The following is a 56,533-nucleotide window of genomic DNA, read 5'->3' as shown; positions in this document are numbered from 1 at the left end:
GCCCATTGCGGTTGCAAGGACATTTGCCCGTCGACAGGTGCGCCGTAAAGCCCGCGCAAAGTGGCCGCGACGTCGGGCAGCAGCGCTCCGGCGAGAAAGAACCCAAGGATCAGGCCCAAGGTGCCGCCGATCAGGGCCAACGCGGTCAATTCAGCCATGATCACCCAGATCAAACGCCGCATTGAGACACCCAGAGCCCGTAGGGTGCGGATCATCGCCCTCCGTTGCGCAAAGGCCAGCCCGACGGTGCCATGAACAATAAAAAGACCGACAGCAAAGGACAGCAGTCCAAATGCGGTCAGGTTCAGATGAAAACTATCCGTCAGACTGGCCGCATCCAACTGCGCCGAAGCTGCGATCCGTTCAAGTTCAGGCGCGATCTCGGATAGCGGTGGTACGCCAAGCGGCTGATCGGGCAGCACTATCAGGCGTGAGATCTGCCCGTGTTTGTCCAGAAGTGTCTCGGCAGCGCCGATATCGGTCAGGATCAGATCAGGCGGAACCGTGTCAGAGGTTAGAATCGGCGGCAGACCGTTTTGCCCGCGCAGCACCTGTGCAAGATCAGGCGCAGCCAGTAAGCGGCCCGGTGCGGTCAGCATGTCGGCCGGGTCGGGGGGCGTTTCGCTTTGCTCAATCTGGGTCACGGCGGGCAGGGCCGGGTAGGCGACCATGTCAACGCCCATCACCTGTACCGTGCGTCCCGAAATCCGCAGGGGGCCTTCCAAAACAGCTGCCACTTGCCAACCTGCACGGCGCAGCGCGACATAACGCTCAACCGGAATCGGGCCGGACGGATCGCGCAGCTCATCAAACAGACCCAGCGCAAGCTGATCATTGGCCTGTTGATAGCTGGCGCGCGCCTCGGCATTGATGGCCTGCACCGCCGACCACAACCCGGTCGCCAACGCGATGCCAATCAACAGCGTTGCCAGTTGCAGCCAGTGACGTCGCCAATGCGACAGCAATGCCTGTATGATTGCCCCAGTCATGCGATATGGCCACCGGTCAGATGCGCCCGCCGATCCAGACGCGCCGCGATGTCTGGCGAGTGCGTAACTAACAGTAAGGCGGCACCTGTCTCGGCAACTAGCGAAAGCATCAAATCCAGCACGGTCGCGCTGGCGGTTTCGTCCAGATTGCCGGTTGGCTCGTCCGCCAGCAACAGCTTTGGCCGGGGGGCCATGGCGCGGCCGATGGCTACGCGCTGTTGTTGACCGCCTGACAGGTTTTCAGGATAGCGCGTCAGCAAGTCGGACAAACCAAGCCGTTCAGCCAGTTGCGCGGTCCAGTCGGTGTCTTCACGGTTCGCCAATCGGGCGTGAAATGAGAGGTTTTGAGCGACCGTCAGCGATGGAATCAGATTGAATTGCTGAAACACCAACGACACGCTCTCACGGCGCAATGCGGCCCGACCACGGTCATCCAGCGAAGAAAGGGCGGTGCCGTCCAGCGTAATCTCGCCGCCGTCAAAGCTGTCCAAAGCAGCAGCAAGGTTCAAAAGCGTGCTTTTGCCGCTGCCGCTTTCACCGGTCAGAGCCAGCGTCTGACCTTGATCCAGCGTAAGCGACACATCCCGCAACACCGGCCGCCCGCCGGGATAGGATTTCTGGACCTTGTCGATATTCAGCAGCATGCAAACCCCTTGGACAGTGCCTGTCACAATGTGCAACGCCACCCCACAGAGTCCAGCGTCCGGGCGCAATCTTTTGCGATTGTCACAGCCTTGTTCTTTTTTGGTTAAGTCGCCATTGTGTCAGAACTTCTCCGGGCCGGGATACGAGTTTATGACACTAGCGCAGCAGATTGTTTGGGGCAGTATCTATCTGGGGATTTGCTTCCTAATCGAAATCATCCTTTTGACGTGGTGTACGCAGGTCATCCGGCACGCGGTACCCCGGCTTGAGAACACGAAACGGTTTCTTGCCATCGCCGGTCCCATCTGTATCGCGCTAGCATTCATCGTTGCAATTCACACGTTTCAAGTCTGGTTGTGGGCGATCGTCTGGGTGTTGGGGGATGTTCTGCCTGACTGGAATTCGGCCTTGTATTTCTCGTTGGTGACTTTCACCACCCTGGGGTACGGCGACATTGTGTTGGGTGAGCCACTGCGCATATTCGGCGCGTTTGCCTCGGTCACAGGTTTGCTGGCGTTTGGCCTGTCGACGGCCTTTATGGTTGCGCTGATGACCCAGGTTTTCAAAGAAGAGCTGATGTCCTAGAGGATGGGCGCGAACAACCGCGCAAGCGGCGAGCCGAACCGGATATAGCCGGGTTGTTCGGGCAGTTTGCGGGTCAATTCATAACTGTTTTCAAAATCGTCGCGCAGCATTTTGTCCACCGCCTCAGCCGCACGTTGGTCGAAAAACAGTGCCATGGCTTCGAAATTCAACCGGAATGATCGGTTGTCCAGATTGGTCGTTCCCACAGCAGCCAGCGTGTCATCGACCACGAATGCCTTTTGATGCATGAACCCTTCGGTATACCGAAACACCCGCGCACCGCAGTCGCGGATTTCGTCGAAATAAGCGAAGGCAGCCAGCCAGGGCAGGCGGTGGTCAATCACCTCAGGCACAAGGATGCGCACATCGACACCCCGAAGGGCAGCGTGCTGCAGGGCCGTCATGACGTCGATATCAGGCACAAAATAGGGTGAAGCGATCCATATCCTTTCCTTGGCTGCAGTGATGGCCGAGAAAAACATCATCGCACCAGTTTCCGTGTCGTCCCCCGGACCGGTGGCGACAAGCAGGGCATTCATGTCCTGTTCGGATTCTGATCCGGCCCAGTTGAGCTGATCAATCAGATCTTCTTCGTGGGCCCAGTGCCAATCCTCGACAAAGATCAACTGTAATTGACGGACGATATGGCCGGTCATTTTCAGATGAGTGTCGCGCCAATGGCCGAAATGTTTGCTCTGGCCCAGATACTCGACCCCTACATTGTGACCGCCAATAAAGCCCGTTTCACCATCAATGATTACGGTCTTGCGGTGGTTTCGATAGTTTAGCTGAAAGCGATATTGCGGTCCGCGCCGGTCGCGCGGGTTGGCAATCTCGATCCCAGCGGCGCGCAAGGTGTCAAGGTAGGCGGTCGGCAGACCATAACTGCCCACGGAATCGGTCATAAAGCGGACCGAGACACCACGCTCGGCTGCGGCAATCAGTTTGGACTGCAACTGTTTGCCCAGGTCGTCATCGCGGACAATGTAGAACTGGATCAGGATATAACTTTGCGCGGCTTCGATTGCCTCGAAAATGGCATCGAACGTGGCCTTGCCGTCGATCAGCAAATTGGCACCGTTTCCACGCGATACTGGCAGATGCGCCAGAACCTCGAATGGCCGTGCGTTGAACGGCATCGAGCCGGGCTCGGGCATTGAAAAATCTGCAAAGCTTTTGATGCCTTCGACGACGCGTTCGCTGTGTTTTCGCGCAATGCGATACCCGCGAAATCGGTGGTGGCCCAAAAACAAATACATGGGTACGCCGAGCATCGGGGCTGAGATCAGAAACACCACCCAGCCAACCGCGCCCTGCGGTGTTCGGGCGGTCTGCGCCGCCCGTATGGCAAAAACCACAGCCGTCACGTACAGGACGAGGACGGCAGCGGAAACAAGTAATGTCCACATGAGGTTATCGTTCTCTGAGTGCCTTATTCCGACCCAGTGTAGATGCGATTCCAGTCTTGCGCCATATCCACGATGACCCAGCCCATATCGGGGCCTTTGTCCAACCCGTCGACCAGTTTTCCGATCGGGCTTTCACGGTCATAGGCCCATTCTCTTTCAGCGTCGGTGTGATGGATCAGGACGCCCAAACGCGGTCCGTGCCCGGCGGTTGTCCACTCGAGCATGGCAAAGTCCCCGTCCGAATTTCCACCGGCCAGAATGGGGCGCCTGCCAAGGGTGCGTTCGATATTGATCGGCTTGCCTTCCTTGTCGTCTATAAAAGCAATGCCGGGTGCCTTGATGATCGTGGGTTTGCCTTCGGCCGTTTCATAAGTGGTGGCAGTATAGGTGCCCAGTACCTGCTCTGGCGGCACGCCATAGGCGTCCTCGGCAAACACGCGCATGAAATGCAGTCCGCCGCCCGAAACGATGTAAGTGCGGAACCCTTCATCCCTGAGATAGCGTAGCAGTTCCACCATTGGCTGATAAGTCATCTGGTCATAGGGCAGCCCGGTATCGGGGTGACGCGCGGTGTCCAGCCATTTGGTGACCGAGGCCTGAAACTCTTCGACGCTGACCCCGGAATGCGAGGCATTCAGGACTTCGATCAAGGCCTCATGGCCGCCTTCCGCGATGGCCTCCATATCCCCCTTGGCCGCAGCTTCCAGCGTTGGGCTGGTCAGGATCGAAGGATCAGCCGCGGCCATTTCGGCAAGGCGGTCCATGGCGAAGGTCAGTTGGAAATACACCGGCTGTTCCGCCCAAAGCGTCCCGTCATTATCGAACACGGCGATCCGGTCTGCTGGTGTCACGTAATCGGGATTGTCCGGATCGGTGACGGCGTCAACAAAAGCAACAATCTGATCCTTCGACGCAGAGGTTCCCCAACTGGGCAGCGGGTCGGCCAGGGCAATCGACGGGGCCATGAAAACGGCAGCAGCGAGAAGGGCGGTCTTCATGAGAAATTCCTTTTTCTTCAACGTGAAAAGGGCCGCCGTTGAACCGGCGACCCTAAGCTTGCGAGGGGCTTAGTTGTTGGTCGGCGTGACCAGTTTCTCCATCACCTGATCCAGATTAAAGCTTGCCGCTTTCTGGCGTGGCGGGAACTCTTGGAAGGTTTCCAAGAAAGACCCGACATATTGCTGTGCTGGCACCAGGAAATAAGCCCGGTCCAACAGCCAGTCATAGTAGGTGTTGGAGGTCCGATACGCGCGCTCATACGGATCACGACGCAGGTTCACGATCAGAGGAATACGCAGTTCGGTCCAGGGCTCGATCCAGGCGCGCAGGGTGGCCCATGCCTTCTGCTCTAGGAAGATCAGCTTCCAATCGTCAAAACGCAGCGCGGTCAGGTCACCGTCATCCGAGAAATAGAAAATTTCACGTCGGGGGCTTTCCGTGGCCTCACCAGTCAGCAAAGGCAGGATGTTGTAGCCGTCCAGATGCACCTTGTAATCTCGGCCCATGCCGGAGGAGCTATAGCCAGCCTTCAGCTTTTCCTTGATCTCTGGATCACCAGCGACGGCCAGATAGGTCGGCAGCCAGTCCATGTGATGCACGATCTCATTGGTGACCGAACCAGCTTCGATCTGGCCGGGCCAGCGCACCATCGATGGAACGCGCCATCCGCCTTCCCAGTTGGTGTTCTTTTCGCCCCAGAACGGTGTCATGGCAGCATCCGGCCATGTGTTCATGTGCGGTCCGTTGTCGGTGGAATAGTGGACGATCGTGTTGTCTGCGATTCCAAGCTCATCCAGCAGGTCCAGCAACTGACCCACATGCATGTCATGTTCAATCATGCCCGCTGTGTATTCGTCTGCAACGCCACCAATGATATCGTTCGCTTGCGCGCGTATCTCATCCTTGACGTGGGTGCGGAAATGCATCCGAGTGCCGTTCCACCAGACATAGAAGGGCTGGCCTTGCTCATGGGCTCGCTTGATGAAGTCAATTGCAGCGGCAACGGTCTCTTCGTCTACCGTCTCCATGCGCTTGCGGGTCAGGGGGCCGGTGTCTTCTATGGTGCCGTCCGCCTTGGATTTGATTACACCGCGCGGGCCATACGCTTCGCGGAAGGTGCGCCCATCGGCCAGAACCGCGTCGCCGGGATAGTCTTCATTTTCCGGTTCTTCCTCGGCATTCAGGTGATACAGGTTTCCGAAAAATTCATCAAATCCGTGATTTGTCGGAAGATGCTCATCCTTGTCGCCCAGGTGGTTTTTACCAAATTGACCAGTGGCATAGCCGTGGTCCTTCAACAAGCCCGCGATGGTTGGATCTTCGACCTGCATACCCAGATCGGCACCCGGCAATCCAACCTTGGACAACCCGGTCCGGAACACGGATTGCCCCATGATATAGGATGACCGGCCCGCGGTGCAGGATTGCTCGCCATAATAGTCGGTGAAGATCATCCCTTCCTTGGCGACGCGATCGATATTGGGCGTCTGATAGCCCATTAACCCCATCGTATAGGCCGAAATATTGGATTGTCCAATATCGTCCCCCCAGATGACCAGGATGTTGGGTTTCTGTTCCTGCGCCCAGGCGGGAATTGCCAACGCAACGGCGAATGTAGCCACAGCAACCCGGCGCAAGCCTCTGCGCCAACTGTATGCAATCGAACGTGGTGGTGACATGATGTACTCCTGATTTGAAAGGGTCGAAAAAACCCGGAGGTGAAAATTAGTTGGAGGCTGGCTGTTTCAGCCAATAAGCTGCCAAGAAATGGTCGATTTCTGAACGGCGTTACATCACCCGTAGGGGAATCGAGCGTGCTCAGGTTAGGCGATCAATGAGATTGAAAACTCATCATATGATGATATTGAAAAATTCTAATGTTTGACAAAGCGAATAATATGAAACTCTTGCAGGGCGGAGGCTGGTTCAGCAAACGTTCCGCCGCATTTCAGCGTGATTTGTTGGAGTGCGGGGTCCCGAAAACCTATGAAGCCTGGGAAACGCTGTATCACCATGGCGATCCGTCCAACGGGGTCTTTGCTGTCCTCAGCGGTGGGGTGCAGATCACCGCTCCGGCGGATGACGGGCAGGAATTCGTTCTGCATCGCGAAGGCGCGGGGTTTTGGGTCGGGGATCTGGCGTTGTTTGCGGATGAACCGCGTCTGGTTAGTGTCGTAACGACGCAAGAGACGCACGCGTTGTACTTCCCAAACGGCCGCGTGACCAAGTTGGTTCAGTCCAAGCCTGATTACGTTCGGGACTTTTACGCGCTGACCCACGAGAATATGCAGACCGCCCTTCGGATCATGGCAAACCTGGCGGTCACGGGCAGCGAAAAGAGGTTAGTTCTCAGGCTGCTGCATCTGGATGAAGGCACCTCGAAATGTGATGGATGGATCGTCGTGTCACAGGAAGAATTGGCCGAGATGATCGCTGTGTCACAACCTACTTTGCATCGCAGCCTACACCGCCTTGCTGATTTGGACATGATTGAACTCGGCTATGGACGGGTGCGGTTGAAGAACAGACAGGCGCTGATCGCGAACTGCCAGACCTAAGCGTTAAGGGTTCAGCGGTGGAAGCGGTTGAGCCTGCGATTGTGGTGTTTCTGCAAGTTCCTTCATGGCCGAAATTGCAGCGGACCAATCCGGTGTTTTCTGATTGGTATCAGATGCATACCGTGCACAGCCAATCCTTGCCAACTGTGCCTCAAGTTCCCGATACCCTTGTGGATCACTGCTGCGGGTTTTCCAGGTTTCCAGCGCTGAATAAGCTGCGGAAATATCATGGGCCTTTAGCGCGCGTTGCAATTCCGCCAGAGCAAATGCAGGCGATGCGCGATATGCTTGGTGCCGCGCGTCTTTCCAAGTGCGAAAGCGCGGTGTGCCCCAACGCAAAGACGCCCAAAAAACAATTGCCGCCAATCCCAACCAAAGCGCATATTCAACCATCCTGTCCGTCGACAGAGGGTTCGACCTGGGCGCGGTGAGCGTCAGATCCACACCCGGTACTTCAACTGTCTCGACCGCGTCAGTTGACAGATTGAACCACTGGATGGACACGGGCGGCAGCTGCGCTTGGCCGCCATCTTGGGCAAGGTACACTACCTCGTCGACCCGTTGGCCGGACAGAATACTTCGATCCTCGGTTTCAGTTAAGCGTGGTTCCTTGGGGTAAGGGCGCAGCAGAGGTTCTTGATATTTAGGAATAAGTTTCGGAATAAGGATCGGGCTGGTGCCGGTTATACGCGCTGTTAACCGCCGTGTAATCGCATCTCCGGCCTGCATCTCAGTCACGCCCTCAACCTCTTGCTCCAATTCAAAACCCGTCGCGATGATCAGAGGGTTCAGATTGGCTGCACCGTCTGGGACAACAGCATTGATTGCGATCGGTGAAAGCGGGACCGAGACTTGTATTGGAGCATTCGTTTCAGGGTCGGCAAACGTCACCTTCATGTCGGTGACGCCAAGGCTGATTTGCCCGGCAAGCAGAGGGTAAATGCGATAGCTGCGCTGAACCCCGGACCATGTTTCACCGTTCACGGGCTCACTGACGGGACCTGATGCGCGTTCAGGAAGCCGGACCAACAGGTTTTCCTGTTCCAATGACGGGAAGACGGGAGGAGACGGCATGAACGTAGGAACCAGTACCTTGATGCGCACGATCCCCGGTTGCCCCACGATCACGTTTTCGGTCGGCGTCTCCACCGTCACTTGAGGTTGGATTGCAGTTGTTCCTTGCGAAAGCACTGCGCTGGGTAACAAAAGCAGCAGGAGGAGAAGGCGCTTCATTGCGTTCGCTCCTGATTTTCCAACAAGAACCGATTGCGCAGAAAGTCCTGCATGTCTGTGTCGATGGCGCTGATCCATTGATCCGCGGAAAGGGGCTGGCTGCCGTCGGTTTGGGCTTGAATGGTTGTGTTTTCGCCCCGACCTGCGTCGTTGTCGAATACGGTGTCATCCGCGCCGATACCTGCCTCTTCACCGGTATCAGATTGTTCGCGAGTGGTTTCAACATAGTCCAAAATGGCCGTGGCAACTTCAAGATTATGTTGCGCATCCGGCCAGTTAGGGCGACGCTCTAACGCAGTTTCAAAGGCCGAAATAGCTGGTCTGTATTCCCGGTTTCGGATGCGTGCCATTCCCTCGGCGAAGGCTGCTTCAGGCGTTTTAAGTTCCGCAAAGATCGCCGCGGCCTCGGGGTATTGGCCTGCTTTTAGACGAGCGTAACCTTCGTGATATGGGTCTTCGAACAACTCTGCCGCATCAGCAAAGCGCTTTTGGTTCATGGCGATCTGGCCCTGTTGGTCGGGCGTCAGGAACCAATCGCGCCATCCGTCGGCATTGGCCGGGCCAGACGGTTGAACAAGGAATAGCCCCAGCATGGCCCACCGGATAACCCAACCCCGCCTGAACCAAAGAAGGGACAACAGCGCAGCTGGCCAGGCCAGAATCCACCCTCGGTCTTGCCAATCAAGCCGGTCCTCGTCATCCAGAGCATCGACATAAGCTGTCTGTATTTGCCTCAGCAGTCGCGTGACATCCCGGTCATCAGTTGAAAACGGGACCACTTCGGCGTTTTTCAGGGTGTTGAGCTGAACGATTTCCTGGCTGTCAGGCAGCATAGTCAGAAAAAACATCTGCGATGACGCGGTTTCGAATTCTGGAATCTGCGAGGGGTCTAGATCATCCAGAACAAACAGCACTGCGCCTGGTGTCTGACTTTCATCCAAGATGCTTTGCGCCAGTACTAAAGCGTCTCCTGCGGCATCTCCGGACTTTGGCATCACGGCAGGGGTCAGGCCCTCCAGCAATGGACGCAAGATGTTCGCATCCTCGGTCAGCGGTGCAACTCGGTGAGATGAGCCTGCATAGGCAATCAAAGCGGTCTGTGCGCCAGACCGTGCGTCGATGATATCGGTGATCTTAAATTTCGCCCGTTGCAGGCGCGACGGGGTCAGATCGGTCTCTTCCATGCTGTCGGTAACTTTCAAGGCGATCACCAAGGGGGCCGTATCCGCGATCAGAGGGTTGGCCGCCCGCGTCCAGGTCGGACCAGCAGCGGCCAGCGTGAGTAGAACGGCGACTGTCATGGCAACGTCGATCGGATAGATCCGGCGGTTTGCTTCGGCACCTAACAAAAGTGCTTTAGCCAAATGAGGAGCTATACCAGCAGGCAGGTCAGATAGCCCCTTGTGTTTCGGGCGGATCGCCCACCACAGCACTGCGATTGGGATTAGGAATAGAAGGTAAATTACTCTGATAAAATGAAATTCAGTCACAGCGTCGATCATGTCGCTCTCCTGTGACGTTGTGCGAAATGAAAGCCGGTCGAACTGCAAAGAAAAACGATCAGCGCCATCAGCAACGGGTAATGCGTCAGGCTTTCGCGTGGGCGGTAGCTTTGGGTTTCGACAATTCTGGGGTTTTGTTCATCAATTCGCTGGTATGTGTCGCTCAGCGCGGCCTGATCGTTGGCAAAGAAATACTCGCCACCAGTACGATCCGCGATGGCTTGCAGCGCTTCCAGATCCACACGGTCTTCGCCAGTGGCGTCAGGATCACCAACGCCGATGGTATAAATGACCACACCATTATCCGCAGCGATGGCTGCAGCGTTGGCGGGCGTCATGCGGCTGGACGTATCCGCGCCGTCGCTGAGTACAATCATCAAACGCTGATCTACCTCGCTTGAGTCAAAGATACGTATTCCAAGCCCGATCGCATCACCCAAAGCCGTATTCGGACCCGCCATGCCGACTTGAGTTTGATCCAGGAACCCATTCAAACTATTAAGGTCTTCGGTAAATGGTGCCTGTACGAAGGCGCGGGTACCAAAGATAATAAGCGCCATCCGGTCACCCTGACGCTCGGCAATAAATGCGCGCAACACGTCTTTGACAGCAGCAAGGCGCTGCTTGGGCGTTCCATCTGTGGATTGGAAGTCGCGCTGATCCATCGACCCTGAGATGTCGAGAGCCAACACAACGTCCCGCGCAGATTTTTCGACTACAATAGGATCAGCCAGTTTTTCAGGACGAGCAAGGGCTGTAACAAGCAGCAGCCAGATCAAAGTGGCCACGAATGCTTGCAGCATTGACCGCTGTGAGATCATAGACCCCGATTGCGGATCAGCCCCTGCAGCCTCGGCGACATGGCGAAAAAACGGGATGCGAATTGCGCTGGTCTGTTCGCGATGCGGTGGAACAAACCAATAGACCAACAGCGGCAAGGGCAACATCAGAAAAACCCAGGGCGCGGCGAATGAAATCATCTGCGCCCTCCTTCAGGTTTGTGGCTTTGTATCCAGACCCGTGCCATATGTGACAGTTCCGGGCTTGATGGGCTTAATCTGTAGGGCCCTTCGAGTAGTAGGCGAGACGCCGGGGAGGAAACCGGCATTTTTTCAGCAGTTTGCTGCAGAAAGTTTAGCCACTCTTGCCCATGCAAACTGGCAACCTTCGCGCGTGGATATGCAACAAGTGCCGTACGGCGTAAAATCTCTGCGACTTTTGCGGGGTCATCGTTCGCGGCTTGTAGATCGGCAAGTGCGGCGCGTCGGTATGCGTTGGATCGCTGATGTCCGCGAAACAAATGAAATCCCACAACAATGACTGCCATTACAACGACTGCAAGAGCCAGCCAACCCCAGGTCTGCGGTGTCATTGGAATTGGTTCAGGCACGGGCGCGGGCACCAGCATGTCGAGCAGCTCGACCAGGGATTTGCCGTCCACCTCGACGCTCATGCCCGTCCTCCGGGATGGCCGAACAATTTCAGCAATTGATCAAGGGCTGGCTCGGACGTTGTCAGCGGGACAATCGGGAAGCCATAGCGCCGTGACCAGAGTTGCAATTGCGCCAACCTATTATCCATTGCAGCCTTGATACGGCTGGACAGGTCCGGGTCGGAACTGTCGAGCTCGATTTGTTTCGTCCCATCCGAAACTGTCATCTTCAAGCCTGCGGTCAGTTGATGCGCACTAGGGTCGGAAATATTGAACAGAATAAGGTCGTTGGATTGCGCTAAGCGGCTCAGCAGGCGTTCTGATGCCCTGTCCAGACCATCGAAATCCGAAAACACACAGATCAACGCGTTGGTATGTGCAATACCGACTGCCTGTCTCAGCACGTCATTCAGCGCGATGGTCGGTTTGGGACGCAAGGACGCGTTCAAATCGCCATTCAACGCAGCGACCGACGATAAGAACCGCGTTAAGGCAGCAGCGCGGCGTTGCGGGCGGTGTTCGGCCAGATCAGTGTCGCCGAAGACGATGCCGCCGACACGGTCACCTTGCGACAGGACGCGATGGGCCGCAATCGCGGCGGCCTCGGCGGCGATGACTGATTTCATATACACTTCGGTACCGAAAAACATCGAAACGCGTTGATCAACCAGCAGCAGGGCAGGGCGATCCCGTTCTTCGGTATAGACCCTAACATGAGGTTTTCCGGTGCGCGCCGTCACTTTCCAGTCGATAGTCCTTATGTCATCGCCGGGGAGATAGCCGCGCAATTCTTCGAAATTCAGACCGCGCCCTCGCAGCCGCGACGCATGACGGCCATTCAGGATTGAACGCGCTGGTTGTCTCGGCAAAAGGCTGAGCGCGCGCGACTTCGCGCCAAGCCGCAACAGGTGTTGGGCATCCACATGAATGCGTGGGTCATTAGGATATGTGGCGGTCTGGGCCACGAACTTCTCTCCGATCAATCAGGGCAGCGCCACTAGGCGCAGGATTTCCGTTATCACGTCATCCGGTGTTTTGGCGCTTCCTTGCGCTTCAAAGCTAAGCGTGATGCGGTGGCGGAACACGTCGTGGGCAACGGCGCGAATATCCGCGGGGTCCACATAATCGCGTTCATTCATCCAGGCATGCGCGCGTCCGCACTTGTCCAGCGCAAGCGAGGCGCGCGGACTGGCACCAATTTCAATCCAACTGGCCAGTTCATCGCTGAACTTCTCGGGTGTGCGGGTCGCCTGCACCAAATCAGCCATGTATCGATCCATTGCGTCGGACACATGAATTTTCCCTATCTCGAGCCGTGCCTGAAAAACGGCGTCTTGCGGGATCGGGGTTCGGGTCTTTCTGAATACGCCGGTCCCGGCGGCGACCTCTTCACCGCGCACCAGCCGTATAACCTCTACCTCGTCTTCGACCGGGGGGTAGGTGATCTGAACGTGCATCAGGAACCGATCCATCTGCGCTTCGGGCAGGGGATAAGTGCCCTCTTGCTCAATCGGGTTTTGCGTAGCCATCACGATGAACAAAGGCTCCATTTTGTGTGTGGTGCCTGAAACGGTGACTTGCCGTTCCTCCATCGCCTCCAACAGCGCGGCTTGGACTTTGGCAGGCGCGCGGTTGATTTCATCGGCCAGCACGATGTTGGCAAAGATCGGGCCAGGATCGAACCGGAACGTGCCGCCGTCACTGGTTTGTTGGAATACTTCGGTGCCGGTTACGTCGGATGGCAGCAGATCTGGTGTGAATTGTATCCGGCTGAATTCTGCATCAAGATTGCGCGCCATGGCTTTGACCGCACGAGTTTTTGCCAGACCCGGCAGACCTTCGATCAATAGGTTTCCGTTCGCCAGCAATCCAATTAGCAGCCGGTCAATTACCTCGACTTGCCCGATAATTGACTTGCCCATGCGAGCTTTGAGATCATTTATCTGATTAAGTGCATTCATTTATTTGGTCCAATCGTGGCCAGATGTCAGAAAAAGACATATCAGGTCTGCGCCGAAGCGGAATGGTCAGGAATATTTAATAATGATCGAAGGTTAGCAGCGTTATCGCCACCAATCCACTATGAAATCCGGGCCGCTAATTGTTGCAGGTCGTTCTGCAATTCGGGGCGAATATCGCCGTGGTTCGGCGTGTCGCACAAGCTTTCGAACCAGTGTCGCGGAGGGCGTTTTCCAGCCGCGCGGCTCCAGGTCAGGTCACCCAGCACCGATCGCGCTTTGGCATTTAGTGTCTCGGGTATGTCGATCTTGTTCAGAGTCGCCCAAACGCCGCTCCACAGCCGTGCGACGGACCAGGGGTTATATCCGCCACCACCCAGGACCAACAGTCGGGGCGCCATTTCGCGCAAGTTGGCAACAGCCCGCCAGTGGGCGTTGTTCGTTAAAGTCAGACGCGACAGCGGGTCCTCGGCCACGGCATCCGCGCCGCATTGCATTACGATGGCCTGTGGTCGAAATGATGCGGTCGCGGGTAGGATAAGTTGATCAAGAATGGCATCGAATTCGTCATCATTGAGGTTTCGCCCAACTGGAAGGTTGAACGCCGCCCCACCTGCGTTGTCGGTCAAAGTTCCGCTGAACGGCCAACGCCGCGCTTCGTGAACCGAGATCATGCGAACCTTAGTTGAACCGCGAAAGGCGGCCTCGACCCCGTCGCAATGATGCGCATCGATATCAACATAGACGATCCGGTCGAGGCCGTTCTTCAGCAAGGTCAGGATCGCCAAAACCGGGTCGTTCAGATAACAAAACCCGTTGGCGCGGTCCGGCAGGCCGTGATGTGTGCCGCCGGCCGGGCTATAGACGATGCCTCCATCACGGACCAGCTCTGCCCCCAACATTGACCCACCAGCGGCGGTTGCGGGACGTCTGTACATTTCGGTGAATACTGGGTTCGACAATGTGCCCAGCGCGTATTTCGCCCGCGTTTCATCCGATACGGCCTGATCACGCTCAGCCTGTTGCAACGCTTCGATATAATCAGGTGTATGAAATGCGTGAAGTGCAGCAGGTTTTGCGCACGGGCTGACGCGATAGTTCGAACTCGTCAACCACCCTAGCGCCCGGCACAGATCCATGACGGTAGACACGCGCGGAATGGCCAGCGGGTGTTTTGAACCATAGGTCGAGCTGCGATAGGTCTCGGATCCGATGAACAGGGGCGCAGGCATCGTCTAGCTAGCGACACCATGGCGGATGTCTTCCCCCAGCCTTCCGTCCAGAGACATCAGGATCGCAATCGGACGCAGGGCCGGAATATGGCTAAAGACGATCAGGATACAAACGGTGAGCGGCACGCTGAGGAACGCCCCGATCAAACCCCAGATCGTGGTCCAGAACATCAGCGCCAGAATGACCAGAAAGGTGGACATGTTCAGCGAACGTCCCAGCAGCGCGGGGTCCAGAAAGTTGCCGATCAGGAATTGAAGCGTGCCGCAGCCCAAGATGATCATCAGGAATGGTCCGATGCTTTCAAACTGCACTAACGCGATCAGGGATGGGAAGATCACCGCGATGATCGAGCCGATGGACGGGATGAAGTTCAGCGCGAAGGTCAGGACGGCCCAGGTCTCGGCGAATTCCAGTCCAAGTATCTTGAAGACTGAGTAGCTGATGCTTGCTGTGATCAGGCTGATCAGTGTTTTCACCCCGACATAGCGTTGCAGGCTGAACGAGATCGCATCCAGAATGGCAGCGAATTCGATACCCGTTTTGGGATCGCCCGCGGCCAGTTGAATCTTTTTGCGAAAGGCCAATCGTTCGGCCATCAGGAAGGCGACATAAAGGCTGATCAGGAAAAACTGGTTCAGCAGGGATGTAGCGCTGCCCAACAGAACGCGCGCGATATAAGACATGTCGATGTTGATCAGGTTGTCGCGGATAAATGTGGTCACGTCATTGCCAACCCAACCGGTGACGCGGTTGACCGTCTCGTCGAACTGGTTTTCGTAAGTGCCGATCGTGCGGGCGAATTGGGTGGCCTGACTGCCCAAAATATACATGATCACGAACAACCCGGCCAAAACGACGGTGACACCGGCCAAATTGGCCAACCACACCGGCATTCGGGTCAGGGCGATGATCCGGTCGCTCAGTGCGATGATCAGGACATTGACCAGCAAGGCCATTGTCAGCGGGATCAGAAACGCGGAACCAGCGTATAGCCCCAGCACCAGCAGCGTTGCCACAATCGACACGTCGCGCACAACGGAAAGCTTCAGCTTTGTCGGTGTTGTGGTTTCGTCATTGTCCAGTGTCATAGCTTGGCCTGTCTCGGGAACTGTCCTTGGCGCGTATAGCGATCCTGCACAGCAGAGCCGGATTATGCAATGCGTCCAAACCTTTGTCTGAGATTATTTGGGTAGTTCGCGGGATTGCCGGTTCTTTGGGTGCCACAGGCAGGTTAGGCTTTGGGAATGAACGCGCGTGTGATTCCTTATTTGAGCCGACCGGTTCGGGCACTTTGGGTGGCTATTGTCCGCTTTGACGCCAAGAACGGCTTCGTCATGAGCAGCCATGTCGCCATGTCTCTAATGTTGGCGCTTTTTCCGTTTGCCCTGTTTACCGTGGCTTTGGCAGGTTCACTGTCACAGGATTACGTCACCGACGAATTGATCGAGCTGATTTTTGGTGCCTGGCCAAAAGATGTGGCCGGGCCGATTGTGGCTGAACTGCGCTCGGTCCTGACGGAATCCGGTTCAGGGGTAATCACTTTGGGCGGTTTGCTGGCGGTGTTTTTTGCCTCAAACGGGGTATTGGCCGTGCGCAAGGCCATGAATCAAGCCTATCACGACCACGACAGCTGGCCGTTTTGGAAAACGCGGCTGTTGTGTCTGGGGCTGGTGATTGTTGGTGGTCTTACAATCATGATCATAGCGGCGGTCGAAGTGGTTCTGCCAGTCTATACGCAGTTGGTGTCCGAGAAGACGGATGTGAACGTGTCCGATTGGTTGTCGGTGGATCGTCTGCGCTGGACTTTCACGGTAGCCGTTCCCGCAGGTGTTGTTGTCCTGGCACATCTGGTCTTGCCAACGGGACGGCACAAGCTGCGCCAGATTCTGCCGGGCGTTGTGCTGACGCTTGCCCTTTGGGCTGCGGGTGGTTGGGGGTTTTCGGTTTATATCGCGCAGTTCGCCTCATACAGCGCTACCTACGCAGGTCTGGCCGGGGCGATGGCCGCGCTGATCTTTCTGTATCTGTGTGCCGCGATGCTGATCCTGGGCGCCGAATACAACGGGGCGTTGATGGATATGCAGGATGAACTGGGCGGGCAGGCGGCGTGAGAACAGCAATTTTTCTTTTCGGGCTGCTGGCACCGTTATTCGCATTTGCTCAATCGCCCGAGTATGTCGGCTCGGACCAATGTATCGCGTGCCACAAGGCTGAGGCCGAGGCCTGGTCTGCATCCCATCACGCTTTGGCCTGGACAAAATTAGAAGATGGGCACGTCGCGGCTGATTTTGATGATACGCGGGTTGATCATGATGGCATGTCGACAGAGTTCAGTCAGACAGGCGATACGTTGCAGGCCCGCGTGACCGAAAAGGATGGCACTACAACCCTCTACGATCTGCATTCGGTGGTCGGTATTGAACCGTTGCAGCAATACTTGTTCGAAACCGAATCCGGTCGTTTGCAGAGTTTCGATGTGGTTTGGGATACGGACGAACAACGCTGGTATCACCTCTACCCCGATCAGGATCTTCCGCCGGATGATGGGTTGCACTGGACCGGACCATATAAAAATTGGAATGCCCGGTGCGCCGAATGCCACGCGACAGGGTTTGAAAAGAATTACGATGGGCAGACCCGCAATTACAGCTCAGTTCAGGCTGAGATTGGGGTCGGGTGCGAGGCCTGCCATGGCCCATCCTCGGCCCATATCGACTGGACGCAAGGAAAAAACATCAGCGCTGATCTGAGCGCGTTTGGGTTCACCATGGATTGGGGAAAAGGCCAGACTGAGGTGGAAATCCAGCAATGCGCCGGTTGCCATTCCCGGCGTGAAGCACACGGCGATGGAAACCCGGTGCCGGGAACGCCCTATCATGACGCTTATAACCTGTCGGTGCTACGCCCAGGCCTCTATCACCCTGACGGCCAGATTTTGGACGAAGTCTATGTCTACGGTTCATTCCTGCAGTCCAAGATGTATGCACAGGGCGTCGGGTGCATGAATTGCCATGACCCGCACAGTGCCGAACTGAAAGCCGAAGGCAATGGCGTGTGTACCCAGTGCCATTCCCCGGCGGGAAATCCAGTTTTCCCGACCCTGACGGCCAAAGATTACGATACACCGGCGCATCATCATCACCCGGACGACAGCGCAGGCGCCCAGTGCGTATCCTGTCATATGATCGAGCGGGTATATATGGGTGTCGATTGGCGACGCGATCACAGCTTTCGCATCCCGCGCCCTGATCTGGGGTTGGGGCAGGACGCCTGTACCGATTGCCACCAATCCGAAGATCAAGCCTGGGCCGCGGGAAAAATCCAAGGGTGGTTTCCTGACTCCACCCAACGTCGTGAGCATTTCGGGACGACGTTTCAGGTTGCTCTGACCGGGCAGGCTGACGGGCCAGAGGCTTTGCTGGAAATAGCGACTGACCCGAACATGGCTGGCATCGTGCGCGCCACGGCGGCGTATCTGCTGCAGCCCTTCGCGTCGCCCGAGGTTGCGGCAAAAACGGCACCATTGTTGTCGGACACTAACCCCTTAGTGCGCGCCAACGCAGCACCGTTGCAACGTGAGGCAGCGCTGCCGGACCGGGTGGGGCGGTTGGAACCGTTGCTTTCTGACCCGATGCGCAACGTGCGTATTTCGGCAGCCAAAGAGTTCCTGAACATTCCGGCTCAGGCGCTGACGCCAGATCAGCAAACACAAGTGGCGCAGAGCATGGCCGAATGGCAGGGTGCAATCGGGAACCGGCTGGATTTCCCTGAAACCCATCTTGTTTTGGGTGGAATGGCGTTGACGTTCCGCAACGCACCTGCGGCTGAGCTAGCCTTTCGCGAAGTTGTCACCCTTGACCCACAGCGCGCCGAGGCCTGGCCAATGTTGGTGCAGTTGGCGCAGATTAATCGTGGGCCACAGGCCGCGCGCACCGTACTGCAAGAGGGGCTAGACATACTGCCTAAAGATCCGGGATTGCTGCAGCTCAAGGCTCAGCTGACCCCGTAAACCGGCATGGCGTGGCCCGGATTTTGCCACGTTCCCGACTAATTATTGGGTTAACCATGGGTCAAGCTAGAAACACCGCCAGACCCTAAGGTGACCCATGTCTGACAAACCGGTTCACACATCGCAGCTGCAAAATCCTTTGTCCCTGGGCCAGAGGATCGCTGAACTGCAGGCGAGAAAGCCAGAATATATCAACCATGGCGAAGCCCTGCTGTTGCAAAGCACAGCTGCCGCGTCGCTGCGCGAGCAATTCCTGACCGGTGATCGAAGCTGGCTTGATGATTAAGTCAGCCGCGGAATCCCGTGGCGACAACAAATTTCTCGGAACTGTCAGACCGTGACGCAGGGGGCTTTACGTTTGCCACCTTTTCGAACTTTTGCTTCAACAACTTTTGCAGATCGCCCTCGGCCCCCCCGGCCAGAACCTTGGCGACAAACGTGCCGCCTTCTTCCAGCACGTCGAAGGCAAAATAGGCCGCGGTTTCGCACAGGGCCATGATCCGTAGGTGATCGGTTTGCTTATGCCCGGACGACGACGCCGCCATATCGGACATCACGACATCTGCCTTGCCGCCCAGCCAGGCTTTGACCATTTCGTCGGCATCGTCTTCCATGAAGTCCAGCACATGCGCCTCGGCACCTGCGACCGGTTCAACCTCTTGTAAGTCGACGCCCAGAACGGTTCCAATCCGTTTGCCAGATCGCTCGCCCAGCGCATTGACGCGTTTAACGGCTACCTGCAGCCAGCCACCGGGCGCACAACCCAGATCGACCACGCGCGCACCGGGAACGAGAAAGCGGAACTTGTCATCCAGTTCCAAAATCTTATAGGCCGCACGTCCGCGATAGCCATCCGCTTGCGCGCGCTTCACATACGGGTCGTTCAACTGCCGCTCAAGCCAACGGGTCGAGCTGAGCTTGCGCCCGCGCGCAGTCTTGACCTTGACCTTCAGGTCGCGCTGTCCGCGACCCGAGTTGTTTTTGCCACTTGGTGTCTTCGCCATTAGAACGGTCCGTCTTCCAATACACCGTCCGCACTCATCTGCGCATAAAGCAGGCCTTCGCGCAGCCCACGATCCGCCACGGAAAGGCGGTCAGTGGGCCAGCAGCGAAGCAATGCCTGCAAAATGGCTGAGCCGGACATGATCAGGGCCTGCCGGTCATCGCCGATACGCGGATCTCGCCGCCGCCCCAGTGGGCCGAGTTCTAAGTATCCCCGTATGACTTTGTCAATCTGATCGCTGGTCATGCGCAAACCGTCCACTTTGGTCCGGTCATAACGCTTTAGCCCCAGATGCGAGGCGGCCACGGTCGTTACCGTGCCGCTAGTACCGACAATCTGAAACCCTTCGCGGGCCTGTTCGTCCTTGTAAGGGGCAAAATCGGCCAGGTTTTCTTCAAAAAACCAGCTCATCAGCGCGAAACGAGCCGAGTCGTCTTCGACATCATTGAACTGGTCACGCAGAGTGGCCACCCCCAACGGAACGCTGATCCAATCCACCACTTTTGCTGCCGGGAAAGGGCTATCGGCTGTATGAAACCCGTGGTGCAGCCGCATAATCGCCGCCGGACGATCCCGACGCGGTACGGAAGAGACGTCGATCCACACCAACTCGGTCGAACCGCCGCCGATATCTACGACCAATAGCTGTTCGGTCTTGGTCGACACCAGCGGCGCACACGAGATCACGGCCAGGCGGGCCTCTTCCTCGGGCTGGATGATTTCCAGAGTCAGGCCAGTTTCGCGTTTTACCTGCCGGATGAAGTCGCGAGAATTCTTGGCGCGCCGACAGGCCTCGGTCGCGACCAGGCGCATCCGTTTGACCTTGTTTCGCTTCAGTTTCTGCTGACAGATGCGCAGTGCCTGAATGGTGCGCGCCATCGACGACCGAGACAGCCGTCCGGTCCGTTCCAGCCCCGCGCCCAGTTGCACGGATTTGGAAAAGCTGTCTACCACATGAAACCCGCTACCCTTGGGTTGGGCTATCAACATGCGGCAGCTATTTGTTCCCAGATCCAGCGCCGCATATAACGCATCTGGATCGGGTCTTGCCGGCGCGGGGCTTTCGACCGCCTTGGGGAACGCGCCCGCACCTTTGGGACGCTTGGGCGCCATCTTCAACGCCCTCCGATTTTCGAGTTACCCCGACCATAGGTCGGCCAAATGTTTCGTGCAAGACGCTCATTAAAGTGATGAGTATTTTGATGTGCGCATTTGCGCGAGAATTGGGTACAAGCGCCGTATCCTGTAGGGGTGCAAAAACGTCGCTTGAAAGACTGCTTGTGTCGAAAATCGACCGACCTTGGCCCATATAGAAGTCTAGAACCGATCCATCTGGTTAGGAGGAATCAACGGCAATGCCTGACGTCACCATCGTATACTGGCGCGATATTCCCGCCCAAGTCATCGTCGGCAAAGGCCGTCGTGGCGCAAAGCGGCAGTTGGAGGAGCGGTTCGAACAAGCCATCGACCGGGCTGCGATGAAAGTGAACGCCAAGGACAGCGATGCCTATCTGGCCGAGTGGCGCAAGGCCGAACCCTTTGCTGTCGAGGGCGACCCGTCCGAGATTGCCGAGGCCGAGGCCGTGCGTTTGGAAACGGAATACGATCAGGACCGCATCAAGGCTCTGATCGCCAATGACGGTTGGGCATGAGCCCAAAATCTATATGGGAGGCCGCAATGGCTTTGCTGAACTTCAAGAAACGTGATGCGGTCGAAAACGGCCCTGTGAATCCGACCGTCGAAGCCTTTTTGCAAGGCTATTCGATCGAGGTGATGCCGCGCACCGCCGAAAAGGTCGAAGATTTCCGCGCGCTGTTGCCCGAAGGCACTCGCGTCTACATCGCCCATATTGAGGGCACGCCCATCGAAGATATGGTCAAGACCGCCAAGCGGATCGCCGACGAAGGTTATCCCGTGATGCCCCATTTCCCGGCGCGGATCATCAAGGATGCGGCAACGTTAGAGAACTGGATCTCGATGTATCAGGGCGAAGCGGGCGTTGATCAAGCGCTGTTGCTGGCCGGTGGTGTCGCCAATCCGCACGGTGATTTCGACAGCTCGATGCAACTGCTGGAATCCGGCCTGTTCGACAAGGCAGGCTTCAAGCGTATGCACGTGGCGGGCCACCCCGAGGGCAACAAGGACATTGACCCGGACGGCTCGACCAAGAATGTCGACGACGCGCTGCGTTGGAAACAGAAATTCAACGAAACCACGGATGCGGAAATGGCTCTGGCAACCCAGTTTGCTTTCGATGCTAAGCCGATCATCGCATGGGCCGACAGCCTGAAAGAAGCGGGCATCGATCTGCCGATCCATATCGGCATCGCGGGCCCGGCCAAGCTGCAGACCTTGATCAAATTCGCCATCGCCTGCGGTGTTGGCCCGTCGCTGAAGGTTCTGCAAAAACGCGCTATGGATGTCTCGAAGCTCTTGCTGCCGTATGAACCGACCGATGTTGTGACTGAGCTGGCCAACCACAAAGCGACCAACCCGGATTTCAACATCACCAACGTACACTTCTTCCCGCTTGGTGGCATCAAGACCAACGCCAACTGGGCGATCAATAACGGCGGCGCTTCGGCAAAGCCTGCAAACGCTTAAGGAACGGACATGACCCGTACAGTCGTAGAATCAAAAACAAAAACAGCCGTCCTGGGATTTGACGAACCGTTTTGCGTCATCGGTGAGCGGATCAACCCGACCGGTCGTAAAAAGCTGGCTGCAGAGCTGGAAGCGGGCGATTTCTCAACCGTTGAGAAAGACGCCATCGCACAGGTCGCCGCAGGGGCCACCGTGTTGGATATCAACGCAGGCGTTGTCTACAACTCGAACCCCAACCCGAACGAGACCGAGCCGCCGCTGATGCGCAAGATTGTCGAGCTGGTACAGGGGCTGGTCGATGTGCCGCTGTGCGTTGACTCCTCAGTTCCCGGCGCTTTGGAAGCGGGTTTGGAAGCCGCGGAAGGTCGTCCACTGCTGAACTCGGTCACCGGCGAAGAAGAGCGGTTGGAAATGGTTCTGCCGCTGGTCAAAAAGTACAACGTTCCAGTCGTTGCGATCTCGAACGACGACACCGGTATTTCAGAAGATCCCGATGTGCGGTTCGAGGTTGCCAAAAAGATCGTCGAGCGTGCCGCTGATTTCGGCATCCCGGCCCATGACATCGTCGTTGACCCGCTGGTTATGCCCATCGGTGCGATGGCAACCGCAGGCCAGCAGGTGTTCGCTCTGGTCCGTCGCCTGCGCGAGGAACTGGGCGTGAACACCACTTGCGGTGCGTCCAACATCTCGTTCGGTCTGCCGAACCGTCACGGCATCAATAACGCGTTCCTGCCGATGGCAATGGGCGCTGGCATGACCTCGGCGATTATGAACCCGGTCGCCTTGCCGGTGACGCAGAAAAAGATTGCCGAGAAGAAAGAGGCCGTCACAGCCGCTGGCATCATCCTGCCCGAAGGCATGGATGACGAGGCTTTCGTCCAGATGTTTGGCCTGGGTTCGACCAAGCCGCGCGCTGGCAAGGAAATGGAGGCCATTCGTGCCGCCAACCTGCTGACCAATAACGACCCGCATGGCGGGGAGTGGATCAGGTTCAACAAAGCGCCGGACGAAGCTGGGGCCGCAGGCGCTGCTGGCGGCCGTCGCGGTGGTGGTCGTCGTCGCCGCGCGTCCTGAACCGGACACTATATACAGTGAAAAGGCTGGGCCTCGCGCCCAGCCTTTTTCGTTCTTGATACCAATCAAGGCTAAGGCGAGGGTGGCGGGTCAGACTGACTGGGACAGATGACGAAGGACCAGCGCAATCATGACCCGACATCACCCCCCAAAGCTCGCCGACGCGGACTTGAACCTGAAATTGGGCAAGCAGAGCTATTTCAAGAAATTGGCCGAGTTGCAGGCGCAGTTGGCGCTGATCCAACAGGCGTTTCTGTTTCACGGAACCAAGGGCGTGCTGGTCTTTGAAGGATGGGATGCGGCAGGCAAGGGCGGCACGATCCGACGGATCAGTCAGGCTCTGGATCCACGCAGTTTCAAAGTGTGGCCAATTGGGGCGCCCCGGAACTATTACCTGAACCGTCACTACCTGTTGCGGTTTTGGGAGAGGTTGCCACCTCAAGGCGCGATCTCTGCCTTTGATCGCAGTTGGTATGGCCGGGTGCTGGTCGAACGGATCGAGAAGTTCACCCCGGAAGAGCGCTGGCGCGCAGCCTATCGCGAGATCAACGATTTTGAACGCATGCTGGTGGATGACGGCACCCGCATCGTAAAGCTGTTCTTTCACATTTCTCAGCAAGAACAGATGGAGCGGTTCACCGAACGCCTACGCAACCCGATGAAGCGGTGGAAACTGACCTATGAGGACTTTCGCAACCGCGAACGATGGGCCGAAGCAGAAGTTGCCGTAGATGAAATGTTGGCCCGTACCTCAACCGATGTCGCGCCATGGTGTGTGATCCCTGCCAACAACAAGAAATATGCAAGAATCAAAGCTATGCAGGCAATTGTTGACGCGTTTTCGAAAGATATCGACCTGAACCCGCAGCATCTGGATCAGCGCACGCTGGATGCGGCATGCGAGGTGCTGGATGTGGATCAATCCCTGATCGACGACCTGCGTGCCCGGACCGAGTAAAATGGGAGCAGAGATGGAAAGACGCTTGCGGTTAATCAATCGCTGGTGCTATTCAGCGCCACGCGGCGGGTATGATGTAATGGTAGCCTGTCAGCTTCCCAAGCTGAACGCGCGGGTTCGATTCCCGCTACCCGCTCCAATCACTCAGATTTTCGCGCCTGAAACAGGTTGATCAAAGCTGGGATTTCGACCGTGTTTTCAGACGCATACGGTTGAAATGCCTTTGTAATTCCTTGTTGGATATTCAATACGTCCTCGGCATCCCCTTCAAAATAGGCGATCAGACGGGCCGCCGGACCGATACGTGTACACAAGGTTGCGCAATCCTCGATCGTTCCGCGAATGCGCAGTAAGACAGGTACTTGTTCGACACGAATATCGGTCAGGCCAGCCTGGTCCAGTAGGCCAGAGACCCGTTCGAGGTCATGAAAGGCCAATGGGCCGGGGGCGTTTCGATCCATTACAGGTGGGTTGCCCAGTCGGGAACATGCGATGATATGCGGTGTCTTGAACCAGGGATTTCCGTCTAATGGTCCCCAAGCGGCAAAGGTCATCTGACCACCCGGCTTCAACGCACGTGCCATGTTGGCAAAGGCAGCGACCGTGTCTTCAAAAAACATCACCCCAAAACGCGAGATCATTGCGTCGCGATCTGCCTCGACAAACCGGTGGGTCTGGGCATCGGCATGTTGGAGGTCGATATTTAACAACCCTTTTTCGATGGCACGTTGCCCCGCGCGGTCCAGAAATGGCTGCGAGAAGTCCGCCGCCAGTACGTGACCGCTTTCGCCTACGGACTCTGCCGCCCTGACGCTGCTTGCACCGGTGCCGCAGCCGATATCTAGCACCCGCATGCCGGGTTGTAGCCCGGCTCGGTCTAGGACCAGATCAAGAACCGGGGCCAACATTTCATCCATCTGCTCTTCAAAGGTTAGCCAATTGGCGCCAGAGGGAGAATTGCTCCAGAATTCGGCCTGTTCTTCGTTCGCTGCTTGCATGATCGCCTCCCTCAGGTGACGCGACTATGACCGGCGTCGGCGTCGGCGACCAGACTTTTCATCGGCCCCTCCGGCCGAGTTGAAGGTAGGTGAGGGCAGGGTGACCACCTGCGACAGCTCCGGGAACGGATCGGTTTTGTGCGGGATAGCGTTTGCGGCGACGAAATGATCCTGGAACTTGGGTTCAATTGCGGTTTCAACCTTGGTGATCTCGCGCACGACGCGCTCGATTTCCGACCGGGCGGTGATGTTACACAGCGCAATCCGCGCACCGGTGCCCGCCGCATTGCCCGCGCTTGAGACCTTGTCCAGCGGCGCGTCGGGGATCATGCCCAGAACCATCGCGTGTTTGGTCGAAATATGCGCACCGAAGGCTCCGGCCAGTACCACGCGATCCACTTTATCGACCTCCATGACATCCATCAGAAGGCGCGCACCGGCATAAAGCGCGGATTTGGCCAGCTGGATGGCACGGATGTCGCCTTGGGTCACGGTTATGCGCGGGCCGCCCTCGGCGCTGGCGTCATGGATCAGGTAGGCATGGGTGCGGCCTTCAGGCACGCAGCGCGTGGTGCCAGTTTGTTCGGCCGACCCAATTAGACCGCTTTCATCCAGCAACCCGGCGATGCGCATTTCAGCGACCGCCTCGATGATGCCCGAACCACAGATGCCGGTGATACCGGTGGTGGCAACGTCCTGATCGAAGCCATCTTCGTCAGACCATTTCTCCGAACCAATAATGCGGAAGCGGGGTTCCTTGGTAACGGGGTCGATCTCGATCCTTTCAATGGCTCCGGGGGCGGCCCTTTGGCCGGAACTGATCTGTGCGCCTTCGAATGCAGGACCTGTGGGCGAGGAACAAGCCAGAACGCGGCTGGTGTTGCCCAGCAGAATTTCGGCGTTGGTGCCGACATCGACGATCAGAACGAGGTCTTCGGATTTTCCGGGCTCCTCGGACAGGGCAACGGCGGCACAGTCGGCGCCGACATGACCCGCGATGCAGGGCAGGATATAGACCTGCGCGCGTGGGTTCATTTTCGTCAGGTCCATCTCACGCGCGGGCAGAGACATGCTTTCCGACGTGGCCAGAGCAAACGGCGCCTGACCAAGTTCAACCGGGTCCAACCCCAGCAATAGATGGTGCATGACTGGGTTGCAGACGAACACGGTCTCGACAATCAGGTCCGCGTCAATCCCGGCCTCTTTAGCAATCGAGGTGGACAGGTCATTGATCGCCTCGCGCACGGCTTTTGTCATTTCCTGATCGCCGCCGGGGTTCATCATCGAATATGACACGCGGCTCATCAGATCTTCGCCAAAGCGGATCTGTGGATTCATCAGGCCCGATGATGCCTTGACCTCACCTGTTTCCAGATCGGTCAGGTGGGCGGCAATGGTGGTTGAGCCAAGGTCAATAGCCAGCCCATACAACCCGCTTTCATGGAGGCCGGGCCATATTTCAACGACCTTCGCGACCGAATCCTTGTGCCCTTTGTGAACAGCAACGGTAACTTCCCATTTACCTTTGCGCAGAACCGGCTGCAGCTTGGACATCAGCGACAGATCGGCTGTGACGGCATCGATGTGCCACTGTTCGCGCAAGGCACGCTCCAGCCGCTCCAGATCGCCTGTGGGTGAGTGCATATCGGGCTCTTCCACCACCACAAAATACAGCCGGGTTGCCGGATCCATGGTGATGGCGCGCGCGGTGGCAGCCTTGCGGACGACCTGCCGGTGTACCTGGCTTTCAGGTGGTACGTCGATCACGATGTCGCCCTGAACCGTCGCCTGACAGCCCAGACGGCGACCGGTTTTCAACCCGCGCTTGTCGTCGTAACGCTGTTCGACCGCGTTCCATTCGCTCAGCGCGTCATCGGATACAGTCACGCCGTGCTTGGGAAACTCTCCATAGCTGGGCGTGATCTGGCATTTTGAACAGATCCCGCGCCCGCCACAGACCGAATCCAGGTCGACGCCCAACTGCCGGGCAGCGGTCAGAACCGGGGTGCCGACGGGGAAATGCCCGCGTTTGCCCGAGGGGGTAAAGACAACAAGGGGATCGGTGGTCATATCTGGCCTGCCTTTTTGTATTCGCGCGTTTGCCGGCAAGATATGGGTTTGTGCGCAAAGGGAAAGGGCATTCCGCGGCACGTTTTGGATAATGAACGTCGTTTTTTACTGTGGTAGCGGCTTGCGGGGGAAAACTAGTTTAGGTCAGGGGCTTTTCCTTGGGATGAATCCATGTAATAGGGTCACCGCCAAACGGGCTTTTGCATGAGGTTAGTAGATGCAGATTCGTGAGGCACTTACCTTTGACGACGTACTCTTGGTTCCGGGGGCATCGACGGTGCTGCCTGCGACGGCGGACACGACCACGCGCGTGACCCGTGAGATTACCATGAACATCCCGCTGCTCAGCTCGGCCATGGACACGGTGACCGAGGCGCGCATGGCCATTGCCATGGCGCAGGCCGGTGGCATTGGCGTTATTCATAAGAACCTGACAACCGAAGAACAGGCCCGCGAAGTGCGGCGGGTCAAGCGGTTTGAGTCCGGCATTGTGTATAATCCGGTGACCCTGCGCGCGGATCAGACGCTGGCAGATGCGCAGGCGCTGGTGCAGCGTTACAACTTTACTGGCTTTCCGGTGATTGATGACCAAGGTCGCGTCGTTGGTATCGTGACAAACCGTGACATGCGTTTTGCGACCTCGGATGATACGCCGATCAAGGCGATGATGACCTCGGACAATCTGGCGATGCTGAAAGAGCCCGCCGATCTGGAAGAGGCCAAAAGCCTGATGCGAGCCCGTCGGATCGAAAAGCTGCTGGTGGTCGATGGCGAGGGCAAGCTGACCGGCCTGCTGACGTTGAAGGACACCGAACAAGCGGTGCTGAATCCAACGGCCTGCAAGGACCGCCTGGGCCGTTTGCGTGTGGCTGCGGCGACCTCGGTCGGGGATGCCGGGTTTGAACGGTCTGAGCAACTGGTGGATTCCGGTGTCGACATCATCGTGGTCGATACCGCGCATGGTCATTCCCAAGGCGTTCTGGACGCGGTGAAGCGTGTCAAGACGCTGTCAAATGAGGTTCAGATCATTGCGGGTAACGTGGCAACGGGTGAAGCGACCAAGGCACTTATCGATGCCGGCGCGGATGCGATCAAGGTTGGTATCGGGCCTGGGTCGATCTGCACCACGCGGATGGTTGCGGGGGTCGGGGTGCCTCAGCTGACAGCGATCATGGATTGCGCTTCGGCCGCCGGAGATGTTCCGGTGATTGCGGATGGTGGCATCAAATTCTCGGGCGATTTCGCCAAGGCGATTGCGGCGGGCGCATCCTGTGCGATGGTCGGCTCGATGATCGCGGGCACCGATGAAAGCCCGGGAGAAGTGATCCTGTATCAGGGCCGTTCATTCAAATCCTATCGCGGCATGGGTAGCCTGGGCGCGATGGCGCGCGGCTCGGCAGATCGGTATTTCCAGAAGGATGCGGCCAACGACAAACTGGTGCCCGAAGGGATCGAAGGGCAGGTGCCTTACAAAGGGTCGGCCAGCGCGGTGGTCCACCAATTGGTTGGCGGTTTGCGCGCGGCGATGGGCTATACCGGTTGTGCGACAGTTGAAGAAATGCGCAAGAACTGCAATTTCGTCAAAATCACTGGTGCAGGCCTGAAAGAAAGCCACGTGCATGACGTGCAGATCACCCGTGAAAGCCCGAACTACCGGGTGATGTAATTGTATCCAATGCGTAATGCGGCGTCCGGATCAGGGCGCCGTTTTGCATTTTCAGCGCATCTTTACGCGCCAAGACAACAGCATCGGAAAACACTATGACCCCGGCCGCTCGTATTCAGGCATCGATTGAAATCCTTGACCAGATTCTGTCGGGTATGCCCGTCGAGAAGTCTCTGACCAACTGGGCGCGACGCAGCCGGTTTGCCGGGTCCAAGGATCGTGCTGCGGTTCGTGATCATGTGTTTGATGCGTTGCGGTGTCAGCGGTCCTATGCGGCGCTGGGTGGTGCTGACACTGGCCGAGGTTTGATGATCGGTGCGCTTCGCGCCTCTGGCGAACGGCCGGAGGATTTGTTCACAGGCGCCCGTCACGCGCCCGCGGTTTTATCTGAGTGTGAGGTCAGGCGTGATTTTCATTCGGATGCCGAGTCTTTGGACATTCCCGAATGGCTCTGGCCCAGATTTCAGTCCTCACTGGGAGATCAGGCAGTTGCCGTCGCGCGGGCGCTGCAACACCGCGCGCCGGTGCATCTGCGGGTTAATCTGGTCAAAACGGATGTAGCTTTCGCAAGCAAATCGCTAGCGGCTGAAGACATAACAGCCGCCCCGCATCCAACTTGCGAAACAGCCTTGGAAGTGACCCAAGGCGCGCGCAAGATCGCCCAAAGCCGGACCTATGCAATGGGGTTGGTCGAACTTCAGGATGCCGCCAGTCAGGCCGTTGTGGCCGCTTTGAATCTGCGCCCGGGGATGCGGGTTCTGGACTATTGCGCAGGTGGGGGTGGTAAGTCGTTGGCCCTGGCCGCGCATCAGGGGGTCGAGGTGTTTGCCCATGATGTAAACGCAGGCCGGATGCGCGACCTGCCTGCGCGCGCGGAACGTGCGGGGGTGCGGATTCAGATCGTGTCCACGGATAAACTCGAACAGCAAAAGCCGTTTGATGTCATTCTCGCGGATGCGCCATGTTCGGGCAGCGGGTCGTGGCGACGTGCGCCTGCGGGCAAGTGGGCGCTAACCGAAAGTCGCTTGCAGGAGCTTACCGGAATTCAATCGACCATTCTGGATAAGTTATCGACAATGGTCGCGCCGGGCGGTGTCTTGGCCTATGCGACGTGTTCTATGTTGGAGGATGAAAACGGCGCTGTCGTCGCCTCCTTTCTGCGCGCCAATCCAGAGTGGTCCGAGGCGTTTCGCAAAACGTGGCTTGTTTCGCACGGAGCTGATGGTTTCTTCACTGCACACTTGACGCGATAGTGCGTCAGGTCATAGCAACTTTAGGTAGAGTATCCGGTTTCGCTTAATCGGACATTAACCTTATTTGGGCTGACTACGCCAAAGCCCATCGACTTGAGTTGTTTATGACTGACACTACGGAAGTATTCGCCGATCCGTCTGACCACAAAACCCCATCCGGCCTGCGGCTTGCCTCTTTGGTTGTCATCGGTGCGCTTCTAAGCCTGACGCCGGTTTTAGGGCTGTTGCCCGACGTTTGGCATACAGGCTTCATGGTTGCGGGCGTATCCCTTCTGGCCGCTTCGTTTCTGGTGGTTCTTCGGGGGAAGATCACGGACTATTTGGCGCAGCAGGCGGTGAAAACCATGGCCGTTTTTGCAGAGCAAGATCTGTTTCCCTGCGTGATTGCGAATGCCCAAGGCGAAATTCTGGCCGCCAACCCCGAGGCACGCGCGCAGTTTCAGGCCTTTGCAGGCAGTCGGTTAGAGCAATGCCTGAAATCCCTGTTCGCGAACCCTCCGGCTATTTTGCTTCGACTGCAGTCATCGGCTGAAATTTATGGCAAAGCCCGCGAAGACATTGTGACCGTTGGGTCAACGATCCCGGTTTCAGTGTTCAACGTTGGTCAGGGTCGGTTTTGCTGGCGTTTTCATCTGGATACGCCTGGACAGTGGGACGAGGTCAACATCCCGGTCCTGACCGAGGGGCGCAACGGCACTTTGCTGCGGGTGAATGACGCAGCGGCGCATATGCTGGGGCAGAGGCCGGACGCGCTGAACGAAGTGCTCACGAGCGATTCTCTTACGCAGGGTGAAATTGTACAGGTTCAGACAACAAGGGGTGCGGTTTCAGCCATTGTATGCGAACTCGGCTGGTCCGGCACTGTGCGAAACCTGCTCGTGTTGCCTGTGGCGCAGGACCGGCAAGCCAGCAGTGGTACATCCTTTGCCGATTTGCCAGTGCCGATCATGCGCCTTGCCCCCGATGGTCGTATTCTCGAGGCGAACCGGCTGGCGGTAAAGTTGATCGGCGATATCGAGCCCGACGAAACCAATGTCGATCAGATTATGCAAGGGCTGGGGCATCCAATCTTGGATTGGTTGGGGCGGACCGCCGCACAAGAACCCACGATGCGGTCCGAGTTTCTGCGTCTGACCCGCCAGGACAAAGAGATTTTTGTTCAGGTCACCTTAAACCGTGTGGTGAACAACGGGCAGGTCTGCCTGATTGCGGTGTTGAATGACGCTACTGAACTCAAAACGCTTGAGGCACAGTTCGTGCAGGGTCAGAAAATGCAGGCGGTGGGCCAGTTGGCCGGTGGCGTTGCCCATGATTTCAACAATTTGCTGACAGCCATTTCCGGGCATTGCGACCTGCTGCTTTTGCGGCACGACCAAAATGACCCGAACTACGGCGATCTGGTTCAGATCAACCAGAATGCCAACAGGGCTGCGGCTCTGGTCAGTCAGCTGCTGGCGTTTTCGCGCAAACAAACCTTGCAGCCCGAGGTGCTGGACCTGCGCGATACGATCTCGGATCTGATCCACCTGCTGAACCGGTTGGTGGGCGAAAAAGTGCGTCTGATACTCAGCCATGATCCGGTTCTGAAACCCGTCCGGGCGGACAAAAGACAGCTAGAGCAGGTGCTGATGAACCTAGTTGTGAACGCGCGCGACGCCATGCCGGATGGCGGCGAGATTCGGATTGAGACCGAGGTGGTCGTGCTGAGCCAACCCTTCACACGCGACCGTGCCACGGTTCAGCCGGGGGAATACGTGACCGTCAAGGTAATCGACAGCGGCACTGGTATCCCGGCAGACAAGCTGCAAAAGGTATTTGAGCCGTTCTATACGACCAAGCGCACTGGCGAAGGTACGGGGTTGGGCTTGTCCACGGTCTATGGAATCGTCAAGCAAACGGGCGGGTTCATTTTTGTCGACAGCCTTCCGGGACATGGAACTGAATTCATTGTCTACCTTCCGGTGTCCGCCGCGCCTCAGGAAGTTCAGCAAGAGGTGTTGCCCGCGGTCGAAACGCAAAGCGCTCGGCAGGGTGAGGGTGTTGTGCTGTTGGTTGAAGACGAGGCCCCGGTGCGTGCCTTTGCAACACGCGCATTAAGGTTGAAGGGCTATACCGTTCTTGAGGCCGAGTCGGCAGAAGAGGCACTGCGCTTGCTTGAGGACGGGGCGTTGAATGTCGATGTTTTTGTCACCGATGTGGTCATGCCCGGGATGGATGGGCCAACCTGGGTGCGTCAGGCGATGAAAACGCGTCCGGATGTACGGGTGATCTTCATGTCTGGCTATACCGAAGGGGCCTTTGGTGATTCCGGGCCGGAAATCGCGCATTCGGCCTTCTTGCCGAAACCATTCTCATTGAATGAGCTGACCGAAGCGGTGTTTCAACAGATTAACTGACCAAATCAAAGTGCAGCGTCGTGGCATATGAACTCGGCGTCGTGGCGTTTTCGAAATTTTCGCTCGGTTTCAGGTGACAGGGCAAGCTCACGTCGGGGTGAGACATTTTCCTGCTGCAGGTTAATCTGCATGTTCAGACGATCCTGAAGGAAGTTTAAAATCTTATCCTGATTTTCGTATTTGAAGACATGGCTTGCACCAAAACCGTTGCTTCGGGTGCGGAAAAACTGACTTTGGCTGCCGACATCCGCGAAATCGGGGCGCGGAGATTTCATATAGGCCTGCACAAAATCGTCAAAGGATATGTCACGAGTTGAATGTGGATGCCCGACCCGGCCATCGCGGCTGCGGAAACGGTACCAACTGCCCAGCCAGTCGATCGGTTCGCGTACGACGGCCATGATCTCCATTTCGGTGTCGTACATTTTCCGAAAAATGTTCTGAAAAAAGCGGTCATAGCGCCGTACAGGAGCGTGTTTCAGATCCGGTGGACCGGTTACGACAAAATCGGCGCGCTCGCGCAGGGCTGAGTGATAGGCCGTGCTGCCGGTCTTTGGAACAGTCAGAAACGCAAGGCGTTCCTTATAGAAAACAAGCATTTATTTGCCTTTTGCCGATCTTTGTTACGGGTGCAGATTGGCGTAAACGACTCTTTAACACAATTGCCCAACAGTAAGTATTGTAAGTTTTAGTTGAAATGTTCTCTTTTTGGTCCCATAAGGAACAAGAGGCGAACAAAGCAGCGATTGCCGCCCGTTCAAGGGTGTGACAAAAGGGAAGGCGACAGGACAATGGCGGATCTTCTGACGATGAGCGACAAGAAAAACGCAGACAAGCAAAAGGCGCTCGACAGCGCGCTGGCCCAGATCGAACGCCAGTTCGGCAAGGGCTCGATCATGAAGCTGGGCGAGGATTCCAAGCAGGACATCGAGGCCAGCTCGACCGGCTCTCTGGGTCTGGATATTGCTCTGGGGATTGGCGGCCTACCGATGGGTCGGATCGTTGAAATTTACGGGCCAGAAAGCTCTGGTAAGACGACGCTGACGTTGCACTGCATTGCCGAACAGCAAAAGCGTGGTGGTGTTTGCGCCTTTGTTGACGCGGAACATGCGCTGGACCCACAATATGCGCGAAAGCTGGGCGTCGACCTGGATGAGTTGCTGATCTCACAGCCCGACACCGGCGAACAGGCGCTAGAGATTACCGATACGTTGGTGCGCTCGGGTGCGGTGAACATGGTTGTCGTCGACTCTGTTGCGGCTTTGACGCCGAAATCCGAGTTGGAAGGCGACATGGGCGACAGCAATGTCGGCGTTCAGGCCCGTTTGATGAGCCAGGCGATGCGCAAACTGACCGGTTCGATCAGCCGCTCGAACTGCATGGTAATCTTCATCAACCAGATTCGGATGAAAATCGGCGTGATGTTCGGCAGCCCGGAAACCACGACCGGTGGTAACGCGCTAAAATTCTACAGCTCGGTCCGCCTGGACATCCGCCGCATCGGTGCAATCAAGGATCGCGATGAGGTTGTGGGCAACCAGACCCGCGTCAAAGTGGTCAAGAACAAGGTGGCGCCGCCATTCAAGCAGGTGGAATTCGACATCATGTATGGCGAAGGCATCAGCAAGATGGGCGAACTGCTGGATCTGGGCGTCAAGGCCGGCGTGGTCGAAAAATCGGGCTCGTGGTTCAGCTATGGCGACGAACGGATCGGGCAGGGGCGAGAGAATGCCAAGCAATACCTGCGCGATAACAGCCGCGCCGCGCTTGAGATTGAAGACAAGATTCGCGCAGCACACGGTCTGGATTTCGAAATGCCGCCCGGCGCGACTGAGGATGATGATATCCTCGAGGCATAAACGCTCGCTGACGGGAACGGAAAAAATTCCGCGTCACACAGCCAGTGCTTAGAAAATCCGAAACAAGGCGGTCCATCGGGGTCGCCTTGTTTCGTTCTGCGAGTCCAACGCTGTGGACTATCCGCAGGGACAGGGATAAACCCGTTTTGACACAATATGATTGCGCGCCGAGAGAGCCTTATGCCCACGCTGAATGATATCCGATCAACCTTTCTGAACTACTTTGACAAACAGGGGCACGAAGTGGTGCCGTCCAGCCCTCTGGTCCCGCGCAACGACCCAACCTTGATGTTCGTGAACTCGGGGATGGTGCAGTTCAAAAACCTGTTTACCGGTGTGGAAACCCGCGACTACCAGCGTGCGACCACCGCTCAGAAATGTGTGCGCGCGGGCGGCAAGCACAACGATCTGGACAATGTGGGCTATACCGCACGGCACCACACGTTCTTTGAAATGCTGGGGAATTTCTCGTTCGGTGATTATTTCAAACCCGAGGCAATCCCGTTTGCCTGGGAGTTGATCACTAAGGAATTCGGTGTCGACAAGAACCGCCTGCTGACCACTGTCTATCACACCGATGATGAGGCGTTTGAAATCTGGAAGAAGGTTGGTGTGCCAGAAGACCGGATCATCCGTATCGCCACCAATGACAACTTCTGGCAGATGGGCCCCACCGGTCCGTGCGGTCCGTGTACCGAGATTTTCTATGATCATGGCGATCACATCTGGGGTGGCCCTCCCGGATCGGCCGAGGAAGACGGCGACCGGTTCATTGAAATCTGGAACATCGTTTTCATGCAGAACGAGCAGTTCGAAGACGGCTCGATGGTCGAACTCGACATGCAGTCGATCGACACCGGCATGGGGCTGGAGCGAATTGGGGCGCTGCTGCAAGGAAGCCATGACAACTATGACACGGACCTGTTCAAAACCCTGATCGAGGCGTCGGCGGACGCCACGGGTGTTGATCCTTATGGTGATCAGAACGTGCATCACCGGGTGATTGCAGATCACCTGCGTTCGACGTCGTTCCTGATCGCAGATGGTGTGATGCCGTCGAATGACGGACGAGGCTACGTTCTGCGGCGGATCATGCGCCGCGCCATGCGTCACGCGCATTTGCTGGGCGCGAAAGACCCGGTCATGCACCGGTTGGTGCCCGCGCTGGTGCAACTGATGGGCGCGCAATATACCGAGCTTGGTCAGGCGCAAGCTCTGATCGAAGAGACGCTGCTGCTGGAAGAAACCCGCTTTAAACAGACGCTGGATCGCGGTCTTAAGCTGTTGGATGATGAGGTCTCTGGCCTGCCTGAAGGCAGTGCATTGTCTGGTGAAGCGGCGTTCAAGCTGTATGACACTTACGGTTTCCCACTGGATTTAACGCAAGATGCATTGCGTGAAAAAGGCCGGACTGTGGATACGGACGGGTTCGATGCGGCCATGGCCGAGCAAAAAGCCAAGGCCCGCGCCGCTTGGGCCGGGTCCGGTGAGTCAGCGGATCAGGCCGTTTGGTTTGACGTTCTGGATGCAGCGGGCGCCACCGATTTTCTGGGTTACGACACCGAAAAAGCCGAAGGGCAGGTGGCAGCTCTGGTGGTTGATGGCGCTTTGGTCGACAAGATTGAAAAGGGCGGCTCGGGATGGGTTGTCGTGAACCAGACGCCTTTCTATGGCGAAGCTGGTGGTCAGGTTGGGGACACCGGGGAAATTCGGCGTCTTGAGAACCTGCAAGACGTGGCGCAGGTCGAAGACACGCGCAAGTTTGCAGAAGGTAAGGTTTATGCGCATCGGGTCACGGTAAGTCAGGGTACTTTGTCTAAGGGCGATGCTGTTGAGCTTGAGGTTGATCATGCCCGTCGAACAGCGATCCGGGCCAACCATTCGGCCACGCACTTGCTGCACGAGGCGCTCCGCGAAACGCTGGGTGATCACGTGGCACAACGCGGTTCGCTGAATGCATCAGATCGGCTGCGTTTCGATTTCAGCCATTCCAAGGCGCTTAGCCCTGATGAGATTCAAAAGATTGAACGTGAGGTGAATGAATTCATTCGCCAGAACTCGACCGTTGAAACCCGAATCATGACGCCCGACGATGCGCGCGAACTGGGTGCGCAGGCGCTGTTTGGTGAGAAGTACGGTGACGAAGTCCGGGTTGTGTCGATGGGCAAAGCTCAGACAGGCAAGGGTCATGACGGTGATACATGGTCCATCGAACTGTGTGGCGGCACGCATGTGCGTCAGACCGGTGATATCGGCACGTTTGTTGTACTGGGTGACAGTGCCAGCAGTGCCGGTGTGCGCCGGATCGAGGCGCTGACCGGGGATGAGGCATTCCGGCATCTGTCCGCGCAAGATCAGCGGCTGGGTCAGATCGCTTCGGAATTGAAAGCGCAGCCGGATGATGTGGTCACCCGTGTCAAGTCTCTGCTGGATGAGCGCAAAGCCTTGCAAAACGAGGTTGCTCAGTTGCGCCGTGATCTGGCGATGGCCGGTGGTGCAGGGCAGGGCGGCGGAGCCGAGACGCGCGAAGTGAACGGTGTGCCTTTCCTGGCGCAGGCGCTGAGCGGAGTTTCCGGCAAGGATCTACCTGCATTGATTGACGAACACAAAAGCCGTCTGGGCTCGGGCGCGGTGCTGTTGATTGCGGATGCCGGTGGCAAGGCTGCCGTGGCTGCTGGTGTAACATCGGACCTGACCGACAAGGTTTCAGCCGTTGATTTGGTACGGGCTGCAGTGGTCGAACTGGGTGGTAAGGGTGGCGGCGGACGCCCGGACATGGCGCAGGGCGGTGGCCGGGATGCGTCAAATTCAGAAGCGGCAATCAAAGCCGCAGAACAAGTTTTGGGAGGATAAAATGCCGGCACTTTGGATTGCCCACGTGACCGTGACAGACAACGAGGCCTATGGCAAATATGCTGAACTGGCAGGACCGGCGCTTGCCAAGCACGGGGGCTCGTTCATCGCACGTGCTGGACGGTATGTGCAGCTTGAAGGGAAAGAGCGCCCACGCAATGTTGTTGCCCGTTTCCCCTCAGTCGAGGCCGCAGTGGAATGCTACAATTCACCCGAATATCAACAGGCGCTGGACCATGCACGCGGGGCTAGTGAACGTGAATTGTTGATTGTCGAGACCACTGAATAAAGCTCGACCGCCAAAGATTGGCCAACTTCTGGTTGTGTAAGCGGAATTTAGCCAATGGATAAGTCAGGCAACTTGATGAGTCGTCTGGCTTTTTTGACATCGCAATATTTCTATATATTACAGTTATTTGTCTTCAATAACTTGCGCTAAGTTAACCTTACGTAACTTTTGGATTGTGGCCGAGCCCTCACAATTCTTGCCTGAAATGGTCAAAATGCGGAACGAATTTCCGCCTCTTTTTCCTTGCAACTTCACCTCAGATTGCGCAAACGACCCCGTCTACTGATAGTTAAGCTAAACGATCTACGGTCCTGTTTGTCCGCAATTGCGAGGATGAATAATGGTCGAGGAACAGGCATGAAGCTGTTGAGCAATGAACTCAGAGATGTATCTGCACGGTTGATCTCATCAATTGGTCGACTGGTTGCTGTATCCGCATTGGCGTTAGGAACTTTGGGTGTTGGCACCGATGCACAAGCAACCGAGGGACGCTTTATCCAGATTGCAGCCGTGTCGCCGCCGCCGTCAGGCGCTCGGCAATTGTGCCGTCAATACAGATGGGCGTGTTCGACCAAAGCAACTGTATCCATGTCCAGCCAGAAAGAGATGCAGATTATTCAGCACGTAAATCGTCAAGTGAATGCTACGACACGCGCGGTGACAGATCGGTCGCAATATCGGACCGCGGAAAGATGGGCCTTGCCGACCTCTCGTGGTGGAGATTGCGAAGATTTTGCACTGCTTAAGAAACGCGATTTAATTCGGGCCGGGGTTGATCCCAGTAAATTGCTGATCGCGACTGTGTTAGATGCAAAGCGCAATTCACATGCCGTGCTTGTCTATCGCTCGGCAGCCGGGGATTTGGTTTTGGATAACCTAACCAATCAGATCAAACCGTGGGCCGCCACGCAATATCTGTTCCTTCGCATGCAAAACCCCAGGAAACCCAGCGGTTGGGTCGGCGTTTACGGTCGTAGCTGAGACTTTTTCCATTTCCCCTCAGGCTGGAGGGAAAAAAGGGCGGCCCTGAGGTCGCCCTTTGTGCATTCCATAGGTTTTAGCTTGGTCTGACCATTCAAATCCGAATCTAAGGACGCAAGTCAGATGCAGCTGTTCGGTTAAAACGTTCCACCACTGCCGGGGCCGCCAGCGTTTCCACCAGAAGCGCCGCCTGTGCTGCCGCCATTACCGTTGCCGCCGCCGCCGCCACCTTGTCCGTTGTTGCTGCCGCCATTGCCGGTGCCCGGTCCTGAACCACCGTTGTTGCCGCCGCCATTACCGCTGTTTCCGGCGTTCCCGTTCCCATTGCCCGGGCCACCGTTATTGCCGCCGTTGCCACTGCCGCCATCGGTGCCGCCGCCATTGCTGCCGCCGTTCCCGGAACCGCCACCGCCATTGCCGCTACCGCCGCCTTGGCCATTATTGCTGCCGCCATTACCGGTGCCCGGTCCTGAACCACCGTTGTTGCCGCCGCCATTACCGCTGTTTCCGGCGTTCCCGTTCCCATTGCCCGGGCCACCATTATTGCCGCCGTTGCCATTGCCGGAGTTGCCACCGTCGCCGTTATTGCCGCCGTTGCCATTGCCGGAATTGCCACCGCCGCCATTGTTGCCGCCGTTGCCGTTACCGGAATTGCCACCGTCGCCATTGTTGCCGCCGTTGCCGTTACCGGAATTGCCACCGTCGCCATTGTTGCCGCCGTTGCCGTTACCGGAATTGCCACCACCGCCATTGTTGCCGCCGTTGCCGTTACCGGAATTGCCATCGCCGCCATTATTGCCGCCATTGCCGTTCCCGGAATTGCCACCGTCGCCATTGTTGCCGCCGTTGCCATTGCCGGAATTGCCACCGCCGCCATTGTTGCCGCCGTTGCCGTTACCGGAATTGCCACCGCCGCCATTGTTGCCGCCGTTGCCGTTGCCGGAATTGCCACCGCCGCCATTATTGCCGCCGTTGCCATTGCCGTTATTACCGCCGCCGCCGCCGCCACCGTTATTGCCGCCGCCGCCGCCGCCACCGTTATTGCCGCCGCCGCCGCCGCCACCGTTATTGCCGCCGCCGCCGCCGCCACCGTTATTGCCGCCGCCACCGCCGCCATTGTTGCCGCCACCGTCGTCACTGCTGCCGCCGCCGTTATCACCGTTGCCTGAATCGCCAAAGGTGTCGCTATCACTATCGCGATCAGATGCAGCCGTGGACGCCGTTGGCAAATCAGTCAGGACAGCCGCAAAAGCCGGACAACTATCAAGTGTACGGGCCAGAATGTCCTCGAAATCAGCTCGGCGTTGAATATAGCGCAACATGCGCGTATCGACGACTGAGCAGCCGCACAACGTTTCTGTCGATACCGATTGTCGGGCTGTTTTGATGTTGCATCTTTCCGCCTGCGCCGCGCTGGCGGTGATGAACGGTAATGTTGCTGAGACAAATACAAAAGATAATAAATGAGTTTTCACGCGCATGGCGTAGCTCCTTCAGAACTCGTTACTAACACTATCGCACGACAATTCGTGCTTGACGTTTTGACACAATAATTGTGCCACACTTCAACCACAATTACACCTATTTTAGGTCACATTTACAAGAGGGGCATACTTTGAATTCTTGTTGGTAAAAAATTCTGCACACATAAAATACATTAAAAACAAAGAGAAAGCCCACCGAAACGGTGGGCTTTTCATGTATTATTATACCAAGATGGCGTGTAAAATCATTCAATGTGTGACATTGTTGCCATCTTGGAAACTAAACCTATGGGTGACTCAGGCAGATTTTGCCATACGCTTGCGTTCATGCGGGTCCAGAAAGCGCTTGCGTAGACGTACAGCGTTTGGGGTGACCTCAACCAATTCATCATCGTCGATATAGGCAATCGCCTCCTCTAGCGAGAACTGAACGTGGGGCGTCAGCCGTACGGCATCGTCAGATCCGCTTGCGCGGACGTTGGTCAGCTTTTTACCCTTGAGCGGATTCACTTCCAGATCATTGTCGCGCGAATGCTCACCGATAACCATGCCCTGATAAACGTCAGTTTGTGGGGCAACGAACATGCGGCCGCGCTCTTCTAGGTTCCACAGGGCATAAGCCACGGCCTGACCCTTCTCCATCGAGATCAGAACGCCTGCGCGACGGCCCGGGATCGGGCCCTTGTGCGCGGCCCAGCCGTGGAACACGCGGTTCAGAACGCCGGTGCCACGTGTGTCTGTCAGGAACTCGCCATGATACCCGATCAACCCGCGTGAAGGGACGTGTGCGATGATCCGGGTTTTGCCTGCACCGGCGGGGCGCATTTCGGCCAATTCACCTTTGCGTGCACCGGTGATCTTTTCGATCACCGAGCCCGAAAACTCGTCATCGACGTCGATGGTGACTTCTTCGATGGGTTCCAGACGCTGGCCGTCTTCCTCACGGAACAAAACCTGCGGGCGCGAAATGCTGAGTTCGAAGCCTTCACGGCGCATATTCTCGATCAGAACGCCCATTTGCAATTCGCCACGACCCGCGACCTCAAACGCCTCGCCCCCGGGGGTATCGGTGATGCGGATGGCGACGTTGGATTCGGCCTCTTTCATCAGTCGGTCACGAATGACGCGGGATTGGACCTTTTTGCCGTCACGACCTGCCAGAGGGGAATCGTTGATGCCAAAGGTCACAGTGATGGTCGGTGGATCGATGGGCTGGGCGGGCAGGGCTTCTTCGACCTGCGGGGATACCAACGAATCCGCAACGGTGGCTTTGCTCATCCCTGCGATGGTAACGATGTCCCCAGCTTCGGCCACGTCGATGGGTTGCTGCGCGAGGCCACGAAACGCCAGAATTTTCGACGCGCGGAAGTTCTCGATCAGGGTGCCATCGCGGGACAGCGCCTTGAGGCTGTCGCCCGCCTTCAGCGTGCCGCTTTCCACGCGGCCGGTCAGGATACGGCCGATGAAGGGATCACTGCCCAGCGTGGTCGCCAGCATGCGGAACGGTTCGTCCTTGCGTTCGGCCTGTTGCGGGGCAGGGACGTGATCAACGATCAGGTCGAACAGCGCGGTCAGGTCCTTGCGCGGTCCGTCCAGTTCCATATCTGCCCAGCCCGAACGGCCCGATGCGTACATTGCCGGGAAGTCCAGTTGGTCATCATCAGCGCCAAGGTTGGCGAACAGGTCGAAACATTCGTCCAGCGCGCGGTCGGGTTCGGCGTCGGGCTTGTCGACCTTGTTCAAAACGACGATCGGGCGCAGTCCCAGCGCAAGCGCCTTGGAGGTCACAAACTTGGTCTGTGGCATCGGGCCTTCGGCGGCATCGACCAGCAATACAACGCCGTCAACCATGCTGAGAATCCGCTCAACTTCGCCACCAAAATCGGCGTGGCCGGGTGTGTCGACGATGTTGATGCGCGTGCCCTTCCACTCGACCGAGGTGGCTTTAGCCAGGATGGTGATGCCACGCTCGCGTTCAAGATCGTTGCTGTCCATGGCGCGTTCAGCCACAGCTTGGTTTTCCCGGAACGCGCCGGATTGTTTGAGCAGCTCATCCACCAGGGTCGTCTTGCCGTGGTCCACGTGAGCGATGATTGCGATATTGCGCAGGTCCATGAGAGGTCAGCCTTTGAACGGGAAGTTGCCGCGCGCATAGCGTGGTTTGACCAAATAGACCAGCCCTAACCGGCGATCAGTGGCCGGCCGTCTTGGAAAACAGGTGAATGATAAGGATTCCGGCCAAAATCATGATCAATCCAATGACGGCTGGCCAGTCCAGCCTTTGCCCGAAAACAATGAAGCCAATGATCGCGATCAGAAAGATGCCAAGCCCGGACCAGATCGCATAAACAATTCCGACTGGCATGTATCTTAGCGTCAGGCCCAGCAGGTAAAAAGCAATGCCATAGCTGACAACCACCAGAACGGAGGGCCAGAAACGACTGAACTGTTGGCTGGCTTGCAGGGACGTTGTGCCGATGGTCTCTGCGATGACCGCCAGCAACAAGATCAGATAGGCTTTGGGCACGGTAGGTATCTCGACAAATGTTTTGCGAGGTTGAGCATGAAAACGGCAAAGCGAGCAAGCAAAATTTCGGAATCTCGGCATGCGCAATGACGCTAAGGCAAAAACATTAGCCATTTGGGAAGTATGGATAACCTGACTATTTTTTGACCCTAGGTTATGTTAAAAACGCGTTGTTTTTTAATGATTTTTGTTTTCCAGGTTACATCGCATGACGAAATTTGCAGGAATAATAGTTTTTGTTTCGGCTTTGATCGTGGCGCTTGGGTGGCTTGCTGGCGGGGGGTCCGTCGACAAAAACGCGGCCAAGTTTGTTGAACGGTTAGATAGTTTTCAGGTTTGAGCGCCTGCCGAAACAAGGGAAAAAGAGGCCTTTGGCCTCTTTTTTCTTTTCCTACATTGTTGTGGCAGCGAAATAGGCATCTAGCTGGGGTTGCAGCCACGCCCACAAGTCGGGTGCGCCGCGTTTGACCGGAGTGCCGACACGGGTTTCGATCTGCGCATAACTGACATCATAATCCACCCATGATCCGCCGCCCGTTGCCAGGTTTCCGACTGGTGCCTGAAAACGGTCGACTGCCTTGGCAAAGCGGGCATCGGGACTGTCGGCCGCTTCGAACTCATGCCACAGAGACAGAAAGGTCGCCTTTTGATTATCCGGTAGCATCCCGAACAGGCGCTCTGCTGCGGCTTGCTCTTCGGCTTCTTGGGCCGCGTGGTCGACATGACCATGAATGGGGTTATCCCCGGCGTCGATCTCAACAACATCATGCAGCAGAAGCATTTGTAAAACGCGGTCAATGGACACATCGGGTGCTGCGTATTCGGACAGAATCCAGGCGTACAGCATGATGTGCCATGAATGCTCGGCCGAATTCTCGAACCGCTCACCGCTGAGCAGGCGCGAAGCCCGGTAGACGGATTTCAGTTGGTCGCTTTCGGCAAGAAATCCAAGGCGAGCTGAGAATGAAGTCTGTGCAGGGGTGTCTCCGTTCAGCAGGCTTTGCGCTGCGGTATAGGCGTCTGGAAATTCGGTCTTCAGATAAGCGGCCCGCCCGCCGTTCAGATTGTCCTGAACAATAGCTTTGTGATCCGCCCTCGGGGCCGCGGCGCAGAGGACCTGAAACATCGGCTGGCAGCGATCAAGGGATTTCGCGAATCTGGCGTCTTGGGTCTGATCGGCCTCGAACTCTTGCCACAGGTTCAGACAAGCCTCGGCCTGATCTTCGGGCAAAAGATCGAACAATTCTGACGCGGCGGCTTGCTCGGCCCGTTCGACCGCTTGCCAGTCGGTTTGCAGATGGATCGGATGATCGCCAACGATGATTTCGACCAAATCATGCAGCAACAGCATGCGGATGACCCGATCAATGCTGACACCTTCATCAGCCAAAGGTTGCATAACCAGCGCCCAAAGCGCGAGTTGCCAGCTGTGTTCAGCCGCGTTTTCAGCGCGGGATTGATCCAGAAGAAAATTCGCGCGATCGACCGATTTCAGTCTGTCCACGCGTTTGAGAAATTCGATTTGCGCGGACAGTCTGTTTGTCATTGTTTTTCGATCGCTTTCAATTTGGAGCGGTGATCCGAGAGCCTCTGGATCACGAACTTGCGGGCTTTGCGCTCGGCCAACCGCACGCGAATTTCGGTCAGGAAGGCTTCTTCCAAAGTCTGCGAGGACGCTCCCAGATGTTCGCCCACTTCGACAAAGAAACGGTCGTCGCCGGTTTCATCCATCACTTTCATTGTGTCCTCGGCCAGCTTGGCGGCCAGGGTGGTGATGGTGTCAGACATCAGCGTGTGTTCTCGGTCAGGCGGCGTTTCACATAGTCGCTGACATCGGTCATCAGAGTATCCATGTGACGATCCTGGAAGAAGTGATCGGCGCCATCAACCTCGTTATGGGTGATGGTGATTCCCTTTTGTTCGTGCAGCTTGTTCACCAGCGAGGTTGTGTCCGCAGGTGGTGCCACGCGGTCGGCTGATCCGTTGATGATCAGGCCCGAGGACGGGCAGGGCGCCAGGAATGAAAAGTCGTACATGTTTGCAGGGGGTGACACGCTGATAAAGCCGGTGATTTCCGGGCGCCGCATCAACAACTGCATGCCGATCCATGCACCAAACGAGAAACCCGCGACCCAGCAGTGTTTCGAGTTGTTGTTCATTGACTGCAGGTAATCCAGCGCCGAGGCTGCGTCGCTCAACTCACCAACACCCTGGTCGTATTCACCCTGGCTGCGACCCACGCCACGGAAATTGAACCGCAAAACGGTAAAGCCCATGTTGTAGAATGCGTAATGCAGGTTGTAGACCACCTTGTTGTTCATGGTCCCGCCAAATTGAGGATGCGGATGAAGCACGATGGCGATCGGTGCGTCTTTTTCCTTTTGCGGGTGGTAGCGGCCTTCCAGGCGGCCTTCGGGTCCGGGAAAAATCACCTCGGGCATGTGTGCTTTGGTCCTGTCTTTTTCTTCTTGGTGCCGGGATATACTTGACGGTTATCGTCGGGCACCTTAGAACGGTTCTAATAATTTTGCATTGCGCAATGCGCTGCCCGTCGGAGATACGCACTGGCAGCGGCGGCGTCAATGTTTTCGCGCGTTATCGACCAAAAGGGGACGAGAATGAAGCTTTCGACCAAGGGTCGCTACGCGATGGTAGCTATGGCCGATATCGCCCTGCAACCGACAGATACGCTTGTAACGCTGAGTGAGATTTCTGAGCGGCAGGACATCTCACTGCCTTATCTTGAGCAATTGTTTGTGAAACTACGCCGAGCCGATCTGGTCTCATCGGTTCGCGGACCGGGTGGCGGGTATCGGTTGTCGCGGTCGCCTTCGGAAATTCGCGTGGTCGAGATTCTGTCGGCGGTCGACGAAACAGTGGATGCGCTGCAAAAAGGCGCAGGGGCGTCGGGTGCGTCATCAGGAAGCCGGGCGCAATCGCTAAGCAACCGCTTGTGGGAAGGGTTAAGCGCCCATGTTTATGTTTTTCTGCATCAAACCCGACTGTCGGACGTAATCAGGAACGATTTGGCCCCGTGTCCCGCGGTTCCGAGCCTGTTTGCAGTGGTGGACGAGTGAGATTATGCACTTGGGCTATGAAAACGCGATACCACTTCGCATTCGTGAAAAGGTGACTCCATGAGTCGTGTTTACCTGGATCATAATGCCACGACTCCTTTGCGCCCCGAGGCCAGAGAGGCGATGATCGCGGCGATGGAGGTTTGCGGCAACCCGTCTTCGGTGCATGCCGAGGGACGTGCCGCCAAGGCCTTGATCGAGAAGGCGCGGGCGCAAATCGCGGCGGCCTTTGGGGCAGATGGGGCGGATATCGTATTCACGTCGGGTTCCACCGAGGGGGCGGCGCTGACCTTACGCGGGCGTGGCCTGCATGGATCTGCTGTTGAGCATGACGCGGTAAGATCCTGGATTACAGAAGACTTGCCAGCGGACGCCTCGGGCCGCGTTCAAGTCTCCGATCCTGCTCAATCGACCTTGCAGCTGGCGAATTCGGAAACCGGTATCGTGCAGGCTTTGCCTGCGGGGCTTGCTGTAACCGATGCGACGCAAGCTTTTGGAAAACTACCGGTGGCCTTCAACTGGCTGGGTGCCCAAATGGCGCTGATCTCAGCGCATAAATTGGGTGGCCCCAAGGGTGTTGGTGCTGTTGTGATGAAACGCGGCACGGATTTGCCTGCCCAAATTCAAGGCGGTGGTCAGGAAATGGGGCGCCGGTCGGGTACCGAAAATGTCATTGGAATCGCGGGCTTCGGGGCCGCAGCAGAAGCCGCTGCACGGGATCTTGCCAATGGGGTTTGGGACCAGGTCAAAGAAATTAGAAATATTCTAGAAAATGCCCTTGAGGCCGGTTCTAAATTGACTATTTTTGTCGGGAAGGATCAGGATCGCCTGCCTAACACATTGTGTTTTGCCACTCCGGGATGGAAAGGCGAAACGCAGGTCATGCAAATGGACCTGGCGGGGTTTGCCATCAGCGCGGGTTCTGCCTGTTCCAGTGGCAAGGTGCGCGCCAGCGCGGTCCTCACGGCAATGGGGTATGATGAGGTCACGGCAGCCAGCGCAATACGCGTTTCGCTGGGACCTTTTACGACGAAAGAAGATGTGCTGCGTTTCGCCGAAACGTGGCTGGAAAAAGAGAAAAAGCATCGCGCGCGTGCCGCGTGACTTGACGGAGTGAAGGAAATGGCCGCTTTGGACCAGACCCAGGTAAAAGAAGGTGTCGATCAGGAAACCGTGGACGCGGTGCGCGAGGCTGGCACTTATAAATACGGCTGGGATACCGATATCGAAATGGAGTACGCGCCCAAAGGTGTGAACCCGGATATCGTTCGACTGATCTCTGACAAAAACGAAGAGCCCGAATGGATGACCGAATGGCGTCTGTCGGCCTTTGAACGCTGGACCAAGATGGAAGAGCCGACCTGGGCGATGGTACATTACCCGCCGATCGACTTTCAGGACCAGTATTACTATGCCCGTCCCAAGTCGATGGAAGAAAAGCCAAAATCGCTGGACGAGGTCGACCCCAAACTGCTGGCCACCTATGAAAAGCTGGGCATTCCGCTGAAAGAACAGATGATTTTGGCCGGCGTCGAAGGCGCCGAGAATGCGCCCGCCGAAGGCCGTAAGGTCGCTGTGGACGCGGTATTTGACTCGGTCTCTGTTGGTACAACCTTCAAGGATGAGCTTGCCAAGGCTGGTGTGATCTTCTGCTCGATCTCTGAGGCGATCAAGGAACACCCTGAACTGGTTAAGAAATACTTGGGCACTGTGGTTCCGGTATCCGACAACTTCTATGCCACGCTGAACTCGGCCGTATTCTCGGACGGATCGTTCGTTTACATCCCACCGGGTGTTCGCTGCCCGATGGAGCTGAGCACCTATTTCCGCATCAACGCCGAAAACACTGGTCAGTTCGAACGCACGCTGATCATCGCCGATAAGGGATCATATGTGTCCTATCTGGAAGGCTGCACCGCGCCGCAACGTGACACCGCGCAGTTGCATGCCGCTGTGGTTGAGATCATCGTCGAAGAAGATGCTGAAGTTAAATACTCGACCGTTCAAAACTGGTTCCCCGGTGATGAAAACGGCAAGGGCGGTATCTATAACTTTGTGACCAAGCGGGCGGATTGCCGGGGCGACCGGTCCAAGGTGATGTGGACGCAGGTCGAAACCGGCTCGGCCGTGACCTGGAAATACCCGTCCTGCATCCTGCGTGGCAATGAAAGCCAGGGTGAGTTCTATTCGATCGCGATTGCCAACAATTATCAGCAGGCCGACACCGGCACCAAGATGATTCACCTGGGTAAGAACACAAAGTCGCGCATCGTGTCCAAGGGCATCAGCGCGGGCAAGGCGCAGAACACCTATCGCGGGCTGGTTTCGATGCACCCAAAGGCGAAGGACAGCCGGAACTATACGCAGTGTGACAGCCTGCTTATCGGTGACAAATGCGGCGCACATACGGTTCCGTATATCGAGGTCAAGAACAACTCGAGCCGTGTGGAACACGAAGCGACGACATCCAAAGTGGACGACGATCAGCTGTTCTACTGCCGCCAGCGCGGTATGGACGAGGAAGAAGCCGTGGCCTTGGTCGTCAACGGGTTCTGCAAGGACGTGCTGCAGGCATTGCCGATGGAGTTTGCCATGGAAGCGCAGCAGCTTGTTGCAATCTCGCTGGAAGGCTCGGTTGGGTAGAAGGATTCTGGAAAAGGCTTCCTCTGGGACGACTGTGAAATGCCAAAATTTTTTGACATCAACAGGTTGCACCACCTGATCGATCTTCTCGGTCCGGCAAGATTAACGCGCGTCGTGGATATCGGAGCCAATCCACTAGATGAATCACCGTACTACAAACTCAGGGATGCGAAGCTGTGTGAAGTGTGGGGTTTTGAACCTCAACCAGAGGCATATGCCCAATTGGTTGAGTCAGCAGGATCGCAGGAACACTATCTACCGTATGCTGTGGGGTGCGGAGGTGAACAAACGCTCAACGTCTACAGGAGCAGTGGTTTTACGTCTTTTTACGAGCCAAATCCGGATTGGTTGGCAACTCTAGGGAAGTGGGACAAACAACTCACGCTTAAAGAAAAGTTGGATGTTGTCGGACATCGTCTGGACGATATTGAAGGCTTGCCCGAGTTTGATTTGCTCAAAATCGACGTTCAGGGTGCCGAGACCCAGATTTTTGAAGAAGGTGGCAAAAAGCTGAGCGAGGCATGCGCGGTTATTTCTGAAGTGGCTGCGATTCCCATCTACCAGGACCAACCACTGTTGAATGCTCAGATGACTGTTTTGGAAAGATACGGATACTCTCTTCACAAGTTTCTCTTCTTCAAACCGAGAGCGTTGCATGGAAGCAAGTTGTCCAAACGCCTGCGCCCAAGGTTTCACGCCAACCAGTTGACCGATGGGGACGCAGTGTTTCTGCGAAACTTGTTGAACTTGGATAAAGTGGAAAGCGAAAAACTAAAGCACCTCGCCATTCTGGCCGACTCGGTATTCGAAAGCTTCGATGTCGCGGCTCTTTCTCTGACAGAACTATTGAAACGTGGAGAAATTTCTGAGGAATCCGCGAATAGTTATGTTGACCAATTGCACAAAACAACCTGAAACGATACGCGCTCCCTGACTGGGGCAGAAAGAGAAAACATGCTGGAAATCAAGAACCTGCACGTACAGCTTGAAGACGAAGACAAGCAAATCCTCAAGGGTGTGGACCTGACGGTCGAGCCTGGCAAGGTACACGCAATCATGGGACCGAATGGCTCGGGCAAATCGACGCTCAGCTATGTGCTTTCGGGACGTGACGGCTATGAGGTCACCGAAGGTACGGCGACGCTGGACGGCGAAGACCTGCTGGACATGGAGCCAGAAGAGCGTGCTGCCGCTGGCGTCTTTCTTGCGTTCCAGTATCCGGTCGAAATTCCCGGCGTTGGCAACATGACTTTCCTGCGCACAGCGGTAAACGCTCAGCGTAAAGCGCGCGGAGAAGAGGAGTTGTCAGCGGCAGACTTCCTGAAAGAAGTCCGCGCCAAGGCCAAGACGCTGAAAATCGACGCCGATATGCTCAAGCGTCCGGTCAATGTTGGTTTCTCGGGCGGTGAGAAAAAGCGTAACGAGATCCTGCAGATGGCTATGCTGGAACCCAAGATGTGCATCATGGACGAAACCGACTCGGGTCTCGACGTGGATGCGATGAAGCTGGTGTCCGAAGGCGTGAACGCGCTGCGCAACGAAGGTCGCAGCTTTTTGGTCATCACCCACTATCAGCGGCTGCTGGATCACATCAAACCGGACGTCGTACACATCATGGCCGACGGTCGTATCGTGAAGACCGGCGGACCCGAGCTGGCGTTGGAAGTTGAACATAATGGCTATGCCGACATTCTGGCCGAGGTGAACTGATGGCTTTGCCACAAGAGAAACTGACCGCAACCGAGGAGCGGCTGGCATCCCTGGCCATGCCCGAGATGTGCGGATGCACCCGTGCCGCACGCGAGGATGCGCTTGCGCGTGTGCAAGAGATGGGCCTGCCTGGCCGTCGCGATGAGTACTGGAAGTACACACGTCCTGATACGCTGATCTCGGCTCAAGCACCGCGCGCCGAGGTTTTCGATGCGGGCGAGCCCATGATTTTCGAAGACATGGACAATCTGAAAATTGTCTTCGTCGACGGAGTATTCAGCCCCGAGGAATCCGATGATCTGACACTTGAGGGTGTGATGATCGACCGGATCGAGGATATCTGCGGCAAGGATATTCACTGGGCCAAAGAGCTGTATGGCGCGTTAGAGAGCCGTGGCCAGACCCCAGTGCCGCGTCCGCTGGCTGCGCTGAACACAGCCTTTGCCAAAGATGGTGTTGCCATCCATGTGACAGGCAAACCGTCCAAGCCGATCTGCCTGATGTATCGTCACGCCTCGGAAACATCGGACGCGATGCTGCATCACGTGATCCGTGTCGAACCAGATGCCGAAGTCACCGTGCTTGAGGTTGGTCCGGCCGCGTCGCGCTTTAACAAGGTGATGGAGATCGACATCGCCGACAATGGGACGCTGCATCATGTGCGCGCGCAAGGTCGCGATCATGAACGTCGGGCAATGACTCATATGTTCGCCCGTCTGGGAACGGAATCGACCTATAAGTCATTTACCCTGACCGCAAACGGCGTTCTGACCCGCAATGAGCAGGTCGTGGAACTGACCGGAGATGATGCGGTTGCCCATGTGGCAGGTGCATGTGTCGGAGACGGTGATTTTCACCATGACGACACAGTGTTTATCACCCATGACGCGGTGAACTGCGAAAGCCGCCAGGTGTTCAAGAAGGTTCTGCGCAACGGTGCGACCGGCGTCTTCCAGGGTAAGATCCTCGTGAAAGAAGGCGCGCAGAAGACAGATGGCTATCAGATCAGCCAGTCGCTTCTGTTGGACGACGACAGCCAGTTCCTCGCCAAGCCCGAGCTTGAGATCTATGCCGATGATGTGGCCTGTTCACACGGCTCGACCTCGGGCGCGATTGACGAGACGGCTCTGTTCTACCTGCGATCACGCGGCGTTCCAGTCAAGGACGCAACCAACATGCTGACACTGGCCTTTCTGGCCGAAGCGGTGGACGAGATCGAAGACAGCGAAGTTGCTGAAAAGATCGTGAACCGTTTGGAAGATTGGCTGGCGCGCCGCAGCTGATGCCAGTCACATCGGATATCGTGGCCACTTACCGGGGGCCGGGGCGCGTCGTGCGTCGGCTTCTGGATTTGGGGCAGCGGGAAGACAGGGCCTTGGTCTTTGTCATGGGGTTTTGCGTGGTGGCTTTCATCGCACAGCTTCCCGGCCTAGCGCGGCGGGCGCATTTGGAAGGGCTTGAGCTGAACGCGCTGATGGCCGCGGCTTTGCTAGGCACTGTTTTCATACTGCCGTTGCTGTTTTACCTTCTGGCGTTCGTATCATACGGGGCCGCTCGTTTGGTTGGCGGACGCGGCACGGCTTATGGTGCCCGTCTGGCTTTGTTTTGGGCTTTACTGTCGTCGACACCATTGGTGTTGTTGAACGGTCTGGTGGCGGGTCTCATCGGGCCAGGACCTGCGTTAACCCTGGTAGGGGCAGCCTGGTTTGGCGTGTTTATCTGGTTCTGGCTGGCGGGCTTGAGACAAACACAAAGGCAGGCGGAATGAATTTCTCGACCCTAGGTAACATTGCGGTCCTGACGCTGGTCAACCCGGCTGAAGCGGCCCGGCACCTATTATCCTTTCGCGCCGGGCGCGAAGTTCTGTGGCTGGCCTTCTGTCTGGCCGTCGTTTTGAATGGGCTGGTGCAGTTTGGGATCGAACATCTGGTTCCTTCGCCGGAAGGCCTGAATGTTCCAACACCCGAACCGATTTTCATGAGCCTTATCCGCTCGGCCGCCCTAATGATGTTCAGCATTGCGGCGTTCCTGTTCGTCGGGCGTTTGCTGGGCGGGCGCGCGTCATTCGACGAGATCATGACGCTGACGGTCTGGTTGCAGTTCCTGCAAAGCGCAGCGATGTTCGTAACGCTTGTGCTGGCCATTTTCGTTCCGGTTTTGATGGTGCTGTTTTTGTTCGCCACAGCGCTGGTGAGCCTTTACGTCACGCTGCATTTCCTCAATGAAGCGCATAAGTTCGGAACGCTTTGGAAATCCTTTGGGGTCATAGTGTTGTCTGCGTTGATCGCAGCCCCCTTTGTCCTCGCTTTAACACCCAGCGGCCCGGTATAGGGATATGAAGACCATGTATGACGTAGAAAAAATCCGCGCGGACTTTCCGATTCTGTCACGTGAGGTAAACGGCAAACCGCTGACTTATCTGGACAATGGTGCCTCTGCGCAGAAACCTCAGGTGGTGATCGATGCGGTGACCCGCGCCTATGCCGAGGAATACGCGAATGTGCATCGTGGCCTACATTACCTGTCCAACCTCGCGACCGAAAAGTACGAGTCCGTCCGCGGCAGCATCGCCCGTTTCCTTGGGGCGGCGGATGAGAATGAGATCGTCCTGAACTCGGGCACGACCGAGGGGATCAACCTTGTGGCCTATGGCTGGGCGATGCCGCGCCTTCAGGCCGGGGATGAGATTGTCCTTAGCGTCATGGAGCATCACGCCAACATCGTTCCCTGGCATTTCCTGCGCGAACGGCAGGGGGTTGTCCTGAAGTGGGTCGATATCGATGCGGATGGCGGGCTGGACCCGCAGGCCGTGATCGATGCAATCGGTCCCAAGACCAAACTGGTCGCGGTCACGCAATGCTCGAACGTGCTGGGAACGGTGGTGGATGTTAAGGCCATTACTGAAGGTGCGCATGCCAAAGGCGTTCCGGTGCTGGTCGACGGCAGCCAGGGTGCCGTGCATATGCCGGTCAATGTGTCGGATATTGGCTGCGACTTTTATGCAATCACCGGGCACAAGCTGTATGGCCCGTCCGGTTCGGGCGCGATTTATATCAAATCCGAACGCATGGCCGAGATGCGCCCCTTCATCGGTGGCGGCGACATGATCAAAGAGGTCAGCAAAGATCAGGTGATCTACAACGACCCCCCAATGAAGTTTGAGGCCGGAACACCCGGTATCGTGCAAACGATTGGTTTGGGCGTGGCGCTTGACTATATGATGGACCTGGGGATGGAGAACATCGCCGCCCACGAAGGCGCGCTTCGCGACTATGCGATGCAGCGGTTGACCGGTTTGAACTGGCTGCAGGTACAAGGCACACGTCCCGATAAGGCCGCTATTTTCAGCTTTACGCTGGATGGTGCAGGGCATGCGCATGACGTGTCGACGATCCTCGACAAAAAAGGGGTTGCCGTGCGGGCCGGTCATCATTGCGCTGGTCCACTGATGGATTTTTTCGGCGTGACCGCCACCTGCCGCGCCAGCTTTGGACTGTACAACACCAAAGATGAGGTCGACACGCTGGTCGATGCCCTTGAACTGGCGCATGATTTGTTTGCCTAAAAGCTGGTCGATCCGGGTGGATTTTCAGTTGCACCCGGATCGGAACAAGGATAGCTAACGGCCAAGGCACCTGTAGCTCAGCTGGATAGAGCGCTGCCCTCCGAAGGCAGAGGCCAGAGGTTCGAATCCTCTCAGGTGCGCCATACCACCTCGCATTAGCAGTTATTCTGAGTGTCCTATATTGGAGACTGCGTCCCTTAATTTGACGCTATGATGACTGGTTCTGATACAGTCCGGTAAGCGACAATATCTGGTCGATGGAACGCAGTTCATCGAGGTTGAACTGTTCTTTTCATAAGGAGTAATTCTAGGTTACTTAAAAACAAAGAGCGCCCAGAGGCGCTCGTTGTTTTTTAAGATTTTGGAAGTGTTAACCGCCCCAGCTACGGACCTCACCGCAGTCCATATGGACGAAATTCGAGCGGGAGTACTTGCCCACTCCACCAGCGCGGCAGGACATTGCAGCCTTGGCCATTTGCGACACTGAACGCGACGACAGGCGCAGGTCAGCCGCTTGGCCTTTCATGTGCAATGAGTTCTTGGCAACCCGACGAGAACGAGACCGAAGCATCGCGTTGGTTTGCGGAGAACGATAGCCGGACAGCAGCATATAGGGCTCATTTACGTCCAGAAGGTTATGCGATGCAGCCATGATGTCGATCGTGCGCAGATCCATGTCTTTGCTTTGATCAGTCCGCCAGTCACGCATGAAGTGGTTCACTTCTTTGACAGCGTCCTTGATGTATTTTCCATCGACCCAATATATCATATCAATCCGTTCGCCGGTGCGACCGGAATACATACGAATACGTCGGATATCGCCGCCGCCTCGAAGGAAACCTGCTGCATTGGAATAGGTCGGTGCGGCCACAACTGCCGTAGCTGCAAATGCGCCCAGAAGGGCACGTCGGGTCAAGCCCGATGTACTGCTCATCGTCATTTCAGTTTCGTCCCGTACTGTTCCTGCCTGCACACGATGTTACGCGCGCGATATTAATTTTTTCCCATCCCAGATGCGGGATTTATGACACAGTCGGTTTTGTCCGCCAAGAAGTCTTTCGGATTCATCAATTCAAGGGGGAAATTTCGGCAGTTTTTTGCGCAGGTGATGCGAATATGTATAATATTGAGACATTTGGCGGCGCATTTCCGCCGGGCGATGCAAAGACGCATCACGCACCGAAAGATGCGCCAGGTTGATACGTTTGTGAATAGACAACGCGCCCAAGGCGTAACCATATTTGATCCGCGCGCATTTCTGCTGCGTAAAATAATGAATAATCAAGGCCATCCAATGTTCTCAGGTATTCGGACCCGTTCTGGTATTATTTTCACCGCATGTTTTCTGGCTTCGGCGTCCGTAGTGAATGCAGACACCCGGCCAGCGACGGCGTTTCAGATGGCTGTTGCCGAATTTGCGCCCTCGGGGTCAGGAATCGCCGAGTTTTACCGCGAGAATGGTTTTGCCCCGGTTTGGGTTGGCGAAACGCCGCTGCATTCGGCGCGCCGCGCACGGCTGATCCAGGCCTTGTCATCGACCGATATGCATGGATTGCCGCAGGGTTCGGACAGCGTCCAGTCCCTTGTGGAACAGATGCAAGAGGCCCGTACGACGCGCGATCTGGGCGCTGTTGAGGTCAGTCTGACCCGCGCTTTCGCTGAATACGCGCGCAATCTCCAGTCGGGCGCGCTGCGCCCATCCCAGATTGATGATGGGTTAGTGCGCAAGGTTCAAAGGGCTTCGACAAAGGAGCACTTGCAGGGGTTGATCGCAGGGGAAAATGGCTCGTATTTCGATCAATTGGCCCCGCAAACAACCCAGTACCGGGCCTTGATGAAGCAGAAGTTGGTGCTGCAGGACCTCATCCATCAAGGCGGTTGGGGCGCGACGGTTCCTGTTGCTAAGTTGGAATATGGCGACACCGGACCCAATGTAATAAAACTGCGCAATCGTTTGGTTTCCATGGGGTATTTGCGTCCTACCGCCAGCCCGGAGTTTGATGCGGCTTTGTTGGGTGCCGTTCAGGCGTTCCAGACAGATCATGGTCTTGCGCCGGACGGTGTGGCCGGTCAGGGCACGATTTCTGAGTTGAACCGCAGTGCCTCCGACCGTCTAAAGGCTGTCTATGTCGCATTGGAGCGCGAGCGCTGGTTGCCGCGCGAACGGGGTGAGCGGCACATTTTGGTAAATCAGGCTGATTTCTCGGCCAAGATCGTCGATGACGGGTTGGTCACGTTCGAAACGCGCGCGGTGATCGGCAAGAACACACATGACCGACGCAGCCCCGAGTTCTCGGACAAGATGGAGCATATGGTCATCAACCCCAGTTGGTATGTGCCGCGCTCGATCATCACCAAGGAATACCTGCCCCAACTGCAATCAAATCCCAACGCCGTTGGCCATATCCAGATCACCGACCGCAGCGGTCGGCAGGTCAATCGCGGCGCGGTGGATTTCACTCAGTTCAACGCGCGGAACTTTCCGTTTGCGATGCGCCAACCGCCCAGCAAAAGCAATGCGCTGGGGCTGGTGAAGTTCATGTTCCCCAACAAGTACAACATCTATCTGCATGATACGCCTCAGAAAAGTCTGTTCGCGCGTGAGGTGCGGGCGTTCTCGCACGGGTGTATCCGCCTGGCAGATCCGTTTGATTTCGCCTATGCGTTGTTGGCCAAGCAGGAAGAAAACCCAAAGGCGTTTTTTCAGCGTGTTCTGGCCACGGGTAAGGAAACCACGGTGCAATTGGAACAGCATGTTCCGGTTCACCTGATCTACCGCACGGCTTATGTCGGCCCCAAGGGTGAGGTTCAGTATCGCCGGGATGTCTATGAGCGTGATCGGAAAATCTGGGAGGCCTTGCAGAAAGCAGGGGTGGCCCTGCCGGACGTTCAGGGGTAATCAGCGGGGCAGATCCTTAAACCGGGAAGCCCGATATGCACTATACCATCCAGCAAATCGCCGACGCTCTT

Annotated in this window: 53 protein-coding genes and 2 tRNA genes (2 of these 55 running past the window's edge); 29 read left to right on the top strand and 26 right to left on the bottom strand. The window is 56.7% G+C overall.

Features of this window, described 5'->3' with window-relative positions:
* Positions 1-989, bottom strand: the beginning of a protein-coding gene (locus tag ACR0B0_RS05305) for an FtsX-like permease family protein (RefSeq protein WP_480646717.1). It extends 1,426 nt beyond the left edge of the window; 989 of the gene's 2,415 nt are visible here — the first part of the coding sequence; its start codon is at positions 987-989; its stop codon lies off the left edge, out of view.
* Positions 986-1,633: an ABC transporter ATP-binding protein gene (locus ACR0B0_RS05300; protein WP_480646715.1), complete on the bottom strand. Its 648-nt coding sequence runs from the start codon at positions 1,631-1,633 to the stop codon at positions 986-988. The genes ACR0B0_RS05305 and ACR0B0_RS05300 overlap by 4 nt, the downstream gene beginning before the upstream one ends.
* A gap of 151 nt (positions 1,634-1,784) precedes the next feature.
* Between ACR0B0_RS05300 and ACR0B0_RS05295 the strand changes: the two genes are divergently transcribed.
* The gene (locus ACR0B0_RS05295; RefSeq protein WP_170348790.1) at positions 1,785-2,219 is read left to right on the top strand and encodes an ion channel; all 435 of its coding nucleotides are present in this window, start codon (positions 1,785-1,787) and stop codon (positions 2,217-2,219) included.
* On the opposite strand, the gene cls is transcribed toward ACR0B0_RS05295, so the two are convergent.
* From cls to ACR0B0_RS05280, 3 genes are all read right to left on the bottom strand, one after another.
* Entirely contained in the window at positions 2,216-3,628 is a 1,413-nt protein-coding gene (cls, locus tag ACR0B0_RS05290; protein WP_480646713.1) for a cardiolipin synthase, read from the bottom strand. The genes ACR0B0_RS05295 and cls overlap by 4 nt on opposite strands.
* Positions 3,629-3,651: 23 nt before the next feature.
* Entirely contained in the window at positions 3,652-4,626 is a 975-nt protein-coding gene (locus ACR0B0_RS05285) for an HAD family hydrolase (protein WP_170375439.1), read from the bottom strand.
* 69 nt (positions 4,627-4,695) lie between these two features.
* Positions 4,696-6,306 (bottom strand): arylsulfatase, encoded by a 1,611-nt coding sequence (locus tag ACR0B0_RS05280; protein ID WP_480646711.1) that lies wholly within the window; start codon positions 6,304-6,306, stop codon positions 4,696-4,698.
* A gap of 219 nt (positions 6,307-6,525) precedes the next feature.
* Between ACR0B0_RS05280 and ACR0B0_RS05275 the strand changes: the two genes are divergently transcribed.
* Entirely contained in the window at positions 6,526-7,185 is a 660-nt protein-coding gene (locus tag ACR0B0_RS05275) for a Crp/Fnr family transcriptional regulator (protein WP_254440173.1), read from the top strand.
* A 3-nt stretch (positions 7,186-7,188) separates the two neighbouring features.
* Here ACR0B0_RS05275 and ACR0B0_RS05270 read toward each other — a convergent pair whose 3' ends face one another.
* The 8 genes from ACR0B0_RS05270 to ACR0B0_RS05235 form a co-directional block, all read right to left on the bottom strand.
* Positions 7,189-8,418 (bottom strand): hypothetical protein, encoded by a 1,230-nt coding sequence (locus ACR0B0_RS05270; protein ID WP_480646709.1) that lies wholly within the window; start codon positions 8,416-8,418, stop codon positions 7,189-7,191.
* On the bottom strand, positions 8,415-9,920 hold the full coding sequence (locus ACR0B0_RS05265; protein WP_480646707.1) for a VWA domain-containing protein: 1,506 nt from the start codon (positions 9,918-9,920) through the stop codon (positions 8,415-8,417). The genes ACR0B0_RS05270 and ACR0B0_RS05265 overlap by 4 nt, the downstream gene beginning before the upstream one ends.
* A complete protein-coding gene (locus ACR0B0_RS05260; RefSeq protein WP_480646705.1) occupies positions 9,917-10,900 on the bottom strand; it encodes a vWA domain-containing protein in 984 nt (327 codons plus the stop codon). The genes ACR0B0_RS05265 and ACR0B0_RS05260 overlap by 4 nt, the downstream gene beginning before the upstream one ends.
* The gene (locus ACR0B0_RS05255) at positions 10,897-11,373 is read right to left on the bottom strand and encodes a DUF4381 domain-containing protein (RefSeq protein WP_480646702.1); all 477 of its coding nucleotides are present in this window, start codon (positions 11,371-11,373) and stop codon (positions 10,897-10,899) included. The genes ACR0B0_RS05260 and ACR0B0_RS05255 overlap by 4 nt, the downstream gene beginning before the upstream one ends.
* Positions 11,370-12,317: a DUF58 domain-containing protein gene (locus ACR0B0_RS05250; RefSeq protein ID WP_480646700.1), complete on the bottom strand. Its 948-nt coding sequence runs from the start codon at positions 12,315-12,317 to the stop codon at positions 11,370-11,372. Before ACR0B0_RS05250 ends, ACR0B0_RS05255 begins: the two co-directional genes overlap by 4 nt.
* 18 nt (positions 12,318-12,335) lie before the next feature.
* Positions 12,336-13,313: an AAA family ATPase gene (locus ACR0B0_RS05245; RefSeq protein WP_480646699.1), complete on the bottom strand. Its 978-nt coding sequence runs from the start codon at positions 13,311-13,313 to the stop codon at positions 12,336-12,338.
* 119 nt (positions 13,314-13,432) lie between these two features.
* Entirely contained in the window at positions 13,433-14,542 is a 1,110-nt protein-coding gene (locus ACR0B0_RS05240) for an acetoin utilization protein AcuC (RefSeq protein ID WP_480646696.1), read from the bottom strand.
* Positions 14,543-14,545: 3 nt separating this feature from the next.
* Positions 14,546-15,631, bottom strand: a complete 1,086-nt coding sequence (locus ACR0B0_RS05235; protein WP_170514300.1) for an AI-2E family transporter — start codon at positions 15,629-15,631, stop codon at positions 14,546-14,548.
* Positions 15,632-15,787: 156 nt separating this feature from the next.
* On the opposite strand from ACR0B0_RS05235, the gene ACR0B0_RS05230 reads away from it, so the two are divergent.
* The 3 genes from ACR0B0_RS05230 (at position 15,788) to ACR0B0_RS05220 (ending at position 18,838) form a co-directional block, all read left to right on the top strand.
* Positions 15,788-16,654 carry a YihY/virulence factor BrkB family protein gene (locus ACR0B0_RS05230; protein ID WP_170348778.1) on the top strand — a complete coding sequence of 289 codons (867 nt, stop codon included), beginning with the start codon at positions 15,788-15,790 and terminating at the stop codon, positions 16,652-16,654.
* Entirely contained in the window at positions 16,651-18,552 is a 1,902-nt protein-coding gene (locus ACR0B0_RS05225; RefSeq protein ID WP_480646694.1) for a multiheme c-type cytochrome, read from the top strand. Before ACR0B0_RS05230 ends, ACR0B0_RS05225 begins: the two co-directional genes overlap by 4 nt.
* Positions 18,553-18,649: 97 nt before the next feature.
* On the top strand, positions 18,650-18,838 hold the full coding sequence (locus ACR0B0_RS05220) for a hypothetical protein (RefSeq protein ID WP_170348776.1): 189 nt from the start codon (positions 18,650-18,652) through the stop codon (positions 18,836-18,838).
* A gap of 1 nt (position 18,839) precedes the next feature.
* On the opposite strand, the gene ACR0B0_RS05215 is transcribed toward ACR0B0_RS05220, so the two are convergent.
* Together ACR0B0_RS05215 and ACR0B0_RS05210 are read right to left on the bottom strand one after the other, a co-directional pair.
* Positions 18,840-19,556 (bottom strand): RlmE family RNA methyltransferase, encoded by a 717-nt coding sequence (locus tag ACR0B0_RS05215; protein WP_170348775.1) that lies wholly within the window; start codon positions 19,554-19,556, stop codon positions 18,840-18,842.
* Positions 19,556-20,668: a Ppx/GppA phosphatase family protein gene (locus ACR0B0_RS05210; protein WP_170358558.1), complete on the bottom strand. Its 1,113-nt coding sequence runs from the start codon at positions 20,666-20,668 to the stop codon at positions 19,556-19,558. The genes ACR0B0_RS05215 and ACR0B0_RS05210 overlap by 1 nt, the downstream gene beginning before the upstream one ends.
* A gap of 242 nt (positions 20,669-20,910) precedes the next feature.
* On the opposite strand from ACR0B0_RS05210, the gene ACR0B0_RS05205 reads away from it, so the two are divergent.
* The 5 genes from ACR0B0_RS05205 to ACR0B0_RS05185 all read left to right on the top strand — a co-directional run bounded on the left by ACR0B0_RS05205 (position 20,911) and on the right by ACR0B0_RS05185 (position 24,331).
* The gene (locus tag ACR0B0_RS05205) at positions 20,911-21,207 is read left to right on the top strand and encodes a virulence factor (protein ID WP_170324990.1); all 297 of its coding nucleotides are present in this window, start codon (positions 20,911-20,913) and stop codon (positions 21,205-21,207) included.
* Between the two features lie 26 nt (positions 21,208-21,233).
* The gene (locus ACR0B0_RS05200; RefSeq protein ID WP_480646693.1) at positions 21,234-22,160 is read left to right on the top strand and encodes a methylenetetrahydrofolate reductase; all 927 of its coding nucleotides are present in this window, start codon (positions 21,234-21,236) and stop codon (positions 22,158-22,160) included.
* A gap of 9 nt (positions 22,161-22,169) precedes the next feature.
* Complete coding sequence (locus ACR0B0_RS05195; protein ID WP_170348771.1) at positions 22,170-23,234, top strand: methyltetrahydrofolate cobalamin methyltransferase; 1,065 nt, start codon at positions 22,170-22,172, stop codon at positions 23,232-23,234.
* 130 nt (positions 23,235-23,364) lie between these two features.
* Positions 23,365-24,192 (top strand): polyphosphate kinase 2 family protein, encoded by an 828-nt coding sequence (locus ACR0B0_RS05190; protein WP_480646691.1) that lies wholly within the window; start codon positions 23,365-23,367, stop codon positions 24,190-24,192.
* Positions 24,193-24,257: 65 nt separating this feature from the next.
* Positions 24,258-24,331 (top strand) — tRNA-Gly (locus tag ACR0B0_RS05185).
* A gap of 1 nt (position 24,332) precedes the next feature.
* On the opposite strand, the gene ACR0B0_RS05180 is transcribed toward ACR0B0_RS05185, so the two are convergent.
* Positions 24,333-25,190: a class I SAM-dependent methyltransferase gene (locus ACR0B0_RS05180; protein ID WP_480646689.1), complete on the bottom strand. Its 858-nt coding sequence runs from the start codon at positions 25,188-25,190 to the stop codon at positions 24,333-24,335.
* A gap of 24 nt (positions 25,191-25,214) precedes the next feature.
* Positions 25,215-27,260, bottom strand: a complete 2,046-nt coding sequence (locus ACR0B0_RS05175; RefSeq protein ID WP_480646687.1) for an ASKHA domain-containing protein — start codon at positions 27,258-27,260, stop codon at positions 25,215-25,217.
* A 217-nt stretch (positions 27,261-27,477) separates the two neighbouring features.
* On the opposite strand from ACR0B0_RS05175, the gene guaB reads away from it, so the two are divergent.
* The 3 genes from guaB (at position 27,478) to ACR0B0_RS05160 (ending at position 32,575) form a co-directional block, all read left to right on the top strand.
* A complete protein-coding gene (gene guaB, locus ACR0B0_RS05170) occupies positions 27,478-28,926 on the top strand; it encodes an IMP dehydrogenase (RefSeq protein ID WP_170348767.1) in 1,449 nt (482 codons plus the stop codon).
* Positions 28,927-29,021: 95 nt separating this feature from the next.
* Entirely contained in the window at positions 29,022-30,179 is a 1,158-nt protein-coding gene (locus ACR0B0_RS05165) for an RsmB/NOP family class I SAM-dependent RNA methyltransferase (RefSeq protein WP_170348766.1), read from the top strand.
* A gap of 104 nt (positions 30,180-30,283) precedes the next feature.
* Positions 30,284-32,575, top strand: coding sequence for a hybrid sensor histidine kinase/response regulator (locus tag ACR0B0_RS05160; RefSeq protein ID WP_170348765.1), 2,292 nt, complete (start codon positions 30,284-30,286; stop codon positions 32,573-32,575).
* A 5-nt stretch (positions 32,576-32,580) separates the two neighbouring features.
* Here ACR0B0_RS05160 and ACR0B0_RS05155 read toward each other — a convergent pair whose 3' ends face one another.
* Positions 32,581-33,174: a sulfotransferase family 2 domain-containing protein gene (locus ACR0B0_RS05155; RefSeq protein WP_480646684.1), complete on the bottom strand. Its 594-nt coding sequence runs from the start codon at positions 33,172-33,174 to the stop codon at positions 32,581-32,583.
* Positions 33,175-33,366: 192 nt separating this feature from the next.
* Here ACR0B0_RS05155 and recA point away from each other — a divergent pair, with 192 nt between their 5' ends.
* The 4 genes from recA to ACR0B0_RS05135 all read left to right on the top strand — a co-directional run bounded on the left by recA (position 33,367) and on the right by ACR0B0_RS05135 (position 38,557).
* Entirely contained in the window at positions 33,367-34,434 is a 1,068-nt protein-coding gene (gene recA, locus ACR0B0_RS05150; protein WP_170348763.1) for a recombinase RecA, read from the top strand.
* Between the two features lie 180 nt (positions 34,435-34,614).
* The gene (gene alaS / locus ACR0B0_RS05145) at positions 34,615-37,287 is read left to right on the top strand and encodes an alanine--tRNA ligase (RefSeq protein WP_480646683.1); all 2,673 of its coding nucleotides are present in this window, start codon (positions 34,615-34,617) and stop codon (positions 37,285-37,287) included.
* A 1-nt stretch (position 37,288) separates the two neighbouring features.
* Positions 37,289-37,576, top strand: a complete 288-nt coding sequence (locus tag ACR0B0_RS05140) for a DUF1330 domain-containing protein (protein ID WP_170348761.1) — start codon at positions 37,289-37,291, stop codon at positions 37,574-37,576.
* 357 nt (positions 37,577-37,933) lie between these two features.
* Entirely contained in the window at positions 37,934-38,557 is a 624-nt protein-coding gene (locus ACR0B0_RS05135; RefSeq protein ID WP_170348760.1) for a transglutaminase-like cysteine peptidase, read from the top strand.
* Positions 38,558-38,694: 137 nt separating this feature from the next.
* Here the strand turns inward: ACR0B0_RS05135 and ACR0B0_RS05130 are convergent, their stop codons facing one another.
* The 6 genes from ACR0B0_RS05130 to ACR0B0_RS05105 form a co-directional block, all read right to left on the bottom strand.
* Positions 38,695-39,879 carry a hypothetical protein gene (locus ACR0B0_RS05130; protein ID WP_480646680.1) on the bottom strand — a complete coding sequence of 395 codons (1,185 nt, stop codon included), beginning with the start codon at positions 39,877-39,879 and terminating at the stop codon, positions 38,695-38,697.
* A 459-nt stretch (positions 39,880-40,338) separates the two neighbouring features.
* Positions 40,339-42,156, bottom strand: coding sequence for a translational GTPase TypA (typA, locus tag ACR0B0_RS05125; RefSeq protein WP_170375397.1), 1,818 nt, complete (start codon positions 42,154-42,156; stop codon positions 40,339-40,341).
* A 76-nt stretch (positions 42,157-42,232) separates the two neighbouring features.
* Positions 42,233-42,568 (bottom strand): DMT family transporter, encoded by a 336-nt coding sequence (locus ACR0B0_RS05120; protein ID WP_226688434.1) that lies wholly within the window; start codon positions 42,566-42,568, stop codon positions 42,233-42,235.
* 391 nt (positions 42,569-42,959) lie between these two features.
* Complete coding sequence (locus ACR0B0_RS05115) at positions 42,960-44,114, bottom strand: HD domain-containing protein (protein ID WP_480646678.1); 1,155 nt, start codon at positions 44,112-44,114, stop codon at positions 42,960-42,962.
* The gene (locus ACR0B0_RS05110) at positions 44,111-44,356 is read right to left on the bottom strand and encodes a hypothetical protein (RefSeq protein ID WP_170348755.1); all 246 of its coding nucleotides are present in this window, start codon (positions 44,354-44,356) and stop codon (positions 44,111-44,113) included. The genes ACR0B0_RS05115 and ACR0B0_RS05110 overlap by 4 nt, the downstream gene beginning before the upstream one ends.
* The gene (locus ACR0B0_RS05105; RefSeq protein WP_170348754.1) at positions 44,356-45,009 is read right to left on the bottom strand and encodes an alpha/beta hydrolase; all 654 of its coding nucleotides are present in this window, start codon (positions 45,007-45,009) and stop codon (positions 44,356-44,358) included. The genes ACR0B0_RS05110 and ACR0B0_RS05105 overlap by 1 nt, the downstream gene beginning before the upstream one ends.
* Positions 45,010-45,186: 177 nt before the next feature.
* Here ACR0B0_RS05105 and iscR point away from each other — a divergent pair, with 177 nt between their 5' ends.
* The 10 genes from iscR (at position 45,187) to ACR0B0_RS05055 (ending at position 53,706) form a co-directional block, all read left to right on the top strand.
* Positions 45,187-45,645 (top strand): Fe-S cluster assembly transcriptional regulator IscR, encoded by a 459-nt coding sequence (gene iscR / locus ACR0B0_RS05100; protein WP_170348753.1) that lies wholly within the window; start codon positions 45,187-45,189, stop codon positions 45,643-45,645.
* A 60-nt stretch (positions 45,646-45,705) separates the two neighbouring features.
* Complete coding sequence (locus ACR0B0_RS05095) at positions 45,706-46,749, top strand: cysteine desulfurase family protein (RefSeq protein WP_170348752.1); 1,044 nt, start codon at positions 45,706-45,708, stop codon at positions 46,747-46,749.
* Positions 46,750-46,767: 18 nt separating this feature from the next.
* Positions 46,768-48,288: a Fe-S cluster assembly protein SufB gene (gene sufB / locus ACR0B0_RS05090; protein WP_170348751.1), complete on the top strand. Its 1,521-nt coding sequence runs from the start codon at positions 46,768-46,770 to the stop codon at positions 48,286-48,288.
* A 39-nt stretch (positions 48,289-48,327) separates the two neighbouring features.
* A complete protein-coding gene (locus ACR0B0_RS05085; protein WP_170348750.1) occupies positions 48,328-49,203 on the top strand; it encodes an FkbM family methyltransferase in 876 nt (291 codons plus the stop codon).
* A 39-nt stretch (positions 49,204-49,242) separates the two neighbouring features.
* The gene (sufC, locus tag ACR0B0_RS05080) at positions 49,243-49,998 is read left to right on the top strand and encodes a Fe-S cluster assembly ATPase SufC (RefSeq protein WP_170358524.1); all 756 of its coding nucleotides are present in this window, start codon (positions 49,243-49,245) and stop codon (positions 49,996-49,998) included.
* Positions 49,998-51,281, top strand: a complete 1,284-nt coding sequence (gene sufD, locus ACR0B0_RS05075) for a Fe-S cluster assembly protein SufD (protein WP_170348748.1) — start codon at positions 49,998-50,000, stop codon at positions 51,279-51,281. The genes sufC and sufD overlap by 1 nt, the downstream gene beginning before the upstream one ends.
* On the top strand, positions 51,281-51,766 hold the full coding sequence (locus ACR0B0_RS05070) for a YIP1 family protein (protein ID WP_170348747.1): 486 nt from the start codon (positions 51,281-51,283) through the stop codon (positions 51,764-51,766). The genes sufD and ACR0B0_RS05070 overlap by 1 nt, the downstream gene beginning before the upstream one ends.
* Positions 51,763-52,329 carry a YIP1 family protein gene (locus tag ACR0B0_RS05065; RefSeq protein ID WP_366550304.1) on the top strand — a complete coding sequence of 189 codons (567 nt, stop codon included), beginning with the start codon at positions 51,763-51,765 and terminating at the stop codon, positions 52,327-52,329. The genes ACR0B0_RS05070 and ACR0B0_RS05065 overlap by 4 nt, the downstream gene beginning before the upstream one ends.
* A gap of 13 nt (positions 52,330-52,342) precedes the next feature.
* Positions 52,343-53,563, top strand: a complete 1,221-nt coding sequence (locus ACR0B0_RS05060) for a cysteine desulfurase (protein WP_480646676.1) — start codon at positions 52,343-52,345, stop codon at positions 53,561-53,563.
* A gap of 66 nt (positions 53,564-53,629) precedes the next feature.
* A tRNA-Arg gene (locus ACR0B0_RS05055) sits at positions 53,630-53,706 on the top strand.
* Positions 53,707-53,933: 227 nt separating this feature from the next.
* Here ACR0B0_RS05055 and mepK read toward each other — a convergent pair.
* Positions 53,934-54,503 (bottom strand): peptidoglycan L,D-endopeptidase MepK, encoded by a 570-nt coding sequence (gene mepK / locus ACR0B0_RS05050; protein ID WP_170348744.1) that lies wholly within the window; start codon positions 54,501-54,503, stop codon positions 53,934-53,936.
* A 132-nt stretch (positions 54,504-54,635) separates the two neighbouring features.
* Positions 54,636-54,854 carry a hypothetical protein gene (locus ACR0B0_RS05045; RefSeq protein ID WP_170348743.1) on the bottom strand — a complete coding sequence of 73 codons (219 nt, stop codon included), beginning with the start codon at positions 54,852-54,854 and terminating at the stop codon, positions 54,636-54,638.
* 3 nt (positions 54,855-54,857) lie between these two features.
* Between ACR0B0_RS05045 and ACR0B0_RS05040 the strand changes: the two genes are divergently transcribed.
* Positions 54,858-56,462, top strand: coding sequence for a L,D-transpeptidase family protein (locus ACR0B0_RS05040; protein ID WP_170348742.1), 1,605 nt, complete (start codon positions 54,858-54,860; stop codon positions 56,460-56,462).
* A 35-nt stretch (positions 56,463-56,497) separates the two neighbouring features.
* Positions 56,498-56,533 carry the start of a UDP-3-O-(3-hydroxymyristoyl)glucosamine N-acyltransferase gene (lpxD, locus tag ACR0B0_RS05035; RefSeq protein WP_480646674.1) on the top strand. Its footprint extends 1,056 nt past the window's final position, so the window shows 36 of its 1,092 coding nt (coding positions 1-36); the start codon lies at positions 56,498-56,500; the stop codon falls past the right edge of the window.

The organism is Ruegeria sp. BA12 (assembly GCF_056539625.1).
Note: the sequence above shows the minus strand (reverse complement) of the source record. Positions and strands in the feature narration are given on the sequence as shown.

Excerpts from the sequence above, each read along its gene's own strand:
- ACR0B0_RS05300 (WP_480646715.1), bottom strand. The coding sequence starts at position 1,633 with ATGCTGCTGAATATCGACAAGGTCCAGAAATCCTATCCCGGCGGGCGG.
- ACR0B0_RS05295 (WP_170348790.1), top strand. The coding sequence starts at position 1,785 with ATGACACTAGCGCAGCAGATTGTTTGGGGCAGTATCTATCTGGGGATT.
- cls (WP_480646713.1), bottom strand. The coding sequence starts at position 3,628 with ATGTGGACATTACTTGTTTCCGCTGCCGTCCTCGTCCTGTACGTGACG.
- ACR0B0_RS05285 (WP_170375439.1), bottom strand. The coding sequence starts at position 4,626 with ATGAAGACCGCCCTTCTCGCTGCTGCCGTTTTCATGGCCCCGTCGATT.
- ACR0B0_RS05280 (WP_480646711.1), bottom strand. The coding sequence starts at position 6,306 with ATGTCACCACCACGTTCGATTGCATACAGTTGGCGCAGAGGCTTGCGC.
- ACR0B0_RS05275 (WP_254440173.1), top strand. The coding sequence starts at position 6,526 with ATGAAACTCTTGCAGGGCGGAGGCTGGTTCAGCAAACGTTCCGCCGCA.
- ACR0B0_RS05270 (WP_480646709.1), bottom strand. The coding sequence starts at position 8,418 with ATGAAGCGCCTTCTCCTCCTGCTGCTTTTGTTACCCAGCGCAGTGCTT.
- ACR0B0_RS05265 (WP_480646707.1), bottom strand. The coding sequence starts at position 9,920 with ATGATCGACGCTGTGACTGAATTTCATTTTATCAGAGTAATTTACCTT.
- ACR0B0_RS05260 (WP_480646705.1), bottom strand. The coding sequence starts at position 10,900 with ATGATTTCATTCGCCGCGCCCTGGGTTTTTCTGATGTTGCCCTTGCCG.
- ACR0B0_RS05255 (WP_480646702.1), bottom strand. The coding sequence starts at position 11,373 with ATGAGCGTCGAGGTGGACGGCAAATCCCTGGTCGAGCTGCTCGACATG.
- ACR0B0_RS05245 (WP_480646699.1), bottom strand. The coding sequence starts at position 13,313 with ATGAATGCACTTAATCAGATAAATGATCTCAAAGCTCGCATGGGCAAG.
- ACR0B0_RS05240 (WP_480646696.1), bottom strand. The coding sequence starts at position 14,542 with ATGCCTGCGCCCCTGTTCATCGGATCCGAGACCTATCGCAGCTCGACC.
- ACR0B0_RS05235 (WP_170514300.1), bottom strand. The coding sequence starts at position 15,631 with ATGACACTGGACAATGACGAAACCACAACACCGACAAAGCTGAAGCTT.
- ACR0B0_RS05230 (WP_170348778.1), top strand. The coding sequence starts at position 15,788 with ATGAACGCGCGTGTGATTCCTTATTTGAGCCGACCGGTTCGGGCACTT.
- ACR0B0_RS05220 (WP_170348776.1), top strand. The coding sequence starts at position 18,650 with ATGTCTGACAAACCGGTTCACACATCGCAGCTGCAAAATCCTTTGTCC.
- ACR0B0_RS05215 (WP_170348775.1), bottom strand. The coding sequence starts at position 19,556 with ATGGCGAAGACACCAAGTGGCAAAAACAACTCGGGTCGCGGACAGCGC.
- ACR0B0_RS05210 (WP_170358558.1), bottom strand. The coding sequence starts at position 20,668 with ATGGCGCCCAAGCGTCCCAAAGGTGCGGGCGCGTTCCCCAAGGCGGTC.
- ACR0B0_RS05205 (WP_170324990.1), top strand. The coding sequence starts at position 20,911 with ATGCCTGACGTCACCATCGTATACTGGCGCGATATTCCCGCCCAAGTC.
- ACR0B0_RS05200 (WP_480646693.1), top strand. The coding sequence starts at position 21,234 with ATGGCTTTGCTGAACTTCAAGAAACGTGATGCGGTCGAAAACGGCCCT.
- ACR0B0_RS05195 (WP_170348771.1), top strand. The coding sequence starts at position 22,170 with ATGACCCGTACAGTCGTAGAATCAAAAACAAAAACAGCCGTCCTGGGA.
- ACR0B0_RS05190 (WP_480646691.1), top strand. The coding sequence starts at position 23,365 with ATGACCCGACATCACCCCCCAAAGCTCGCCGACGCGGACTTGAACCTG.
- ACR0B0_RS05180 (WP_480646689.1), bottom strand. The coding sequence starts at position 25,190 with ATGCAAGCAGCGAACGAAGAACAGGCCGAATTCTGGAGCAATTCTCCC.
- ACR0B0_RS05175 (WP_480646687.1), bottom strand. The coding sequence starts at position 27,260 with ATGACCACCGATCCCCTTGTTGTCTTTACCCCCTCGGGCAAACGCGGG.
- guaB (WP_170348767.1), top strand. The coding sequence starts at position 27,478 with ATGCAGATTCGTGAGGCACTTACCTTTGACGACGTACTCTTGGTTCCG.
- ACR0B0_RS05165 (WP_170348766.1), top strand. The coding sequence starts at position 29,022 with ATGACCCCGGCCGCTCGTATTCAGGCATCGATTGAAATCCTTGACCAG.
- ACR0B0_RS05160 (WP_170348765.1), top strand. The coding sequence starts at position 30,284 with ATGACTGACACTACGGAAGTATTCGCCGATCCGTCTGACCACAAAACC.
- ACR0B0_RS05155 (WP_480646684.1), bottom strand. The coding sequence starts at position 33,174 with ATGCTTGTTTTCTATAAGGAACGCCTTGCGTTTCTGACTGTTCCAAAG.
- recA (WP_170348763.1), top strand. The coding sequence starts at position 33,367 with ATGGCGGATCTTCTGACGATGAGCGACAAGAAAAACGCAGACAAGCAA.
- alaS (WP_480646683.1), top strand. The coding sequence starts at position 34,615 with ATGCCCACGCTGAATGATATCCGATCAACCTTTCTGAACTACTTTGAC.
- ACR0B0_RS05140 (WP_170348761.1), top strand. The coding sequence starts at position 37,289 with ATGCCGGCACTTTGGATTGCCCACGTGACCGTGACAGACAACGAGGCC.
- ACR0B0_RS05135 (WP_170348760.1), top strand. The coding sequence starts at position 37,934 with ATGAAGCTGTTGAGCAATGAACTCAGAGATGTATCTGCACGGTTGATC.
- ACR0B0_RS05130 (WP_480646680.1), bottom strand. The coding sequence starts at position 39,879 with ATGTTGCGCTATATTCAACGCCGAGCTGATTTCGAGGACATTCTGGCC.
- typA (WP_170375397.1), bottom strand. The coding sequence starts at position 42,156 with ATGGACCTGCGCAATATCGCAATCATCGCTCACGTGGACCACGGCAAG.
- ACR0B0_RS05115 (WP_480646678.1), bottom strand. The coding sequence starts at position 44,114 with ATGACAAACAGACTGTCCGCGCAAATCGAATTTCTCAAACGCGTGGAC.
- ACR0B0_RS05110 (WP_170348755.1), bottom strand. The coding sequence starts at position 44,356 with ATGTCTGACACCATCACCACCCTGGCCGCCAAGCTGGCCGAGGACACA.
- ACR0B0_RS05105 (WP_170348754.1), bottom strand. The coding sequence starts at position 45,009 with ATGCCCGAGGTGATTTTTCCCGGACCCGAAGGCCGCCTGGAAGGCCGC.
- iscR (WP_170348753.1), top strand. The coding sequence starts at position 45,187 with ATGAAGCTTTCGACCAAGGGTCGCTACGCGATGGTAGCTATGGCCGAT.
- ACR0B0_RS05095 (WP_170348752.1), top strand. The coding sequence starts at position 45,706 with ATGAGTCGTGTTTACCTGGATCATAATGCCACGACTCCTTTGCGCCCC.
- sufB (WP_170348751.1), top strand. The coding sequence starts at position 46,768 with ATGGCCGCTTTGGACCAGACCCAGGTAAAAGAAGGTGTCGATCAGGAA.
- ACR0B0_RS05085 (WP_170348750.1), top strand. The coding sequence starts at position 48,328 with ATGCCAAAATTTTTTGACATCAACAGGTTGCACCACCTGATCGATCTT.
- sufC (WP_170358524.1), top strand. The coding sequence starts at position 49,243 with ATGCTGGAAATCAAGAACCTGCACGTACAGCTTGAAGACGAAGACAAG.
- sufD (WP_170348748.1), top strand. The coding sequence starts at position 49,998 with ATGGCTTTGCCACAAGAGAAACTGACCGCAACCGAGGAGCGGCTGGCA.
- ACR0B0_RS05070 (WP_170348747.1), top strand. The coding sequence starts at position 51,281 with ATGCCAGTCACATCGGATATCGTGGCCACTTACCGGGGGCCGGGGCGC.
- ACR0B0_RS05065 (WP_366550304.1), top strand. The coding sequence starts at position 51,763 with ATGAATTTCTCGACCCTAGGTAACATTGCGGTCCTGACGCTGGTCAAC.
- ACR0B0_RS05060 (WP_480646676.1), top strand. The coding sequence starts at position 52,343 with ATGTATGACGTAGAAAAAATCCGCGCGGACTTTCCGATTCTGTCACGT.
- mepK (WP_170348744.1), bottom strand. The coding sequence starts at position 54,503 with ATGACGATGAGCAGTACATCGGGCTTGACCCGACGTGCCCTTCTGGGC.
- ACR0B0_RS05045 (WP_170348743.1), bottom strand. The coding sequence starts at position 54,854 with ATGGCCTTGATTATTCATTATTTTACGCAGCAGAAATGCGCGCGGATC.
- ACR0B0_RS05040 (WP_170348742.1), top strand. The coding sequence starts at position 54,858 with ATGTTCTCAGGTATTCGGACCCGTTCTGGTATTATTTTCACCGCATGT.